The organism is Micromonospora sp. NPDC047557 (assembly GCF_043205095.1).
Lineage (GTDB): Bacteria > Actinomycetota > Actinomycetes > Mycobacteriales > Micromonosporaceae > Micromonospora.
The window spans coordinates 304,535-360,842 of sequence record NZ_JBIDDK010000004.1 but is presented as its reverse complement, the minus strand read 5'-3'; the positions used below and the strand labels follow the sequence as shown (position 1 = coordinate 360,842).

The following is a 56,308-nucleotide window of genomic DNA, read 5'->3' as shown; positions in this document are numbered from 1 at the left end:
AGCCGGCTCCTGCCGCTGCCGGTGGTGGTGCCGCTGCTCGGCGCGGCGCTGACCCTGCTGCTGGCCACCCGGCCCCGGGTGCAGCGGGCGGTCAGCGTGCTCTGCCTGACCGTCACGTTCACCGTCGCGGTGGTGCTGCTGGTGCAGGCGTACCGGCACGGGCCGGTGGTGCTCGCGATCGGCGGGTGGCCGCCACCGGTCGGCATCGTGCTGGTGGCCGACCAGTTGGCCGCGCTGATGCTTGTGGTGTCCTCGGCGGTGACCCTCTGCGTGCTGCTGTACTCGATCGGCCAGGGCCGCAGCGAGACCAGCGAGAGCGCGCCGGTGGTCATCTTCCACCCGACGTACCTGGTGCTCACCGCGGGCGTCACCAACGCGTTCCTGGCGGGCGACCTGTTCAACCTGTTCGTCGGCTTCGAGATCCTGTTGGCGGCCAGCTTCGTGCTGATCACGCTGGGCGGCACCGAGACGCGGATCCGCACCGGGTCGACGTACGTGGTGGTCAGCATCCTCTCCTCGATGATCTTCCTGGCCGCGGTGGGGCTGGTGTACGCAGCCACCGGCACGCTCAACCTGGCGCAGCTCGCCCAGCGCCTCGACGACCTGCCGGACAACGTCCGGTTGACCCTGCAACTGATGCTGCTGCTCGCGTTCGCGATCAAGGCGGCGGTCTTCCCGCTGTCGGCCTGGCTGCCGGACAGCTATCCCACGGCCCCGGCCCCGGTCACCGCCGTGTTCGCGGGGCTGCTCACCAAGGTCGGCGTGTACGCGATCATCCGTACCGAGACGTTGCTGTTTCCGGGTGGTCAGGTCGACGGTCTGCTCATGGTCGTCGCCGGGCTGACCATGCTGGTCGGCATCCTCGGCGCGGTGGCGCAGTCGGACATGAAGCGGCTCTTCTCGTTCACCCTGGTCAGCCACATCGGCTACATGATCTTCGGGGTGGCGTTGAGCACCGCCGCCGGTCTCGCCGGCGCGATCTTCTACGTGGTGCACCACATCACCATCCAGACCACGCTGTTCCTGGTGGCCGGCCTGGTCGAGGAGCGGGCCGGCAGCACCGACCTGCGCCGTCTCGGCGGCCTGGCCCGAATGGCGCCCCTGCTCGGCGTCCTCTTCTTCGTTCCGGCGATGAATCTCGCCGGGGTGCCGCCGTTCTCCGGGTTCCTCGGCAAGCTCGGCCTGCTCCAGGCCGGTGTGGCGGCCGGCGGGGCGCTGCCCGCGACGCTGGTGGCGGCCGGCACGCTGACCAGCCTGCTGACCCTGTACGTGGCCTCCCGGGTGTGGAACATCGCGTTCTGGCGGGCGCCCCGCACCGTTTCCAGCGAGCCCACCGTCCGGCTGCCCAGTGTGATGGTCGGCGCGACCGCGGCCCTGGTCGCGTTGGGGTTGACGCTCACCGTGCTGGCCGGCCCGCTCTTCGACGTCACCGCCGACGCGGCCACCGACCTGCTCTTGCGTACGCCGTACGTGCGGGCCGTCCTGCCCGGTGTCGTGCCGTGACCGGGTCGCGTGCCACGACCCCGACGGGCGCGACCCCGCCGGTGCGGAGCCGGTTCGGGCGTTGGCGGGACCAGGCGTTGGCGCTCGGCTGGCTGGTGCTCGTCTGGAACCTGCTCTGGGGTTCGATCAACTTCGCCAACATCATCGGTGGCCTGCTGGTGGGCGGCGCGGTCCTGGTGTTCTTTCCGCTGCCGGCGGTCAGCTTCGGCGGCCGGCTGCGGCCCGGTGCCCTGGTGGCGTTCGCGGGCCGGTTCGTCGTCGAACTCGTCAGCGCGAGCCTGCACGTCGCCCGGATCGCCGTGCAACCCGGCTACCGCCCGCGCGGGGCGATCATCGCCGTGGCGCTGCGGGTTCCCACCGACCTGAATTTGGCGCTCACCGCCGAGGCGGTCTCGCTGGTGCCGGGCACGCTGATCCTCGAGGTGGACCGGGAGTCGGCGACGCTCTACCTGCACGTGCTGGACACCCACGGGCCGGCGGACCTGGCCCTCTCCCGGGAACGCACCCTCGACGTCGAACGACGGATCGTCCGGGCGGTGGGCAGCGCCGCCGAACTGCGCCGCGTCGAGCCCCATCCCGCCGAGAAGGGAAACTCCCAATGATCACGTTCCTGGCCGTCGTCCTCACCGCCCTGCTCTCGGTGACCGCGCTGCTCGCGCTGATCCGGCTCTACCGGGGCCCCTCGCTGCTGGACCGGGTGATCGCGGCGGACATGCTGCTCGCCACCATGGTCGGCGCGGTGGGCGCGGAGGCGGCGGTCAACCGGCACGCCACCACGCTGCCCGTGCTGGTGGTGCTCTCCCTGCTCGGTTTCGTCGGCTCGGTGTCCCTGGTCCGCTTCGCCGTCCGGGAGCAGGTGTGATGTCGGGAACAGCAGTGGTCACGACGGCGGCCGACTGGCTCGGCGCCGCCTGCCTGGTGGCCGGCGCGCTGCTCGCCCTGTCCGCCGCGATAGGTGTGCTGCGCTTCCCGGACGCCCTGTCCCGGATGCACGCGGCCACCAAACCCCAGGTGCTGGGGGTGCTCCTGCTGCTGCTCGGCATCATGCTGCGGCTGCGGTCCGCGGCCGACGTCGGCACGATCCTGCTGGTGGCGGTCTTCCAGTTGGCCACCGCGCCGGTCGCGGCACAGATGATCGGCCGGGCCGCGTACCGGTCCGGCCGGCTCGACCGCGGCCTGCTCGACGCCGACGAGTTGGCCGAGCGCCCGACGGGCGGCGGCCCCGGCGACGGCCGCGCCCAGCCGGGGTGAACCGGACGATCGACGCCTTCGGCCCACCCCCAGCGGAGTCCCAGGCAACGCCGATAAACTAGCGGCATGATCGACTCTTCTGCCCAGGAGGGCAGCAGTAGCCAGCCGGGTCGTGCCCGGCATATTCCCGTCCCGACGGCCCCGGGAGCCCTGAGCGACCCGTGCTGATCGTCGTCGGCCTTCTCTTGATCATCGTGCTCACCGCCGCCACCGGTTACTTCGTGGCGCAGGAGTTCGGCTACGTCGCCGTGGACCGGGGCAAGCTGCGCCAGCTCGCCGACGACGGCGACCAGGCCGCCGCCCGGGCCCTCACCGTCACCAGCCGGCTCTCCTTCGTGCTCTCCGGCGCGCAACTCGGCATCACCGTCACCGCCCTGCTGGTCGGCTACGTCGCCGAGCCGTACCTCGGCGGCGGCCTCGCCGACCTGTTCGGCGTCGCCGGTCTCCGCGAGTCGGTAAGCCTGCCGCTGTCGGTGGCGCTGGCCCTGGTCATCGCCACAGTGGTGCAGATGGTCCTCGGCGAGCTGGCCCCGAAGAACCTCGCCATCGCCCGAGCCGAGTCACTCGCCCGGGCGCTGAGCCGATCCACCCTCCTCTACCTGGCCATGGCCGGGCCGGTGATCCGGCTCTTCGACCGCGCGTCGATACGCCTGCTGCGCCGGGTCGGCATCGAGCCGATCGAGGAGCTGCCCAGCGGCGCCACCCCCGCCGACCTGGAACAGATCATCGCCGAGTCCCGCGAGGAGGGCAGCCTGGACGCCGAGATGTCCACGCTGCTCGACCGCGGGCTCGACTTCCGCGAGCTGACCGCCGGCGAGGCCATGGTGCCGCGCGTCGACGTGCACACCGTCCGGGCACACGAGCCGGTGAGCCGGGTGGTCGAGCTGCTGGACACCGGCCACTCCCGCTTCCCGGTACGGGGTGCCGAGGGCGTCGACGACCTGATCGGCATCGTCGGGATCGCCGACGTGCTCGGCGTACCGCCGGGGCAGCGGGCCACCACCCCGGTGAGCGCGGTGGCGGGGCCGCCGCTGCTCGTGCCGGAGACCCTGCCCCTGCCCACGGTGCTGGACCGCCTGCGGTCCGGGCACCGGCAGATGGCCTGCGTGGTGGACGAGTACGGCGGCTTCGCCGGCGTGATCACGCTGGAGGACATCGCGGAGGAGCTGGTCGGCCCGATCCGGGACGAGGACGACCCGCCGGAGCGCGCCCCCGCGCGGCAGGACGACGGCTCGTGGGTGGTGCCGGCCCGCTGGCGGATCGACGAGGTCGCCGACAGCACCGGCATCGCGCTGCCCGAAGCCCCGGAGTACGACACGCTGTCCGGGCTGGTCATGCGCGAGCTGGGCCGGGTGCCGGAGGTCGGCGACCGGCTGGAGATCAGCCTGCTGCCCGAGGGTGCCGAGGTCGACGACGGTGAGGCGGAGCCTCGGGCCCTGGTCGAGGTGCTCGCCGTGGACCGGCACGTCGCCGACTCGGTACGGCTGCAACTGAGCACGCCGGGGGTGACCGCGTGAGCCCCGGCATCGCATTGTTCAGCTCGGGGGTCCTGCTGGCGCTGAACGGGTTCTTCGTGGCCGCCGAGTTCGCCCTGGTGGCCAGCAAGCGGTACCGGCTGGAGCAGGCGGCGGCCAGCGGCGGCCGGGCGGCCCGGGCCGCGCTGGACGGTGTCCGCGAGCTGTCGCTGATGCTGGCCGGGGCACAGCTGGGCATCACGCTGTGCACCCTGGGGCTCGGCGCGCTGGCCGAACCGGCGATCGAGCACCTGATCAGCCCGCTGCTGCACGCGGTGGGGCTGCCCGACGCGGCCAGTCACGTGGTCGCCCTGGTCTTCGCCCTCGCTCTGGTGACCTTCCTGCACCTGGTGGTGGGGGAGATGGCGCCGAAGTCGTGGGCGATCACCGACGCCGAGCGTTCGGCGACGCTGCTCGCGCTTCCGTTCCGGGCCTTCGCCCGGGTGTCCCGGCCGGTGCTGTCGGCGTTGAACGCGCTGGCCAACGCGATCCTGCGCCTGGTCGGGGTCAACCAGCAGGATCAGCTCGCCCAGGTGCACGGCCCGGACGAGCTGCGGCTGCTGTTGGAGCAGTCCCGCGAGCACGGGTTGCTCGGCGCCGAGCAGCACCAACTGCTCACCAGCATGCTGGAGTTGCAGGGCACGTCGGTGGCGCAGGTGATGGAGCCGTTCGCCACCATGGTCACCGTCCGGCGCGACGACCCGGCCGAGCGGATCGAGCAGGTCAGCCGGGACAGCGGCCGGTCGCGGCTGGCGGTCCTGGACTCCAGCGGCGACGTCTGTGGCCTGGTGCACGTCCGGGAGGCGGTACGGGTGGTCACCACCGGCCGGGCCGCCACCGCCGGGGAGTTGATGACGCCGGCGTTCACCCTCCCGGCGACATCCTCGGTCACCGAGGCGGTGGCCGCGATGCGCGCCCGGCAGTCCCAGCTCGCGCTGGTGCGCAACGGCGGTGGTCCGGCCCGTCCGATCGGCTTCGTCGCTCTGGAGGACCTGCTGGAGGAGGTCATCGGCGAGTTCGACGACGAGACCGACACGGTGCCGCGGGGCCGGCGCTTGCGGTGAGGCCCACACGGCGGCGGGTCGGCGCGTCGGCATCCGGTCGAGACGGCGGGCGTGAGGTGACCGCGACCGGGTAGGCGCGGTCGGTCCGGGGCCAGGGGGGCCTCGTCCCGCGAGGGGGCGCGCGGTGCGGTTGACGGGGGTGTCTCGGGACTCCGGCTGGACCGGGCTGTCCGTGCGGACCACGCTGCCGAACCCGAGCACCCGTCCGGGCCTGCGTCTGCCGGGGCGGGTGACCCTCGCCGCCGGTCCGGACGACGTGCTCGTACGCCACATCCGGCTCGGCCTGGTCACCACGGTCGAGCCGGACGACCCGGACGCGCCCCGGCGCCTCGTGCAGTTCTTCTCGCTGCCGATCGCCGGGCGGTTCGTGGTGCCGGCGGGTCGCCGGCGGGCGGTCGACTTCGCGTTGCCGTTGCCGTGGGAGATCCCGGTGACCACGTTCGGCGGGGTGCCGTTGCTGAGCCTGCGGATGGGTCTGCGGACCGAGGTGTCCGTCGACCCGGATCTGGACCAGGGGGCCATGGTGCCGGTCCTCGTGCACCCGATCCCCACCCAGCAGCACATCCTGGCGGCGCTGGCCACGCTCGGCTTCATGATCCGCCAATCCGGGTTGCAGGAGGGCGGGCTGCCAGGGGTGGAGCACACCCTGCCGCTGCACCAGCGGTGGGGCTACTGGGTGGGCCCGCTCTACGCCGGCCCGATCACCGAGCTGGAGCTGATCTTCGTGACGAACTCGGCGGGCCTGGAGGTGATCATGTGGATGGACCGTCGGCTGGCGCTGGCCGGGATCACCCACCAGAGCATCAGCCGGTTCCGGATCTGGCACGCGGACGCCGGGCAGCGGGACTGGGTCGCCACCGTGGACGGCTGGCTACGTCAGGCGATCAACCGGCACGCCGCGGCTGCCGCGCACGCCGACTGGTCCGCCACCATCAGCCGGTCCGCCCATGTCAGCCGCCACCCCGACCAGCCGATCAAACCCGGTTACGGGCTGGGCGGCACGGCCGGAAGCGGAGGCGTGGGAGGCGGCTCCGGCGGCGGCGACGGCACCTGAGGGGGGTTTAGGGCGTGTGTCAAAGCCCCTGGCCGGCCTGCGGCGGGCCCAGACGACGGCCGGCGGCGTTGGAGATTGGCTCGGTTACAACACCGGTATCCGAGCCAATCTCCGCCTTGCCGGACCGCCGCCTGGACTCCGCCTCGGCTCGACCGAGGGCTTTGACACACGCCCTAGCCGGCGCTGGCGGTGGCGAGCTTGAGGCTGAAGGCGAGGAAGAGGGCTGCCACGGCGGTGGTGCCGCCCACGGCGAGGCGACGCCGTTGGCGGAACTGGGCGGCCAGGAACGTGCCCGCGAAGATCAGCGCGGTCAGGTAGAGCGCGCTGGTGACCTGGGCGATCAGGCCGAGCAGCAGGAACGACAGCGCCGGCCAGGCGTAGTCCGGATCGACGAACTGGATGAAGAACGAGATGAAGAACAGGATCGCCTTCGGGTTCAGCAGGCTGATCACCAGCGCCTTGCGGAACGGGCTGCGCATCTGCGCCGGTTCCGCGGCGTCGATGAGCCGCGGCGTGTCCGGGTCGTTGCGGTCGCGCCAGCGCCGCCAGGCGCCGCGCAGCATGGTCACCCCGACATAACCGAGGTACGCGGCACCGGCGTACTTGATCACCAGGAACAGCGGCGGGTACGCCTTGAGCAGCGACGCCACCCCGGCGGCGGAGAGGATCATCAGGACCCCGTCGCCGACGAACACCCCGCCCGCGGCCCGGTAGCCGGCGCCCACACCCCGTTTGGCGGCGGTGGACAGCACGAAGAGCGAGTTCGGTCCGGGTAGCAGGATGATGGCAACGGTGCCCAGCACGTACGTCCAGATGTCGGTGATCCCCAGCACGCCCGCCATCATCACGCCACCGACGCCGTCCGCAGAAGTCTTTCCCGCAGCCTGGCCTGTGCGTTAGGCCACTCGTCGACGGTCATCGCGTACTGCACGGTGTCCCGCCACGAGCCGTCCGGACGCTGGCAGTGCATCCGCAGCACCCCCTCCCGGGTGGCGCCGAGTCGTTCGATGGCCGCCTGCGAGCGGACGTTGCGGATGTCGGTGTGCCAGACGACCCGCACCGCGCCCAGGTCGTCGAAGGCCCGGCCGAGCAGCAGCAGCTTGGCCTCGGTGTTGATCCCGGTACGCCACCACGGCCGGCCGAGGAAGGTGTGCCCGATCGCCACCGACAGTCGTTCCGGGTTGATCTCGTAGTAGGACGTGGTGCCGACCACCGCCCCGGTCCTCGCGCAGCGCTGCACCCAGGGCGCCCGCTCGCCGCGTTGCCGGGCGGCCAGCGCCGCGGCGACCACCTCGGCGGTCCCGGCCGGCTCGGTGGGCCGGGTGACGGTGAGGTGCCGCCAGACGTCGTCGTCGGCGGTGGCGCTGTGCAGGTCGTCGGCGTGCGCCAGGTCCAGCGGCTCCAGCAGGACGTGTTCGCCGCGCAGTGACACCGGGTCGTGCCAGGGCGTGCGGGCCGTCCGCAGGTACGCCGGCAGGGGCGCGGTGACCCCGGCGGCGGGTTGCGGCAGGCCGGCGGTCAGCCGCAACGGCAGTACGCCGGCCCAGTGCGGCAGGTGCAGGTCGGCCTCGTCCTCGCGGACCCCGCCGGTGCGGGACCGGACGGACACCTCCCGCAGCGGCAACGCCAGCACGGCGGTCTCGGCCAGCTCGCGGCGGTTCGGCGGGCGGCTGTCCGTGCTGCGTCCCGCGCCCACCTTGTCGACAAGCGCGGTGAGCATGGCGCTCTTCTCCTGCTCGTCGGTGACCAGCCGGGCGGTGCCGAGCGCGACCACCGAGCGGTAGTTGGCGCTGTGGTGGAACTGCGAGCGGGCGTAGACCAGAGCGTCGAGCAGGGTCACCGTGACGCAGACGGGCAGCCCGTCGCCCCGGGCGGCGAGCAGGGGCCGGCTGCCGGTGGACCCGTGCAGGTAGAGGGTGTCACCGATGCGGACGTGCAGGGTGGGCAGCACCCGGGGCTCGCCGTCGACGGTGAAGCCGAGCGCGCAGTGGTACGCCTCGTCGAGCACGGCGTGCGCCGCCTCCCGGTCGTAGCTCATCCGGTCGCGCGAGCGGGTGGGAGTGGTCCGGGCGGTGGGTGGATACATGCGCGCCCCTTTGTTCTAGTACAATCTCCTGTTTGTGTCAGCACGCTATCAGTTCAGCGGGACGACGGCCGTCGCGATTTCGGCCAGCATCGAGTCGGGCATCCGTACCGGCGCCCTGCCGCCCGGCGCCGCCCTGCCGCCGGTGCGGGCCCTCGCCGCCGAGCTGGGCGTCAGCCCGGCCACTGTCGCCCGCGCCTATCGGGAGCTGCGCCAACGCGGCGTGCTGGCCACCGCCGGCCGGCACGGCACCCGCGTCCGTCCGCGCCCACCGGTGGCCGCCCGCCGCTCCGCGCTACGCCCTGCACCGCTGCCGGACGCCCGCGACCTGTCCCGGGGCGAGCCCGACCCCCGACTGCTCCCCCCGATCGGCCCGCACCTGGCCGCGCTCGCCGCCGACGCGGGTCCTCCGGTCGGCTACTCGCAGGCCGGCGTACTCCCGGAGCTGGCCGAGGCCGCCCGCGCCCGGTTCAGCGCCGACGGCGTACCCGCCGGGGACCTCACCCTCACCGGTGGTGCGCTGGACGGCATCGAGCGGCTGCTCGGCGCCCACCTTCGGCCCGGTGACGCGGTGGCGGTGGAGGATCCGGGCTGGGCCAACCTGCTCGACCTGGTCGCCGCGCTCGGGCTGCGGCCGATCGGTGTGCCGCTGGACGACGAGGGTCCACTGGTGGCCGGGGTGGCAGCCGCGCTGACCGCCGGGGCGCGGGCGCTGGTGATCACCAGCCGGGCGCAGAACCCGACCGGCGCCGCCGTCTCCGCCGCCCGCGCCGAGGAGCTGCGCACTCTGCTCGCCGGCCGACGGGACCTGCTGCTCATCGAGGACGACCACGCCGCCGAGCTGGCCCGCGTACCCCTGCATTCGCTCGCCGGCGTGACCGGAAGCTGGGCCTTCGTGCGGTCGGTGAGCAAGCCGTTCGGCCCGGACCTGCGGCTGGCGGTGCTGGCCGGTGACGAGACCACCGTGGCCCGGGTGACCGGCCGGACGCGGGTCGGCGCCGGCTGGGTGTCCACCGTGCTGCAACGGCTGGTGCTCGCCCTCTGGGGGGACCCGGCGGTCGACGAGCTGGTGCGGCGAGCGGCGCAGAGCTACGACCTGCGGCGCGAGGGCCTCTTGGCCGCGCTCGCCGCGCACGGCCTGACCGCGCACGGCCGCAGCGGCATCAACGTCTGGCTGCCGGTGCCGGACGAGACGAGCGCGCTGACCGCGTTGCGGGACGCCGGCTGGGCGGTGGCGCCCGGCGCCCTGTACCGGATCGCCGCCCCGCCCGCCCTGCGCATCACCGTCAGTTCCCTGGATGTCGAGGAGCTGACTCCCCTGGCCGCCGCCCTGGCCCGCGCCATCCATCCCTCCCCTGCGGCGGGCTTCTCCACCTGACCTGCGAGCGCGACGCCCCCCTTCCGGGGATATCGGAAGAAAAGGCGGGATCGCGACGATTCGGAGCGAGTGGGGCGGGTATGCGGGCCGCCGGAGGTGCCTGATCATGGCTGCAGGTGGGAACCGCAAGGGGCTGTGGATCGCGATCGCGATCGCCATCATCGTGATCATCATTGTGCTGATCGCCATCGCGTCCGGTGGTGGCGGGGGCGGCAACGGCTACTGACGCGGCCGGGCCGCGCCCACCCCGGGGCGTACCCGGCAGGCGATAACGAACAGGTATATAACAGTCGGCATGGCCGAGCAGACCGACAGCGCTCCCGGCGCCCAGCGGTTCATCCCGCCCGACGCCGACACAATCGACGAGCTCCGCGCGGCATCGGGTGGTTGTCGGGGCTGCGAGCTGTACCGCGACGCCACCCAGACCGTCTTCGGCCGGGGGGACGAGAGCGCCCGCGTGGTCCTCGTCGGCGAGCAGCCCGGCGACATGGAGGACCAGAAGGGCCTGCCCTTCGTCGGCCCCGCCGGACGGCTGCTGCGCCGCGCCGTCGACGACGCCAAGCTGGACCCGACGCAGCTCTACCTCACGAACGCCGTCAAGCACTTTCGTTTTGCGGCGCGTGGCAAGCGGCGCATCCACCAGACCCCGGACCAGGTGCACATCACCGCGTGCCGGCCCTGGCTGGTGGCCGAGTTCGCCCGGCTGCGCCCGGAGATCGTCGTCGTGCTCGGCGCCACCGCCGCCAAGGCGCTGCTCGGCCCGTCCTTCCGGGTGACGAGACAGCGCGGCGAGCTGCTGCCCTGGCCCGCGTCCGCCCAGCACCCGCAGGACTTCACCCAGGTGCCGGTGGACAGCGCCGGGAAGCGGACCGACGCCCCGCCGGCCCGCCTGTTGGCGACGATCCACCCGTCTGCCGTGCTGCGCGCCGACGACCAGGACAAGGCGTACGAGGGCCTCGTCGCCGACCTCACCGTCGCCGCCCGCGCCCTCGCCGGATAGCGCGGCCGGTCCGCAGAGGCCGGTGTCGGAGTAGACCTCGACGTCGTAGAGCGGCTGCGCGTCGCGCCGGCCGTTCGTGACGCCCCCGAAGACCGGCTGCCGGCGGGCTGGAAGGCGATACCTACCGGAAACGGCGTTGCGTGATCCGCGTAACAGGTCCTCTGCAGACTCGCGTGAGTCGATCTTGTAGGGGAGGCGTTCATGAGCGATCAGACGCAGTCGACGGTGAGCCGGCGTGGATTCCTGCGCGCGGTCGGGGTCAGCGGCGGTGCCGGTGCGATGCTCGCCACGATGGGAGCCATGGGTCTCGCACCCAGCGCCGCCGCGTCGGTGACCCCGGCGTTCCGGGCGCCCGAGCGGTCCGACTTCACCCTGACCGGCCGGCCGGGGGCCAGCGTCGTCGTGCTCGGCGGTGGCATCGCGGGGCTCACCACCGCGTACGAGCTGGGCAAGGCGGGCTACCACTGCACGGTCCTGGAGGCGCGGCACCGCGTCGGCGGGCGGAACCTGACCATCCGTGGCGGCGACGTCGAGACCGACCTCGACGGGCACACCCAGCGGGCCGGCTTCTCCGACGGCGTCTACTTCAACGCCGGGCCGGGCCGGATCGCACAGTGGATGCTCACCATGGACTACTGCCGGGAACTCGGCGTACCCATCGAGGTGTTCACCAACCAGAACGCCGACGCCTGGATCTACAACGAGTCCGCCGGGATGACCGAGCCGATCCGGTACCGCACCGCCAAGGCCGACGTGTACGGCTACGTCTCGGAACTGCTCGCCAAGGCCACCGACCAGGGCGCGCTGGACGCGCGGCTCACCACCGAGGACCGGGACCGGCTGCTGTCGTTCCTGCAGGGCTTCGGCGCGATCGGCGGGCGGGCCAGCGACTGGGCGTACGCCGGGACCAACCGTCGCGGCTTCTCCGCGTACCCCGGCGCCGGCAACGACGTGGGGACGCTGCTCGGCGCGCCGCCGGCGCTCTCCGACGTCTTCGCCAGCAACGTGGGCCGGTACTTCTCCTTCGAGTTCGGCTACGACCAGGCGATGCTGATGTTCCAGCCGGTGGGCGGCATGGACCAGATCCCGCGTGCCCTCGCCAAGGCCGTGGGCGGGCACCGGATCCGACTCAACGCCGAGGTGACCGGGGTGACCGACCGGGGCAGCCGGGTCGAGGTGACCTATCGGCAGGGCGGCCGGGAGTCGCAGATCGCCGCCGACTACTGCGTGGCGGCGCTGCCGCCGCACCTGATGGCCCGGGTGCCCCACAACCTCGGCGCCGGGGTGACCGCCGCCCTGGCCGACTTCCCGGTCACCGCCGCCGGCAAGATCGGCCTGGAGTACCGCAGCCGCTGGTGGGAGACCGACCAGCGGATCTACGGCGGTATCACGGAGACCGACCTGGACCTGTCGCACATCTGGTACCCGTCCTACGGCTTCCACGGCAAGCGCGGCCTGGTCGTCGGCTACTACAACACCGGGGCGAACGCCAGGGCGTACAGCGGGCTCACTCCCGAGCAGCGCCGGGAGCGCGCGGTCAGCCAGGGGGTGAAGATCCATGGCGACAAGTACCGCAGCGAGCTGGTCACCTCGTACTCCCACGCCTGGGACCGGACCCGCTACATCGAGGGCGCCTGGACCTCGCCCCGCTACGGCACCGCCGGATACAACCTGCTGCTCCAGCCGGCCGGACGGGTCTACTTCGCCGGGGACTGGCTGAGCCACGAGGTGGCCTGGCAGCACGGGGCGTTCGTGGCGGCCCGTTCGGCGGTGTCGTCCCTGCACCAGCGGGTCATGGCCGGCTGACCGACGGGCCCTCGCCGCGAAGATCAACGCCGCGAAGATCCGCGCAACATCGGGGAAACTGCTGCTTCCCGGCGCGCCGAGGCAGCAACTTCCCTGATGTTGCGCGGATCTTGCGGCCGAGACGGGCGCGGCGAGGCGGCCCGGCGGGCGGGGCAGCCGGCGGGGGCGTCGGGGTTCGGGGTGGGTGCGCGAGGATGGGGTCACCCCCGTCCTCAAGGAGCGCCGATGGCCACCGACCTGACCGTGCCGCGTACCGGCACCGGGCTCGACGTCGCGCCGATCCAGCGGCGCACCATGCGGCTGCTCTTCACCACCCAGATCATCGGCGGCGTCGGTGTGACCATCGGCATCTCCGTCGGCGCGCTGCTCGCCGACCGCATCGCCGGCACCGCGGTGGCGGGCATCGCGCAGAGTGCCGGGGTGGTCGGTGCGGCGCTGCTCGCCGTCCCGGTCACCCGGATCATGGCGCGGCACGGCCGTCGTCCCGGCCTGGTGCTGGCGTACACCGTGGGCGCCGTCGGCGGCGTCCTGGTGGTGGTGGCGGCGGCCACCCGTTCGGTGCCGCTGCTCTTTCTCGGCATGCTGCTCTTCGGCGGTGGCACCGCCGCGAACCTGCAGGCCCGTTACACGGCGGTGGACCTCGCCGAGCCGACCCGTCGAGGGCGTCAGCTCTCGCTGATCGTCTGGGCCACCACCATCGGGGCGGTGGCCGCGCCGAACTTCGCCGCCCTGGCCGACCGGGTCACCACCGGCTGGGGGCTGCCGCCGCTGGCCGGCCCCTTCGCGTTCAGCGCGACGGCATTCGTGCTGGCTTCCGTCGTACTCCTCGGGTTGCTCCGTCCCGACCCGCTGCTCACCGCACGGCGGCTCGCGGCGGCCGACGCGCCACCGACCGCCGCCGGGCCGCCCGGCGACGCCGCGCCGGCGGCCGGTGGGGCCGGGCCGGCCACCGCGCCGGTCCGCGTGCGCGCGCCGCGCACCGCCGGAATGCGGCTGGCCTGGTCGGTGGTACGCGGACAGCCAGCCGCCCGGCTCGGCATCACCGCCGTGGCGATCGGTCACCTGGTGATGGTGGCGGTGATGGCGATGACCCCGGTCCGGCTCGGTGAGTCGCACGCCGACGCCGACGTGCTGCGGCTGGTCGGGATCGTGTTGAGCCTGCACATCGCCGGCATGTACGCGTTCGCCCCGGTGGTCGGCTGGCTCACCGACCGGCTCGGCCGGCGGGCGGTGATCCTCGGCGGGGTCGGGCTGCTGCTGGCCGCCTGCGCGGTCGCCGGCACCGCCGGGCACCACACGCCCCGGCTCTCGATCGGGCTGGTCCTGCTCGGGCTGGGTTGGTCGGGGACGATGGTGGCCGGCTCGACGCTGCTCTCCGAGTCGGTGTCGGCCGGTGTGCGGCCCAGCGTCCAGGGGTTCTCCGACCTGATCATGGGGTTGGCGGGGGCCAGCGCCGCGGTGCTCAGCGGGTTTGTCATGCAGCTCGCCGGTTATCCGGTGCTAACCCTGCTCGCGGCGGTCGCGACCGTGCCCCTGGTGGCGCTAGCGTTGCGCCCGGTGCCGACGGGGGCACCGGGCGAGGAGGGTTGATCACGTGCGGCTGACCGACTTCTGGGCGCGGTTGGAGGAGGCGTTCGGGCCGGGCTACGCGGCCAGCATCGCCCGCGACCAGGTGCTGTCCCAGCTCGATGGGCGGACCATCGAGCAGGCGCTGTCGTCGGGGGAGCAGACGCACGTGGTGTGGCGGGCGGTCTGCGCCGCGTACCCCGACCGCGTACCCGCTCGACTACGCTGAGCAGCCTTTTCGCCGGTTCCGCGTGTCGCTTGTCGAGTCGTACACCTGTTCGGCTATTGTCCACAGCGGGGTGCTCGTCCACAGCTCGCGGCCCGTCGGCTGGTTTTCTGTCGGACCCAGCGCCTAGCGTGTCTCGCGTGACGAGAAGCTCAGCAGGAAAGACGCCGGCGAAGGCAGGGGTGGCAACGATGGCAGCAGGTCCTGACCGGGAGAAGGCGCTCGACCTTGCTCTCGCTCAGATCGACAAGCAGTTCGGCAAGGGCTCGGTGATGCGGCTGGGTGACCGGCCGGTCGTCCAGACCGCGATCATTCCGACCGGGTCCATCGCGCTCGACGTGGCGCTGGGCATCGGTGGCCTGCCGCGTGGCCGGGTGGTCGAGATCTACGGCCCCGAGTCCAGCGGTAAGACCACGGTGGCGCTGCACGCGGTGGCCAACGCCCAGCGCAACGGCGGCATCGCCGCCTTCATCGACGCCGAGCACGCGCTCGACCCGGAGTACGCGAAGGCCCTCGGCGTCGACACCGACGCGATGCTGGTCTCCCAGCCGGACACGGGCGAGCAGGCGCTGGAAATCGCGGACATGCTGATCCGCTCCGGCGCTCTGGACATCATCGTGATCGACTCGGTGGCGGCCCTGGTGCCGCGCGCCGAGATCGAGGGCGAGATGGGCGACAGCCACGTGGGCCTCCAGGCCCGGCTGATGAGCCAGGCACTACGGAAGATCACCGGTGTGCTCAGCAACACCGGCACCACGGCGATCTTCATCAACCAGCTGCGCGAAAAGATCGGCGTGATGTTTGGCAGCCCGGAGACCACCACCGGTGGTCGGGCGCTGAAGTTCTACGCCTCGGTCCGGCTCGACGTGCGACGCATCGAGAGCCTCAAGGACGGCACCGACGTGGTCGGTAACCGCACCCGGGTCAAGGTCGTGAAGAACAAGGTGGCCGCGCCGTTCAAGCAGGCCGAGTTCGACATCATGTACGGCAAGGGCATCTCGCGTGAGGGCTCGCTGATCGACGTCGGCGTGGAGCAGGCGATCATCCGCAAGTCCGGCGCGTGGTACACGTACGACGGCGACCAGCTCGGCCAGGGCAAGGAGAAGGCCCGGGAGTTCCTGAAGGAAAACCCGGACGTGGCCGCCGAGATCGAGAAGAAGATCCTGGAGAAGCTCGGCGTCGGGGTTGGCGCGAGCGACGCCGCCGGTGGCCCGGAGCTGCCGCCGGTCGACTTCTGACCGGTCGCTGACCAGTGGCAGGACGACGCGCCCGTACGGGGCGGGGCTGGGATGCCAGCCCACCCCGTACGGGCGACGCCAGCGATCCTCCCCGCCCTCGCCGGGGTCGCCGTGGGCGCCCCGAGGAGGGCGACACCGTCGAGCCTTCGGCGCCGCCTCGAGACGAGTCGGAGGTGGCTCGCGAGATCTGCCTGCGCCAGCTCGCCGTCCGGCCGCGCACCCGGGCCGAGCTTGCCGACGCGTTGGCCAAGCGAGGCATCTCCGAGCAGGTCTCGGCCGAGGTGCTCGACCGCTACGACGAGGTCGGCATCATCGACGACGCGGCGTTCGCCCGCGCCTGGGTGTCCAGCCGGCACACCGGTCGCGGCCTGGCCCGCCGGGCGCTTGCCAACGAGCTGCGCCGCAAGGGCGTCGACGGCGAGGTGGCCACCGAGGCGCTGGGCGAGCTGGACGAGGAGACCGAGGCGGCAACCGCCCGCGCCCTGGTGGAGCGCAAACTGCGTACCGCCCGGGGTGAGCCCGACGCGGTCTTCCGCCGCCTGGTCGGGATGCTGGCCCGCAAGGGCTATCCGCCCGGCGTGGCCATCCGCGCGGTGAAGGACGCGCTCGCCGCGCAGAGCGCCGAGGCGGCGGAGTTCGCCGAGCAGATCGACGCCGACGCGCTCGCCGACGCCGAGGGCGATCTGGAGCGCGACAGCCGTCCGCTCGACTGAGTGGCGCGCGATGGGTGCGGTGGGGGTGGCCCGATGTTGAAAGCGTGTCTGAACGGCCAGCGCAGTCGTGCCGCCCATCCGGCCGTGCCGGTGACCCCGATGGAGTTGGCGGCCGACGCGGCCCGCTGTGCCGCGCTGGGCGTCGCGGCCGTGCACGTCCATCCCAGGGACGCGGCCGGCGTCGAGTCACTGCGCCCGGCGGTGATCGCCGACGCGCTGACCGCGATCCGTGCGGCCCGGCCGGGCCTGCCGGTGGGGGTGAGCACCGGAGCCTGGATCGAACCGGATCCGGCCGCCCGGGTGACAGCCGTCCGATCCTGGCCGGTACTGCCCGACTTCGCCTCGGTCAACGCGCACGAGCCCGGCGCGGAGGCGGTCGCCGCCGCGCTGCATGAGCGTGGCGTGCTCGTCAAGGTGGGGCTCTGGACAGTCGACGCCGTGAAGACGTACCAGTCCTGGCGGGTGCCGGTCGGGCGGATCCTCGTCGAGTGCATGGCGCAGGAGCCGGCGGTCGCGTTGGCTGATGCGGCGCGGATCCTCGCCGCGCTGCCTCCGCCCCTGCAGATGCCCGGCGTGCCACCGCGGTCGACGGGGATGCCGGGCGGGTCGCCGCCGGAGGACGCGGTGGCTCCGCCCGTGCTGTTGCACGCCGAGGGTCCGGCCACCTGGGCGGTGCTCGTCGAGGCGGTCAGCCGTGGGCTGCACACCCGGATCGGGCTGGAGGACACGCTCCTGTTGCCCGACGGCGTACCGGCACCGGGCAACGCCGCGTTGGTCACCGCCGCGCTGGCAGCCGGCGCCAGCTGAGCCGCCGACCCGCCGAAGTCGGCCGAGCCCTTGGTGCAATGTCGCCCTCGCCTCCGGCCTTCGGTGAGACCTGGAGACAGCCCGGGTCTTCCAGCGGGGGACATGGGCGCGCCCGTTGAGAAGCCGGGATCGTGCACGCACCGAGGCCGATCTTGAGGCGCTTCGCGTCGGGACCGGGTCGGTCGGGCGAGATTCGCGACTCTGCAGGGTCACCGGTATCACTAAGTCGGCGTCGCGCAGGGCGCCGCCACCGCTGAACAGGCACGACATCCGAATCGAGGGCGTCGGCTCGCCGCCTTTGTCCTTCCGTGTCCGACACGACATCAACTTTGGGTGACGCTACAACTTCGCTCCGTTCGGGGGGTTTGATCATGAGTCCTTGACCAGACCGCCCTTGGCGACCTAGCCTCGCCATACAGGCTCACATTGCCCGACCAGCGCAGGCTAAGCGCACAACATAGATCTCGTAACAGAACAGCATCACTTTGGCCGACTCCGCGGCCTTTGGCGGCAGTTCCGGACTGGCCGGTCCGGCACTCCGCGACAACTGCACCCGGTCGCCGACGATGCCCGAGGGCACCGCCGGCGGAGAGAGCTATCCACGGCCAGCCGCTCCGGTCGGGCGTCCACAGCCGCAGGAGTGTGCCTCGGGCACAGTCGCTGCGGTCTTGACGTTCAGGGGAGGCGGCCATGGCGGCGCGGCGGCACAGGTTCACCGGTAGACCCAACGGGGTCCCGGCATGAACGCCCTCGACGTCGTGCTTCTCGCGGCTGTCCTGATCCTCGCGGTGGTCGTGGTCGGGGCGGTGCTGGTCGGCATCCGGACGCTGCGTCGGATGGGCACGGCGCCGGCCCCGGAGGATCCCGCCTTCATCGCGGAGAAGGACCGTCAGGAGCAGTCCCTGGCCGCCCTACGCAGCGCCGCCGACCAGGCGAACAGCACGATCGACGTGGCCAAGTCCGCGGCCTCCGCGGCTCGGGCCGAGGCGGCGGCGGCGAAGGCCGAGGCGAAGGCGGCCCGGGCCGAGGCCCGGCGAGTGCTCGACGACGCCCGCGCCGAGGCGGACACCGTGCTGGAACGGGCGCACAAGCAGGCCGAGGCGGACGCCGACCAGCTGCGCACGGCAGCCCGTCGCAGCGGCGAGCGGGAGGTCGCGGTGCTCGCCGCCACGACCCGGGAGCAGGCCGCGGAGGTGGAGCGCCGGGCGGCCCGGATGGACGAGCGGGAGCGGCTGCACACCGAGGAGGTGGAACGGTTCGCCGAGCGGGAGCGGCAACTCAGCGCGGCGAGCGCCGCCCTCGCGGCCCGGGAGTCCGCGCTCGCCCAGCGCGAGACCGAGCTGGCCGAGGCCGAGGAGCTGCGCCGCCGGGAACTGGAGCGGGTGGCCGGTCTCACCGCCGAGTCGGCCCGGCTGGAGCTGATCGACGCGATCGAGACGTCCGCCAAGCGCGAGGCGGCGCTGCTGGTGCGCGACATCGAGTCGGACGCGCGCAACACCGCCGAGCAGCGGGCCCGACACATCGTGGTGGACGCGATCCAGCGGGTGGCCAGCGAGCAGACCGCCGAGAGCGTGGTCAGCGTCCTGCATCTGCCGGGCGACGAGATGAAGGGCCGCATCATCGGCCGGGAGGGGCGCAACATCCGCGCCTTCGAGTCGGTGACCGGGGTCAACCTGATCATCGACGACACCCCGGAGGCCGTGCTGCTCTCCTGCTTCGACCCGGTCCGCCGGGAGGTCGGCCGGCTCACGCTGGAGAAGCTGGTGCTGGACGGGCGGATCCACCCGCACCGGATCGAGGAGGTCTACGACCTGGCCCGGCAGGAGGTGGAGCAGCTCTGCCTGCGCGCCGCCGAGGACGCCCTGGTCGAGGTCGGCATCACCGAGATCCACCCGGAGCTGGTGACCCTGCTGGGCCGGCTGCGCTACCGCACCTCGTACGGGCAGAACGTGCTCAAGCACCTGGTTGAGACCGCGCACATCGCCGGCATCATGGCCGCCGAGCTGCGCCTCGACGTGCCCACCATCAAACGGTCGGCGTTCCTGCACGACATCGGCAAGGCGCTCACCCACGAGGTCGAGGGCAGCCACGCCATCATCGGCGCCGACCTGGCCCGCAAGTACGGCGAGCACGAGGACGTGGTGCACGCCATCGAGGCGCACCACAACGAGGTGCCGCCGCAGACCATCGAGGCCGTGCTCACCCAGGCCTCCGACGCCTGTTCCGGTGGTCGGCCGGGCGCGCGTCGGGAGAGCCTGGAGGCGTACGTCAAGCGCCTGGAGCGGATCGAGGAGATCGCGGCCGGGAAGCTCGGCGTGGACAAGGTCTTCGCCATGCAGGCCGGCCGGGAGATCCGGGTGATGGTCAAGCCCGACGACGTGGACGACATCGGGGCGGCTGTGCTGGCCCGCGACGTGGCCAAGCAGATCGAGGAGGAGCTGACCTACCCCGGTCAGATCCGGGTCACCGTGGTCCGCGAGTCCCGGGTCACCGAGATCGCTCGCTAGTCCAAACAGCAGAAGGGCCAGCCCGGACACCGGGCTGGCCCTTCTCCTTGCGAGCTGAGCGTCAGGAGCCTCCGCCGGTGCCCTCGGCCTGAGACATCAGCGCCGCGGGAGGCGGGTTCTGTGCCGGGGTACCCGCGGTCTTGCGGCCCTGGGAGAGCCGGCGCTGGACGTACTGGGCCACCTTCGACAGCGAGTAGTTCACCACGATGAAGAGCACGGCGATCACGACGTACACCTGGATCGGGTTGCCCAGCACGCCGATGATCTGCTTGCCGATGTTCAGGGTTTCCTCGTAACTGATGATGAACCCCAACGAGGTGTCCTTGAGCACCACAACCAGCTGGCTGATGAGTGCCGGCAGCATGATCCGGAAGGCCTGCGGCAGCAGGATCATCCGGGTGGTCTGCGTCGGGGACAGCCCAATCGCGGCGGCGGCCTCAGCCTGACCGCTCGGCAGCCCTTCCATGCCGGACCGGAGAATTTCGCCGATCACCACGGAGTTGTAGATCGTGAGGCCGATGACCAGGTACCAGAGGTTGTCAAGGTAGAGGCCGAACTCGGGGAAGCCGCGGGCCACGAAGAAGATGGTGAGCACGACGGGTAGGCCGCGGAAAACCTCGACGCAGACACGGGTTACCGCCGACAGCAGCGTGCTCAGCCCGCGCAGCAGGTACGCAATTGGAGTTGCCATGCCGGCGTAACGGAGCCGGGTCAGGCTCTTGAGCTGGATCCGGAGTACGGCGAGCAGAGTGCCCACTATCAGTGAGGTCACGATGGCCAGTGCCGCTGCGATCAGCGTGTTCTTGAAACCGAGGCCGATCCGATCCCACACCTGGGAGAAGTTCTCGTTGGAGGGGTCGACCAGCGGCCCCCACAACTCCATCGACAGCTGGCCCTTCTCGTCCAACGGCCGGTAGATCAGGAAGTAGGCCCCGACGAGCAGGACCAGGCCGGCGACGATGCTGCTGACCAGCGTGATCCGCCGCTGCCGAGGCCCGGGGATGTCGTAGAGGACGCTGGTCTGCTGACTCATCGGGCCACCGCCTGTCGCTTCTCGATCCGGTCCAACAGGGCGCCGAGTGGCACAGTCATGATCAGATAGCCGACCGAGACGCCGATGGCGACCGGGATGAACGCGTAGCCCTCGGCCCCGGTGAGCTGGTCAGCCGTGGCGGAAAGGTCGCCGACCACTCCAAAGAAACCGGCCAGCGCGGAGTTTTTGATCATCGCGATGATCACCGAGCCGAGCGGCACCACCGACGCCTGCCAGGACTGCGGCAGTACCACGTGGCGCAGGTTCTGGCCGAAGGTCAGACCCAGCGACCGCGCGGCTTCTGCCTGGCCGGCGGGCACCGCGTTCACGCCGGACCGCAACGCCTCGCAGACGAACGCGGCGGTGTAGAGCACGAGGGCGATCAGCGCGAACCGGAAATACGGCAGGTCGGTGCCGAGCCGGCTGAACAGCGAGTCGAGCACCGGGATGCGGAGGAAGTCCGCGTTGGAGCCGAGCGCTGGCAGACCGAAGGCGGCGAAGAACATCACCACGGTCAGCGGCATGTTACGGAAGACGTTCACGTACGTGGTGCCGAGCGCGCGCAGCGGCGGCACCGGCGAGATGCGGAGCACCGCGAGGATCCCGCCCAGGACGAGGGCACCAATCGCGGCGAGTACGCAGATCTGGAGGGTGAGCCAGAAACCACCCGCAAAGACGTCGAACTTGTCGATGAGCACGTTCACGGGTCGGTGTTCCTCCCCACCCTCCAGATCGAAGGATCAGATCAGTAGCGGTTGATGGTGGGCGCCGAGCCCAGTTCCGCGCCGAACTTGCCGGCGGTGTCGTCCCAGGCCTTCTTCCAGCTGCCGTCGGCGACCGCCTTGTCCAGGGTGTCGTTGATGAAGCTGCGGAAGTCGGCATCTTCCTTCTTCACCCCGATGCCGTACGGCTCCTTGGTGAAGTTGTCGCCGGCCAGCTTGAAGGAGGCCTCGTCCTTGGCGATGTAGCCGAGCAGGATCACATTGTCCGTGGTCACGGCGTCGACCTGGCCGCCCTTGAGGGCGTCACGGCACTTGTCGTAGGTGTCGAAGAGCACCAGCTGGGTGCCCACGTCCTTGACGTACTTCTTGATCGTCTCGGCCGGGGTGGAGCCGGTCACCGAGCAGACCTTCTTGGTGCCGTCCTTGAACGAGTCCGGCCCGGTGATGGTGGTGTCGTCCTTCTTGACCAGGATGTTCTGGCCAGCCTCGTAGTACGGGCCTGCGAAGGCGATCCGCTCCTTGCGCTTGTCGTTGATCGTGTACGTCGCGGCGACGAAGTCGACGTTGCCGTTGACGATCACGTCCTCGCGGACCTTCGAGGGGGCCTCAACCCACTCGATCTTGTCCTCGGGGATGCCGAGCTCCTTGACGATGATCTTGGCGATCTCGACGTCGAAGCCCTCCGGCTTGCCGGACAGGCCCTTCAGACCGAAGCCGGGCTGGTCGAACTTGGTGCCAACCTTGATCTTCTGGGCCTTGTTCAGCTTCTCCATGGTGCTGCCGGCGGCGAAGGACTTGCTGCCAGCACCGGTGTCCCCGCCGTCGTCGCCACCACAAGCGGTGAGGCCGAGCGCCAGAGCGGCGACCGCGGCGACTGCCGCAACGCGCTTGATACGCATACTCTTCTCCTTCTTCAACGGAGCCCACCGAGTACGGCGCGCTCCACTACGGACGCCTAGTGCGTGAGGATCTTGGAGAGGAAGTCTCGGGCCCGCTCGCTGCGCGGGTTCGCGAAGAACTCCGCTGGCGGGGCATCCTCGACCAGTTGCCCGTCGGCCATGAAGATGACCCGGTTGGCGGCGTGCCGGGCGAAGCCCATCTCGTGGGTGACCACGACCATCGTCATGCCGTCGCTGGCCAGCGAGGTCATCACGTCCAGCACCTCACCGACCATCTCCGGGTCCAGGGCGCTGGTCGGCTCGTCGAACAGCATCGCCTTGGGCTGCATGGCCAGGGCGCGGGCGATCGCTGCCCGCTGCTGCTGACCGCCGGAGAGCTGGGCCGGGAACTTGTCCGCCTGGTTGGCGATGCCGACCCGGTCGAGCAGGGCCAGGCCGCGCTCGCGGGCGGCGGCCGGCTTCTCCTTGCGGACCTTGATCGGGCCGAGGGTGACGTTCTCCAGGATGGTCTTGTGGGCGAAGAGGTTGAAGGACTGGAAGACCATGCCCACCTCGCTGCGCAGCCTGGCGAGGGGCTTGCCCTCGGCCGGCAGCGGCTGGCCGTCGAAGGTGATGGTGCCGGAGTTGATCGGTTCCAGTCGATTGATGGCGCGGCACAGCGTCGACTTGCCGGAGCCGGACGGGCCGATCACCACGACCACCTCGCCCCGACCCACCGACAGCGAGACGTCGTCCAGCACGTGCAGCGGCCCGAACCACTTGTTGACCGCGTCCAGCACGATGAGCGGTTCGCCCGTCGTCACGTCGTCCACCGTCCCTGTCGTCTCCCGGATCGGGGTCGGTTGACCCCCGGTTGGGCAACTGTAGGCGGCGTGATGTGGCGGAACGCAACTCAGTTGGTCACGGAGCGGTAACACCGGTCCCGATCGTTGTCGGGGGTCCGATTTTGGTCACCACCGGGCCGCAACTGTGGCGTCGACACGGGCTTGTCGAGATCATGGGGGGATGACGGAACCGGTACGGCTGACCCGTTACGCGCGCGGCGGTGGCTGCGCCTGCAAGATTCCGCCGGGCGAGCTGGAGGTCATGGTGGCCGGTCTCGGCCCGGCCACCGGCACCGCGGAGCTGCTGGTCGGCCTGGACCACGGCGACGACGCCGCGGTGGTCCGCCTGGACGAGCGGACCGGCCTGGTCAGCACCGCGGACTTCTTCACCCCGGTCGTCGACGACGCGTACGACTGGGGCCGCATCGCCGCGGCCAACGCGTTGTCCGACGTGTATGCGATGGGTGGCGTCCCGTTGGTGGCGCTCAACCTGCTCTGCTGGCCGCGCGACGTGCTGCCGCTGGAGTTGGCGCGCGAGGTGCTGCGCGGCGGTCAGGACGTGGCCCGGGAGGCGGGTTGTCACCTGGCCGGTGGGCACAGCGTGGACGACGACGGCCCGAAGTACGGCCTCGCGGTCACCGGCACCGTGCGCCCGGAGGAACTGATCACTCTGGACGCCGGCCGGGCCGGGGTGCCGCTGTCGCTGACCAAGCCGCTCGGGGTGGGCGTGCTCAACACCCGGCACAAGGCGACCGGTGAGAGCTTCCCGGAGGCGGTGGCCTCGATGAGCGCGCTCAACCGGGACGCCGCGCGCGCGGCGGTCGCCGCCGGCATCCGGTGCGGCACCGACGTGACCGGCTTCGGCCTGCTCGGGCACGCCTCGAAGCTGGCCCGTGCCAGCCGGCTCACGGTGGCCATCGACACCGCCCGGGTGCCGTACCTGGCCGGCGCTCGGGAGGCGCTGCGCGACGGGTACGTCAGCGGCGGCAGCCGTCGCAACCTGGAGTGGGTCACGCCCTGGACGGATTTCGGCGGGGCGGACGAGGGTGAGCGGTTGCTGCTGGCCGACGCGCAGACCTCCGGCGGCCTGCTGGTCGCCGGTGAGCTGCCGGGCGCGCCGGTGGTGGGTGAGCTGCTGCCTCGCGGGGAGCACCTGGTCGTCCTGCGCTGACGGACACCGAGGGAAGGCCCGGTGGCGGTGCCGGGACACGCGGTCCCGGTGGTTCGGATCGCGCACGATAGCCGATAAACTGTCACCTTCCCGCTACTCCGAGCAATGCCGCTCAGGGAAATTTTGCCCGGAATGGTCACAGACCGGTAACTTGCCCCCGGCTGGGGTCAAATGCCCCCCACCATCGTCAGTAAGGCCCGATCCGGAGGCCGGTGGGACGAACGCAGCGAGGAGGCGGAATGACCGAGCTGTGGAACTGGAGAATCGATCGGGTACGACCCGTGGAGGTCTACCCGGCGCTGGCCGAGGCGCTCGGTCGGGTGGTGATGCCGCTGGCAGTGGCGGACCCGGCCCGACTGCCGGCGTACGCGGTGGTGTGTGACGTCTGGCAGGCGCCGGGCGAGTTCTCGACGGTGGTCGACTGCTACGGGGTGCCCGACCGGCTCTCCGAGCACGCCAGCATCGCCGCGCTGGCCCGGCTGCTGGGCCGTAACTGCCTGCTGCGCGACGACACGCTCGACGCTGGCCGGCACCTGCTCGTCGCACCGGACGGGACGGTCCGCCCGGTGCACTTCGACGTCCGGGACACCGACGACGGCGAGGTGCTCAGTCGAAAGCGGCTGTGCACGCTGGGTGACCCGGGCTGCCGGGGCTGGTCGCAGTGTCACCGCTCGCGCTGGGCTCCCGACACCGTCGCGCCGGTGCTCGCCGCGGCCTGACCCGGTGCCCAGCCGGCCGAGCCGGGCCGGTGCCGGTGCGCCGAAGAGGCCGGTGCGCCGAAGAGGTCAGCCGCGCGCGGTGGCGGCGGTGGCCGGCCGGTCGGCGGCGCCCGACCCGCCACCCCGCACGACCAGCTGGTCGAGCAGGGTGCGGGTGGCCTCCGTCACGGCGGCCACCGCGGCCTCGAACGCGGCGGCGTTGTGCGCGGCGGGCGCCCGGAAGCCCGAGATCTTCCGGACGTACTGCAACGCCGCCGCCTCGATGTCCGCGTCGGTCACCTGCGGGGTGAACGGCTCTCGCAGCGTCTTGATGCTTCGGCACATGTCGGGTGCTCCTCGGTTCGGGGCGTTCCGGCCGACCCGGATACGCTGTCCTGGTCATGACTACCGCAGCGGCGGGTAGCCCGCGCACCTACCAGGTGCGCACCTACGGCTGCCAGATGAACGTGCACGACTCCGAGCGCATCTCCGGCCTGCTCGAACAGGCTGGCTACGTGCGCGCGCCCCAGGCCGACGACACGCCGGACATCGTCGTCTTCAACACCTGCGCGGTGCGGGAGAACGCGGACAACCGCCTCTACGGCAACCTCGGTCATCTGCGCCCCGTGAAGGACAAGCACCCGGGGATGCAGATCGCCGTCGGTGGTTGCCTGGCGCAGAAGGACCGCGGCGAGATCGTCCGCAGGGCGCCCTGGGTGGACGTGGTCTTCGGCACGCACAACATCGGTGCCCTGCCGGTGCTGCTGGAACGGGCCCGGCACAACGCCGCCGCCGAGGTGGAGATCCTGGAGTCGCTGGACGTCTTCCCGTCCACGCTGCCGACCCGCCGCGAGTCCACGTACGCCGGCTGGGTCTCGATCTCGGTGGGCTGCAACAACACCTGCACGTTCTGCATCGTGCCCTCTCTGCGCGGCAAGGAGAAGGACCGCCGTCCCGGCGACATCCTCTCCGAGGTGCGCGCCCTGGTCGACGAGGGCGTGCTGGAGGTGACCCTGCTCGGGCAGAACGTCAACTCCTACGGCGTCGAGTTCGGTGACCGGTACGCGTTCGGCAAGCTGCTGCGCGCGACCGGTGAGATCGACGGCCTGGAGCGGGTCCGGTTCACGAGCCCGCACCCGAAGGACTTCACCGACGACGTGATCGCCGCGATGGCCGAGACGCCGAACGTCTGCCACTCGCTGCACATGCCGTTGCAGTCCGGCTCCGACGACGTGCTGAAGGCGATGCGCCGCTCGTACCGCTCCGAGCGCTACCTGGGGATCATCGAGAAGGTTCGGGCGGCGATGCCGGACGCGGCGATCACCACCGACATCATCGTCGGCTTCCCCGGCGAGACGGAGGCCGACTTCCAGCGCACCCTGGACGTGGTGCGCGAGGCCCGGTTCTCCTCGGCCTTCACCTTCCAGTACTCCAAGCGCCCCGGCACCCCCGCCGCGACGATGGACGGCCAGTTGCCCAAGCAGGTCGTGCAGGAGCGCTACGAGCGGCTGGTCGCGGCCGTCGAGGAGATCTCCTGGGCGGAGAACAAGCGTCTGGTGGGGGAGACCGTCGAGGTGCTGGTCGCGGTCGGCGAGGGCCGCAAGGACGAGCGGACGGGGCGGCTCTCCGGCCGGGCCCGCGACGGCCGGCTCGTCCACTTCGACGCCGGCAGCTTCGCCGGGTCGATCCGGCCCGGCGACATCGTGCACACCACCGTCACGTACGCCGCGCCGCACCACCTCAACGCCGACGGGGCGCCGCTGTCGCACCGGCGGACCCGGGCCGGCGACGCCGCCGAGGCGGGGCGCTCCCCGCGTACCCCCGGGGTGTTGCTGGGCCTGCCCACGATCGGTGCCCCGGCCGCGACGCCCGCGCCGACGACCGGCTGCGCCGCGCACTGACCCCGGCCGGGGCCCGCCGGCACGGCGGACCCCGACCGGCCCACGGTCAGACCGTGATCCGACCGGCGCCGGCGCCGGCCGTCACGATGGACTTGACGGTGCTCGCCGTGTCCAGTTGGTACGAGTACGGGATGCTGGCGACGCTGCCGCCGGTCTGCCCGGCGGGCGAGTTGACGAAGTAGTTGTTGCGGGCCACCAGGCGGCCCGGACCGGAGTCGGCTTCACCGAGGTGGTACGTGTCCGGGACGTTCTCGAAGTAGTTGCCCTCGACGAGCACGCCGGCGTTCTCGGTGGAGGCCACGCCGTAGCCGGTGTTGGCCCGGTAGTAGTTGTTGTAGACGTGCACCGGGTTGCCGAAACGCACCCGCGGGTTGCGCTGCTTGCTGCCGTCGAACCAGTTGTGGTGGTAGGTCACCCGCAGGTGGCCGGTGTCCTGCGCGCCGTTGTCGTCGCTGTGGCCGAGCAGCATGGTCTTGTCGTGGTTGAAGACCCGGTTCCACGACACCGTGACGAAGTCCGATCCGCGCTTGATGTCGACCGCGCCGTCGTACCCGTTGCTGAAGGTGTTGTGGTCGATCCAGATGTTGGTGGCCGACTCCTGCACGTTGATCGCGTCGTCGTTCCAGTCCCGGAAGGTCAGGTTCCGGATGATGACGTTGCGGTCACCGCTGATGTTGAGTCCGCAGCCGGCGATTGTCGCGCCGGAGTTGCCGAGGATGGTCTTGTTCGACCGGACCCGCAGCATCCCCGAGCAGGAGATGGTCCCGGAGACGCGGATCACCGCGGAGCCCGTGGCGTTCAGGGCGCTGGTCAGCGCGGAGGCGTTGGAGACGGTGGTGGCCGGGGCGCCGCCACCGCCGGTGGTGCCGCCGTTCTGGGTGGCCCAGCCGACCAGGCCCGTCTGCGGCGGGACGCTCGGTGGAGGATCGCTGGGGATCGGCGGGGTGGTCGGTGGGGTGGTCGGCGTGCCCGGGGTGGTCGGGGTGGTGGTGCCGCCGGTGCAGGCGACGTTGTTCAGGGTGAAGCTGGTCGGGTCCGGGTTGCTGGAGTTCCAGCTCGCGTTGAAGCCGAACGAGGTGCTGCCGTTGGTGGCCAGGTTGCCGTTGTAGTCGACGTTGGCGGCGGAGACCTGCCCGCCGCTCTGTGTGACGGTGGCGCCCCACGCCTGGCTGACCTGCTGGCCGGCCCCGTACGACCAGCGCAGCGTCCACCCGGAGACCGGGTCGCCGAGGTTGGTGACCGTGACGTTGCCGGTGAACCCGCCCGGCCACTGGCTGGCGACCGAGTAGGCGACCCGGCAGCCGGCGGCTGCCTGGGCCGAGACGGCGGTGAGGAGCCCGCCGGTGACCAGGGCCGCCGTGGCGGCGGCGGTGGTGGCGAGCAGCGTCATCCGACGCTGTGTTGTGCGCATGCTGCTTCCTCTCGATGAGGCGGACGGACCGTCGGACGCCCATGCCCGTGGGCGGCGAAGTAGGCCGGGACCCATGGCTCCCGGGCCCGCCGGTGCAGTTCGGTGAAAGCGGCTCCCGCGCTCACGCCGGCCACTGCGGAGGCAAGCGCTTTCCCGATAAGAACATAGAAGCACCTGGATGTAAATGCCCGGGGTGGCCGGCGCCCACGACGTGGGCACCGGCCACCCCGGCGACTCAGCAGCCGGCGCCGTTGAGCTTCACGGTTGCCGGGGCGCTGGCCGTGCCGTTGGCGGTGAAGCCCACGGTGACCGAGGCCCCCGCCGCCAGGGACGGCGCGTGACTGGGCGCGGCGGCGGTGACCGTCGTGCCCGACTGGGTGACGGTGGCGTTCCAGCCACTGCCCAGCGTCACGCCGGACGGCCAACTCCAGGTCACCGACCACGGGTTGACCGCGGCCGTACCGGTGTTCTTCACGGTCACCTCGCCCTGGAAGCCGCCCTGCCAGGCGTTGACCTGCCGGTAGGTGGCCGTGCAGGCGCCCGGGGGCGGGGTCGTCGGCCCGCCGGTCGGCCCGCCGGTGGGTCCGCCGGTCGGTCCGCCGGTGGGTCCGCCACCGGACGGCGCGATCAGGTACGGCTGGAGGATCGCCTGCTTGGTGGTGTTGATGTTCGTCCAGTCGTCCAGCGCGATGCCGCCGGTGTCACCCGAGTTGGGGTTCCACGACCAGTAGGTGAAGGACATCCCGGTCACGCCGGTGCCGGTGTACGCCATCAACTTCTCCAGCCACACCCGGTCCTTCGGGTCGGCGAGGGTGCTGCCGAACTCACCCATCATGATCGGGGCGATGTTCTGCTTGTAGAGGTAACCGAAGTACTTGTCCCAGATGGCCGGCATGTTCGCCGGGTAGTCGGGGGCGTCGAACCAGGTCTGCCGGTAGACCGACGTGGCGTACTCGTGCGGCGAGTAGACCAGCCGGTTGGCCACGTTCAGCCGTACCGGGAACTGGCCGGCCTTCGACAGGTTGCCGCCCCACCAGCCGCAGTCCTCGTCGTTGCTCGGGTCGTTGTCCCACACGTTGGAGAGGCCACCACTGGGGCAGCTCACCCCCTCCACGAAGATCAACCAGTTGGGCTGGACACCGAGGATGGCGTTGCCGGCCCGCTCGGCGGCGAGCCGCCAGTCCCGCGCGGTGTCGCCGCAGCCCCAGCACGCGCCGGTGGCCGCCGGGTTGGTGCCCTCGGCGTGCGGCTCGTTGTGCAGGTCCGCGCCGATCACGGTGGGATTGCCCGCGTACCGCTGGGCGAGCATCTTCCAGTCGTTGATCCAGGTCGCCTCGGAGACCGTCGACGTGTACCAGAGCGGCGACTGCCCGGCCGACGTCGGCCGGTGCCGGTCCAGGATGATCCGCATCCCCTTGCTGCCGGCGTAGTTGATCACCTTGTCCAGGATCTGCAACGGCGAGAGCCCGACCAGGTCCGGGTTGACGAAGTCGTTGATCCCGGTGGCGGTCGCGCCCGGCTTCAGCGCGTCGTTCGAGTACGGCACCCGCAACGTGTTGTAGCCCAGCCGGGCCATCGTGTCGAGCTGCCCCCGCCAGGGATTGCTCGACCAGAGCCCGTGGAAGGTCTTGTTGTCGGTCTCCATGCCGAACCAGTTGATGCCGGTCAACCGGACCGTGGCACCGGTGCTGTCCACGATCTGGCTGCCGTTCGTGTGCAGATAGCCGGTGCCGGTGCCCGCGGCGGAGGCCGGGGTGGTGCTGACGGCGGTGGCGATGAACACGCCGGCCGCGACGGTGGCGAGCGCGGTCAGCGCACCGCCGAGAGCTTTGGGACGGACCATTCGAGCTCCACTTCAAAGGCCCGGCGTCGGCCATGGGCCGCGCGGGCGAGCTGCCGTCGGCACGTCACGGCCCCTCGGGGGTACGCGGACAGTGCGCGACGGTCCATGTCACGCGGACGGGGACACTCGCGGAAGCTCACCGGCCGATCCTCGACAGCGGAGCCCCGCCGTCGTCGCCCTCGTCCCGGTGGCCCTACCTGGCTCCGCCGCCCATTCTCATCAGCCCGCCTCAATGCGTCAACTGCACGGCCCACGGCCCCGCCCGTGCCGCGCGGCGTCCCCGCACACGCGAGAGCCCCCGGTCCCTTGCGGGGGACCGGGGGCTCTCGGACAGCGTCAGGTCAGCCGGCCTGCTCGGCGAGCTGGAGGAACTGCCGCTTGGAGGCAAGGGCCTGCTCGGCCTCCTTGATTCGGCGGGCGTCCCCGGCGCTCTGCGCCCGGGCCAGCCGCTCCTCGGCCTCCGCCACCTGGGCCCGCATCTGGGCGAGCAGCGGGTTGTCCTCCTTGGTGGTGCGGCGCCACGCCGAGTCCATCACCTCACGGACCTTGTCGTCGATGACACGCAACCTGCGCTCCAGCCCGGCGGCGGCCTCGCGGGGCACCCGGCCGGCCTCGTGCCACTGGGCCTGGATGTCCCGCAGCTTGGCCTGGGCGCCCTTCGGGTCGGCGTCGATGTCCAGGGCCTCGGCCTCGGCCAGCAGGGCCTGCTTACGCTCCAGGTTGCCGCGCTGCTCGTTGTCCCGCGCGGAGAAGACCTCGCTGCGCCGGCTGAAGAAGGCGTCCTGCGCGGCCCGGAACCGTTCCCAGAGCTTCTGCTCGGCCTCCTTCGAGGCACGCGGGGCGGCCTTCCACTGCGTCATCAGCTCCTTGAGCTGGTTTGCCGTGGCCGCCCACTCGGTGGAGTCCTTGATCTTCTCGGCCTCGGCGACCAGCTCTTCCTTGACGGTCTGCGCCTGCTTGCGCGTCGCGTCCAGAGAGGCGAAGTGGGCGCCCCGACGCCGGGTGAAGCCGTCCCGTGCGGCGGCGAACCGCTTCCACAGCTCACCGTCGGCCTTCTTGTCGACCCCGCGAATGGCCTTCCACTCGTCGAGGATCTCCTTGAGCCGGTCACCGGCCGTCTTCCAGCCGGTGGACTCGGCGGCGAGCTTCTCGGCCTCCTCGACCAGCGCGGTCTTGCGGGCCAGGGCTTCGACGCGTGCGGCGTCCCGGGCGGCCCGGGCCTCGGTGGCCTTCTCCTCGGCAAGGGTCGCCAGCTTGTCCAGCCGAGCGGCCAGGGCGTCGATGTCGCCGACCACGTGGGCCTCGGGCAGCGTGGTGCGGATCCGCCGAATCGTGCTCAACGAGTGCCCGGCGTCCGCCGCCCCCGAGTTGAGCCGCGCTTCGGTCAGGTCCACCTCGGTGACCAGGTCGGCGAAGCGGCGTGCGAAGTGCGCGAGACCCTCCTCCGGTGCCCCCGCCTGCCAGGATCCGACCACCCGCTCGCCCTCGGAGGTCTTGACGTAAACGGTGCCGTCCGCGTCCACCCGTCCGAAGGCAGTCCAGTCGCTCATGTGCCCATCCTCGTTCTCCCGGCGTCGAGGGAGCCGTCCCCCGTCGCCGCCACGGCGCAGCCAAGTTACTTCCGGCATTGTCACAGGTCCGACCCGGTCCCCGTCGAGCGCCTATCGCCGACCGTGACCATACGGTGTCCTAGAGCCTGATTGACCGGATCGGCGCGGAGACGCACCGGGCATTCCCGCTACGGTGAACGGGTGCCACTGGTCGCCGCCGCTGTCTGCCCGCATCCGCCCCTGCTCGTGCCCGAGGTTGCCGGTGTCGCCGCCAGCGAACTGGACGACCTGCGCGCGGCCTGTGACCTCGCCGTACGCCGACTGCTGGCCGCCGATCCGGACGCGGTGGTGCTGCTCGGCGTCGGCCCGTCGACCGGCCCGATCCGGCCCCCGGCCACCGGTTCCCTGCAGCCCTGGGGCGTCGACCTGGACGTGCCCCTGAGTCCCGGTCAGCCGGACCGGGGCGCGGTGCTGCCGTTGAGCCTGACGGTCGGCGCGTGGCTGCTGGCCCGGCACGCCGCGCGTCCCGCCGTGACCGCCGTGCAGGTGACCGCCGACGCCGGGCCGGTGGAGGTGGCCGCGCTCGCCGAGCAGGTCGCCGCGGCGGGTGAGCGGGTGGCACTGCTGGCGCTCGGCGACGGGTCGGCCTGCCGGGGGGAGAAGGCCCCCGGGTACGACGACCAGCGCGCTCTCCCGTACGACAAGCGGGTCGCCGCTGCCCTGGCCGAGGCGGACCTGGACGCCCTGCGCGACCTGGACGCGGGTCTGTCGGGGCAGTTGAAGGTCGCCGGCCGGGCGTCGTGGCAGGTGCTCGCCGAGGCGGCCCGGTCGAGCGGCGGCGGGTGGCGCGGTGAGCTGCTGCACGACTCGGCCCCCTACGGCGTGGCCTACTTCGTGGCGTCCTGGGAGCGGGCGTGACCGGCGGTGCAGCGGTCCCGGTCGGCACGGTCGTGGCGGTGGTCGGTCCGACGGCGACGGGCAAGTCGGCGTTGAGCATCGCGCTCGCGCACGCGCTGGACGGGGAGGTGGTCAACGCCGACTCGATGCAGCTCTACCGGGGCATGGACATCGGGACCGCCAAGCTGACTCCCGCCGAGCGGGAGGGGGTGCCGCACCACCTGCTCGACATCTGGGAGGTCACCGAGCCGGCCAGCGTCGCGGAGTACCAGCGGCTGGCCCGCGCGGCCGTGGACGACATCCTGTCCCGGGGACGGGTGCCGCTGCTGGTGGGCGGCTCGGGGCTGTACGTGCGGGCGGTGCTGGAGCGCTTCGAGTTCCCCGGCACCGACGCGGCGCTGCGCGAGCGGCTGGAGCGGGAGTTGGCCGAGGTCGGCCCCGCGCCGCTGTACGCGCGGCTGCGCGCCGCCGACCCGGTGGCCGCCGAGGGCATCCTGCCCGGCAACGGCCGGCGGATCGTGCGGGCGCTGGAGGTGATCGAGCTGACCGGTGCGCCGTTCGCCGCGTCGCTGCCGCAGCCGACCCCGTACTACCCGTCGGTGCAGCTCGGCGTCGACCTGGACACCGGTCTGCTGGACGAGCGGATCGCGCTGCGGGTGGACCGGATGTGGGCCGACGGTCTGGTGGCCGAGACCCGCGAGCTGGTGGGCCGAGGGCTGGCCGAGGGACGAACGGCCAGCCGGGCGCTCGGCTACCAGCAGGTGCTGCGCCTGCTCGATGGTGAGCTGACCGAGGCGCAGGCGCACGACGAGACCGTCCGGGCCACCCGGCGCTTCGTCCGGCGGCAGCGGTCCTGGTTCCGGCGCGACCCGCGGATCCAGTGGCTGGACTCGGCGACGCCGGACCTGATCGGGGCCGCGCTGCGTCTGGTGCCGGCCGCTGCGCGATGATGGGGGAGTGGAGTTCACCAAGGGCCACGGCACCGGCAACGACTTCGTCCTCCTGCCCGACCCGGACGGTCAGCTCGACCTGACCCCGGAGCTGGTCGCGGCGCTCTGCGACCGGCGGCGGGGCATCGGCGCGGACGGCGTGCTGCGGGTCGTCCGGGCGGCCAAGCATCCGGACGGCGCCGGCCTGGCCGGCGAGGCCGAGTGGTTCATGGACTACTGGAACGCCGACGGTTCGTTCGCCGAGATGTGCGGCAACGGCGCCCGGGTCTTCGTGCGCTACCTGCTCGACAACGAGCTGGCCACGCCGGCCGGCCCGGCGCTGCCGGTGGCCACCCGGGCCGGCGTCGTGCGCGCGCTGGTCGAGGGCGACGCCGTCTCCGTCGAGATGCGCCGCCCCCAGGTGTACGACTCCTCGACCGCCACCCTGGGCGGGCTGACCCTGCCCGGCACGGCGGTGGACATAGGGAATCCGCACCTGGTCTGTGTTCTGCCGGCGGGCGTGGAACTGGCCGCGCTGGATCTGACCGTCGCGCCCGGGTTCGACCCGGAGGTCTTCCCGGCCGGCGTCAACGTGGAGTTCATCGTGGCGGGCGACCCGGTCGACGGCACCGACGGGCACTCCCTGATGCGGGTGTACGAGCGTGGCAGCGCCGAGACCCTGTCCTGCGGCACCGGTGCCTGCGCGGTGGGCGCGGTGGCCCTGCGCGACGCCGGCCGCGACACCGGCGTGGTCGCCGTCGACGTCCCCGGCGGCCGCCTGACGGTGACGGTCACCGAGAACTCCTGCTGGCTGTCCGGCCCCGCCGTCCTGGTGGCAACGGGCGAGATCGACCTCGCCGCCCTGACCAACCCATCCCCCCTCTGACCCACCCCGCCCACATCGGGGGCCACCGCGTCGATCATGAAGTTATTGCCAGGCAACTCGGCGTGTCAGGGCAATAACTTCATGATCGACGGAGGGGCGGGGGCCGGGTCTCCGGCGGGTGGGGGCTGTTACGGGGTGGCGCTGGCGCTGGCTGCGATCTCGGGGAGGTCGGACGGGCCGGGGTCGGCTGCCGGGAGGGGGCTGGGGTTGTGCGCTGCGGCGCGGACCGCCGCGGCGACCGCCGGGGCGACCCGCGAGTCGAAGACGCTCGGCACGATCACCGTCGGGTTGATCTTGTCCTCACCGACGACGTCGGCGATGGCCCGGGCGGCCGCGATCGCCATCTCCTCGGTGAACTCCTCGGCGTGCGCGTCCAGCATCCCGCGGAACACGCCGGGGAAGGCGAGCACGTTGTTGATCTGGTTGGGCTGGTCCGAGCGGCCGGTGGCGACCACCGCGGCGTACTTGCGCGCCTCCCGGGGGTCGACCTCCGGGTCCGGGTTGGCCAGCGCGAAGACGATGGCGTCCTTCGCCATGCCGGCGATGTCGTCGCCGGTGAGCAGGTTCGGCGCGCTGACCCCGATGAACACGTCGGCGCCCCGGATCGCGCCGGGCAGGTCGCCCGCGTAGTTCTCCTTGTTGGTGTTCTCCGCCAGCCACTGCCAGGCCGGGTTGAGGTCGGTCAGCCCGCGGTGCAGGGCGCCCTGGCGGTCGTACGCGATGATGTCGCCGACGCCCTGGCGCAGCAGCAGCTTCATGATCGCGGTGCCCGCCGCGCCGGCGCCGGAGACGACGACCCGGACGTCCGCGAGCTGCTTGCCCACGACGCGCAGCGCGTTGGTCAGCGCGGCCAGCACGCAGATCGCGGTGCCGTGCTGATCGTCGTGGAAGACCGGGATGTCCAGCGCCTCGCGCAGCCGGGCCTCGATCTCGAAGCAGCGCGGCGCGGCGATGTCCTCCAGGTTGATCCCGCCGTACGCGGGCGCGATCGCCTTGACGATCTGCACGATCTCGTCGGTGTCCTGCGTGTCCAGCACGACCGGCCAGGCATCCACGCCGCCGAAGCGCTTGAACAGCGCGGCCTTGCCCTCCATCACCGGCAGCGACGCGGCCGGGCCCAGGTTGCCCAGCCCGAGCACCGCGGAGCCGTCGCTGACCACCGCCACCGTGTTGCGCTTGATCGTCAGGCGCCGGGCGTCCGCCGGGTTCTCGGCGATCGCCATGCAGACCCGGGCCACCCCCGGGGTGTACGCCCGGGACAGCTCGTCACGGTTGCGCAGCGCGACCTTGGAGGTCACCTCGATCTTGCCGCCGAGGTGCAGGAGGAACGTGCGGTCCGACACCTTGCGCACGTCCACGCCGTCGAGCGCGGTCAGCGCCTCGACCACCTGGTCGGCGTGACCGGCGTCGGCGGTGTCGCAGGTCAGGTCGACGATCACGTTGGTCGGGTCCGAGTCCACCACGTCCAGCGCCGTGACGATCGCTCCGGCCTCGCCGACGGAGGTGGTGAGCCGGCCGATCGAGGACGCGTCCGCGGTCACGGCGATCCGGATGGTGATCGAAAATCCGGCGCTCGGCAGTCGGGTGATGGCCACGGGGTCCCTCCGTCACGGCTGTGCGGCCGGTCGGCCGCCGCCCCCGCATTTCTACCGGGTTGTCGAGGTCGACCGGTATTCGCCCCCACTTTTGGCGACCTCCAGCACGGGCATATAGCAGGTGCGTTCCGCGTTGTGCCATGTCAGGATTACGTTCTACTTATCAAAACGGACAGGAGAACCGCTTGCGAGACCAGGAGAGCTTCGTCCCCGTCGAGGACGAGTTCGACGACGTCACCACTGGCGAGATGGAGCTGTCGGAGCGACAGTCCCTGCGACGCGTTCCGGGCCTGTCAACCGAGCTCTCCGACGTCACCGAGGTGGAATACCGCCAGCTGCGGCTGGAGCGGGTCGTCCTGGTGGGCGTCTGGACCGAGGGCACGGTGACCGACGCGGAGAATTCCCTGACCGAGCTGGCCGCGCTGGCCGAGACCGCGGGCTCGCAGGTGCTCGAAGGGCTGATCCAGCGTCGTACGCGACCCGACCCGGCCACGTACATCGGCCGCGGCAAGGTCGACGATCTGGGCGCGGTGGTGCTTTCCACCGGCGCCGACACGGTCATCTGCGACGGTGAGCTGTCCCCGTCGCAGCTGCGCAACCTGGAGCAGCGCACCAAGGTCAAGGTCGTCGACCGTACGGCGCTGATCCTCGACATCTTCGCCCAGCACGCCAAGAGCAAGGAAGGCAAGGCGCAGGTCGAGCTGGCACAGCTCGAATACCTGCTGCCCCGGCTGCGCGGTTGGGGTGAGACGCTCTCCCGGCAGACCGGTGGTTCCGGCCGGGGCGGCGGCGCCGGCGGCGGCGTGGGTGTGCGTGGTCCCGGTGAGACCAAGCTGGAGACCGACCGGCGGCGCATCCGCCACCGCATCTCCCGGCTGCGACGCGAGATCAAGAGCATGCGCACCGTACGTGTCACCAAGCGCGCCCGTCGCACCCGCAACTCGGTGCCCGCCGTGGCCATCGCCGGTTACACCAACGCCGGCAAGTCCAGCCTGCTCAACCGGCTGACCGGCGCGGGCGTGCTGGTGGAGAACGCGCTCTTCGCGACGCTCGACCCGACCACCCGCAAGGCCACCACCTCGGACGGGCGGCTCTACACGCTCTCCGACACGGTGGGCTTCGTCCGGCACCTGCCGCACCAGATCGTCGAGGCGTTCCGCTCGACGCTGGAGGAGGTCGCGGAGGCGGACCTGGTGGTGCACGTCGTCGACGGCACCCACCCGGATCCGGAGGAGCAGGTCCGGGCGGTGCACGAGGTGCTCGCCGAGGTGGGCGCGGACCGGCTGCCCGAGCTGCTGGTGGTCAACAAGACCGACGCGGCCGACGAGGACGCGCTGCTGCGGCTCAAGCGACTCTGGCCCGAGGCGATCTTCGTCTCGGCGTACTCCGGGCGGGGGATCGACGCCCTTCGGGCGGCGATCGAGGAGCGGCTGCCGCAACCCGCCGTGGAGGTCCGGGCCGTGCTGCCGTACGACCGGGGTGACCTGGTGTCCCGGGTGCACCGCACGGGCGAGGTGCTCAGCACGTCGCACCTTCCGGAGGGCACCCTGCTGCACGTTCGGGTCAGCGCGGCGCTCGCCGCCGAGCTGGCGCCGTTCGACGTGCAGCGCGAGGGTCAGGCGGTCGGCAGCCGCCCCTGAGCGGCCCCGGCGTCATCCACCGGAAACGCGCGGCATGCGACACTGGCCGAATGCGCCGCGTTGTTTCCTCGGTCACGGTTGCCCTCGGCCTGCTCGGGGCAACCGTGGCGCTGGCCGGAGTCGCCGTAGCCGCTCCCGCTCCCGGATCATCCCAGCCGCCCGGCGCCACCCCCGGCAAGAAGCGCTGCTCGGTCACCGACGAGCGGCTGCGGGAGCTGTCCGGGCTGGTGGCGACCAAGACCGGCTACATCGTCATCAACGACGGCACCGAGGTTGAGGCGCGCAAACGGATCTTCTTCCTCGACAGCAAGTGCAAGGTCGTCAAGGAGCCGGTCCGCTACTCGGGCCAGGGGCCGTTCGACACCGAGGACCTCGCCGTGTCGCCGAAGGGCGACACGCTGTGGATCGGTGACATCGGCGACAACACCACGAACAAGGAGCGGCGGTCGCGGATCGCGGTCTGGACCATGCCGATCACCGGCACGAAGCAGCCCGTGCTGCACCGGCTCTCCTACCCCGAGAACAAGCCGCACGACGCCGAGGCGTTGCTGGTGGGGGCCGACGGCCTTCCGCTGATCATCACCAAGGTGTCGAGCGGCAACGCGGAGATCTACACCCCGACGGCGAAGCTGAAGAACGGCGACACCGCACCGGTGCCGATGAAGAAGGTCGGCGAGATCAAGCTGCCGAAGACCACCACGGAGAACCCGCTCAGCGTCTACGGGCGGCTCGCGGTCACCGGAGCCGCCCGATCGCCGGACGGCAGCCGCGTCGTCGTCCGGACGTACGCGGACGCCTTCGAGTACGACGTGACCGACGGCAACATCGTCGGGGCGCTCACCACCGGCAAACCGCGGGTGACGCCACTGGCCGACCCGTTCGGTGAGGCGATCTCCTACACCCCGGACGGGAAGACCTTCGTCACCGTCTCCGACGGCGGGCAGCTCACCGCGGACGAGACCGTCGACATTCTGAGCTACACGCCGTCCAACAGCGTGGCCGCGCCCGTTGCCGCTCCCGGGGGTGCCAACCCGGCCGCCGAGAAGTCCTGGATCGACGGGCTCAGTCTCGATGACATCACCTACCTCGTGGGCGCGGTCGGCGTGCTCGGTCTGCTGCTCGTCGGCGCCGGCATCTTCGGCATCCTGCGGGCCCGCCGCCGGCCACCCACGGCCGATGATTCGGACTCGGCGGATGACCGGGACGACCGGCGCGGCGCACTGCGGGACGAGGGCGCCCCGCCCGGCGGTGGCCGTCCCGGCACCGGCGTGTACGGCGGTGCGGCGGCCGGTGGCGGCGTCTACGGCGGTGGTCCCGGCCGGGGCGGTCCCGCTCCTGCCGGCGGTGCCGTGTACGGCGGCGGCGGCGCGCGCCCAGCCGGTGAGGGGGGTAGCGGTGGTTACGGCCCCGCCCGCCCCGGCGGTGGTGGCGGTGCCCAGGTCGGGGGCGGTGTCTACGGCGGCGGCCGTGCCGGCGGCCCTGGAGGTCGACCCGGCGGTGCCGGTGGCCGACCGGGCGGCGGGGTGTACGGCGGCGGTGGTGGTCAGCCCGGCGGGGGCCGAGCGGAGCCGCCACGGCGCGGTGGGCAGGAGCCGGACTACCGGGGCCAGCGGCCCGGCCGCCGGGGGGACGGCGACACGCCCGGCGACCCGTACGGGCAGTATCCCGGGGGCGGCCGTGGCCAGCGGGGCGACCGCTACTGACACGGTCAGCGCCATCGGTCCGGCCGCGCGGGTGAGCGCGGTGGGGCCACTCACCCGCGCGCCGGCCGGTCAGATCCGGCGGAGCACCGCCACAACCCGGCCCATGATGGTGGCGTCGTCGCCGGGGATCGGGTCGAAGGCCGGGTTCTGCGGCATCAGCCAGACGTGCCCGTCGCGTCGCCGGTAGGTCTTGACGGTGGCCTCGCCGTCGAGCATGGCGGCCACGATCTCGCCCGAGTCGGCCGTCGGCTGCTGCCGGACGACCACCCAGTCGCCGTCGCAGATCGCCGCGTCGAGCATCGAGTCACCCTTGACCTGGAGCATGAACACCTCGCCCTCGCCGACCAGCTCGCGGGGCAGGGGGAAGATGTCCTCCACCGCCTGCTCGGCGAGGATCGGCCCACCGGCGGCGATGCGGCCGAGCATCGGCACGTACGCCGGGGTGGGCCGCTGGGCGCGGGACAACTCGTCGTCGATGGCCTCGCTGGGGGCACGGACGTCCACCGCCCGGGGCCGGTTGGGGTCGCGGCGGAGGAAGCCCTTTTTCTCCAGCTCCTTGAGCTGGTAGGCGACGCTCGACGGGGACACCAGGCCGACCGCCTCGCCGATCTCGCGGACGCTCGGCGGGTAGCCGTGCCGCTCGACCCAGGTGCGGATGAACTCCAGGATCCGGCGCTGTCGAGCGGTCAGGTCGACCGTCGCGGGGTCGGGAAAGGCGCTGACCACCGGGGTGACCGGGCGCACGGCGGGCTGACCCGTCCGGCTGCGCGCGGCGCTGCGGCGTCGGGTGGCCGGCGGGCCCGCCTCGGTGATCTGCTGCGGGCTCTTCGGCCGGCTGGCCCGGTCCTCGGTCACGTCCGTCCTCCCTGGTCGGCGCTGGGTGCCTCGTCGGCTCGTGGTGCGTGCGGCGGTGCCATGTTGTTCATGACCGTATAGGTGAGATCGGTCATTTTCAAACATCTGTACGACCTCTCACCGGCGTGTCGGGGTGAAAAACCGCTCCGGTCGTACGGATGTTCTGATAAATGGTACGTCGAGTAGCACGGATGTTCGATCAGTGGCTGTTTTCCGGGGCGTTCCGGCCGTGCGGCCGGTAACCGGGGCGGGTTCCCGGCGTTGGTTCTGCGGTGAGGCGGCGGGTGCGGATGACCGGATGGTCCGTGACGCGCCGGACACGCCGGTCGACTTGACCCGCGTTCGCCAGCGACATACGGTCAACCCCTAGATGTAGTAGTGACACGGGCGTAAGTTGCCTACAGGTTGGGTTCGACTACCGACCGCACTCCCGTAACGTTGATCACGGCGGCCGTCACCCGAGGGTGGTGCCGCCGTGGCGAGCCGTGTCCGGGAGTGCTCGGAGTGTCCGCGGTTGATCATGACTTTGGAGGTTGGGCGATGCGGTGTCCGTACTGCCGGCACGCCGACTCCCGGGTGGTCGACTCGCGGGAGGCCGACGACGGCCAGCTCATCCGGCGGCGGCGCTCCTGCCCGGAGTGCGGCAAGCGGTTCACCACCGTCGAGGAGGCGGTCCTCGCGGTGGTCAAGCGCAGCGGGGTGACCGAGCCGTTCAGTCGCACGAAGATCATCGGCGGGGTGCGCAAGGCGTGCCAGGGCCGGCCGGTGGACGACGACTCACTCGCGCTGCTGGCGCAGCGGGTGGAGGAGACCGTCCGGGCCAAGGGGGCCGCCGAGATCCCCAGTCACGAGGTGGGCCTGGCGATCCTGGGTCCGCTGCGCGACCTGGACGAGATCGCCTACCTGCGGTTCGCCAGCGTCTACCGCTCCTTCGACTCGCTCGCCGACTTCGAGCGCGAGATCGAGACGTTGCGGGCCGTGGCGCGAGCCCGGGAGCAGGGCCGGGCCGACGCGGTTGAGGCCGCCGGCCGTACCAGTTGACTTCACTGTTTTTCGAGAGATCAGGACGCGCGGTGGGTGACCGCGCAGACGAGGGGGGCGACGGCGTGACAACGAGCCGTTCACGGAACAAGGCAGGCGCGGGGCTGAAGATCGAGCGGGTGTGGACGACGGAGGGGGTCCACCCGTACGACGAGGTGTCCTGGGAGCGCCGCGACGTCGTGATGACGAACTGGCGGGACGGCTCGATCAACTTCGAGCAGCGTGGGGTTGAGTTCCCGGAGTCGTGGAGCGTCAACGCGGCGAACATCGTGACCACCAAGTACTTCCGGGGCGCGGTGGGGACCCCGGAGCGGGAGTGGTCGCTCAAGCAGTTGATCGACCGGGTGGTCACCACCTACCGCACCGCCGGCGAGGAGTACGGCTACTTCGCCAGCCCGGCCGACGCCGAGGTCTTCGCCCACGAGCTGACCTGGATGCTGCTGAACCAGGTGTTCAGCTTCAACTCGCCGGTCTGGTTCAACGTCGGCACGCCGTCGCCGCAGCAGGTCAGCGCCTGCTTCATCCTCTCCGTCGACGACTCGATGGACTCCATCCTCGACTGGTACAAGGAGGAGGGGCGGATCTTCCAGGGCGGCTCGGGGGCCGGGGTCAACCTCTCCCGGATCCGTTCCTCCAAGGAGCTGCTCTCCTCCGGCGGCACCGCCTCCGGTCCGGTCAGCTTCATGCGCGGCGCGGACGCCTCCGCCGGCACCATCAAGTCCGGTGGCGCCACCCGGCGCGCGGCCAAGATGGTCATCCTCGACGTGGACCACCCGGACATCGAGGAGTTCGTGGCGACCAAGGCGCGCGAGGAGGACAAGATCCGCGCGCTGCGCGACGCCGGGTTCGACATGGACCTCGGTGGCTCCGACATCGTCAGCGTGCAGTACCAGAACGCCAACAACTCGGTCCGCGTCTCGGACGAGTTCATGACCGCCGTGCAGAACGGCGGCGACTTCGACCTGCGCGGTCGCCTGGACGGCTCGGTGATCGACACCGTCGACGCCAAGAAGCTGTTCCGCACCATCTCCCAGGCCGCCTGGGAGTGCGCCGACCCCGGCCTGCAGTACGACGACACGATCAACGACTGGCACACCTGCCCGGAGACCGGGCGGATCACCGCGTCGAACCCGTGCTCGGAGTACCTGCACCTGGACAACTCCTCGTGCAACCTCGCCTCGCTCAACCTCATGAAGTTCCTCCGCGCCGACGGTGGCTTCGAGGTGGAGAAGTTCGTCAAGTCCGTCGAGTTCGTCATCACCGCGATGGACATCTCGATCTGCTTCGCCGACTTCCCGACCGAGAAGATCGGTGAGACCACCCGCGCCTACCGGCAGCTCGGCATCGGCTACGCCAACCTGGGCGCCCTGCTGATGGCCACCGGCCTGCCGTACGACTCGGAGCAGGGTCGGTCGGTCGCCGCGTCGATCACGTCGCTGATGACCGGCACCGCCTACCGTCGCTCCGCCGAGCTGGCCGGCGTCGTCGGCCCGTACGACGGTTACGCGCGCAACGCCGAGCCGCACAAGCGGGTCATGCGCAAGCACGCCGCCGCCAACGACGAGATCAAGCCGACCAGCCCGGTGGCCACCGCGATCGTCCGCGAGGCGACCAAGCAGTGGACCCAGGGCAACAAGATCGGCGATAAGAACGGTTGGCGCAACGCGCAGGCCAGCGTCCTCGCCCCGACCGGCACGATCGGCTTCATGATGGACTGCGACACGACCGGCGTGGAGCCGGACCTGGCGCTGGTCAAGTTCAAGAAGCTGGTCGGCGGCGGCTCGATGCAGATCGTCAACCAGACGGTGCCGCGCGCCCTGCGCAGCCTCGGCTACCCCGAGGAGCAGGTCGAGGCGATCGTCGAGCACATCGCCGACCACGGCCACGTGGTGGACGCCCCGGGCCTCAAGCCGGAGCACTACGCGGTGTTCGACTGCGCGATGGGCGAGCGGTCGATCGCCCCGATGGGCCACGTGCGGATGATGGCGGCGATCCAGCCGTTCGTCTCCGGTGCCATCTCCAAGACGGTCAACATGCCGGAGGCGGCCACCGTCGAGGACGTCGAGAAGATCTACTTCGAGGGCTGGAAGCTCGGCCTCAAGGCGCTGGCGATCTACCGGGACAACTGCAAGGTCGGCCAGCCGCTCTCGGTGGCCAAGTCCAACAAGGCCACCACGCCGGCCGCCGTCGAGACCGCGGCCGCCGCGCCGGCCGCGGTGGAGAAGGTCATCGAGTACCGGCCGGTGCGTAAGCGCCTGCCGAAGAAGCGCCCCTCCGAGACGGTCAGCTTCTCCGTCGGCGGCGCCGAGGGCTACCTCACCGCGTCGTCGTACCCGGACGACGGCCTCGGCGAGGTCTTCCTCAAGATGTCCAAGCAGGGCTCGACCCTGGCCGGCGTGATGGACGCCTTCTCGGTGGCCATCAGCATCGGCCTGCAGTACGGCGTGCCCCTGGAGACGTTCGTCAGCAAGTTCACCAACATGCGCTTCGAGCCGGCCGGCATGACCGACGACCCGGACGTGCGCATGGCGGCCTCGGTGATGGACTACATCTTCCGTCGCCTGGCACTGGACTTCCTGCCCTACGAGCGCCGCGCCGAGCTGGGCATCTTCACCGCCAGCGAGCGGGCCGCCCAGCTGCGGGCCGAGGCCGACGCCGAGGCCGCCGCCGTCACCGGCGCGGAACTCACCGCGATGGCGTCGTCGGCCCCGGTCGAGGCCCCGGCCAAGACCGAGGCCGTCGCTCAGCCGGCCCAGGAGATGGCCGACGTGGCCGTCGCCAAGCCGGCCCCGAGCGTGGGTTCCAGCACCGAACTGCTGGAGGCCGTGATCGGCAAGGCCGCGGACGCGCCGCTCTGCTTCACCTGCGGTACGAAGATGCGCCCCGCCGGTAGCTGCTACGTCTGCGAGGGCTGCGGCTCCACCAGCGGCTGCAGCTGACGTACGCGCAACGCGGCGCTGCCCCGGTCTCCTTCATCGGAGGTCGGGGCAGCGCCGATGGCGCAGTCCCGGCATGAGCGCTCATCCGGGCACCTCAACCCAGCGGGCGGCCGCGTCGAACGTGTCCGTCGGGGTGGCGTTGAATGCGATAGCTGCCTCGGGCGCGTGCCGACGCACCAGGTTGACCACCAGCTCGAACAGTTCCACCTGATTGCGCACCCCGCCACCAATGACGACGCACTCCCAAGGCCGGGCGCCCAGGGCAGTGGAGACCACCGCCTCCACATCGTCGCTGCCGTCGAGGCCGAACAGGCAGAACTCAGCCCCCACTTTGTGTTCGACGAATCGGGCCCTGCCGACTTCGATGCCGTCTGCGACCGGCTTGGGGTCCCACGGCCCCGGCACCCGATACGGATCCAACCCGATCACCAGCACGCGGGGTGTGAGGGCCGTTGTGTCCACTGTTGAAGACTACGTGGCGCGGTGCACGGTCATCGACAGAATCGAATGCCGGGTCATCGGGAGAAACCGCCGGGCGGCTTGGCTGCTAGCGTTCGCCGCCATGTGGACCGAGGAACTCGTGGCCGGGCGCCCGGCATGGCGGCATGTCCCCTCGGGGGTCGTGTTCCGGGAGGTTCCGGGCGGTACGTTCCGGATGGGACTGTCCGAGGCGGAGCTGGACGCGGTACGCGCCATCGAGCGCAGCGGCGCGGTCGAGGACACCATCGAGCCGTTCCTCGCCAATGCTGTGGACGCACAACCGGTACGCGAGGTGCGGATCGAACCGTTCCTGCTCGCCCGGCACCCGCTGACCGTGACGCAGGTCCAGCACTGGCTGCCCGAGTACGAAGACGACTACGCCGAGGCGGACACCGGCACGGCCCGACTCGAAGGCGACCTGGAAGACCTGCTCACGCTGTTGCCGTTCCAGCTGCCCAGCGAGGCGCAGTGGGAATACGCGGCCCGGGCCGGCACCACCACGTTGACCTTCCGCGGTGACGGAAAGCCCGACGAGGACCAGCTCCTCGACGACTTCAGCGACGAGACGCGGACCGCCGCCGGCGAGAACGCGTTCGGACTGGCGGCGATGGGCTCGGCGAGCGAGCTCTGCGCCGACGTGTGGATCCCCGGGTTCGAGGGAGCACCGCCAGACGCGCGACCACGGACCGGCGACGGGCCCCGGACCGTACGCGGCGGAGCCGCCGACCTCTACCCGTGGCAGGGCTGTGACGAGTGGCTGCTACTGCTCTCGGCCACCCGGTACGAGCACTCCGACTTCACGGCGGTACGCCCGGCCGCACCCCTGCCACCCCGGTGAGGGTGGTCTGAGAGCAGGTCTCCATTCCGGCCGACATGACCGGCTGCAGTACCGTCATGCCGTGCATTTCGTCTATCGCTCTCACTACGAGGGCCAGTTGAGCAAGCGGGTCCGGCGGCTGCCGGACGAGACCGTGCTGAATTGGTTCCGGCGAGGCTGGGACTGCGACGATCCGGAGTCCTGGGTCGAGAACGAGCTGGGCGGTGAGGTCTACGGCCTCGATTCGATCTTTGAGGCGGCACGGAAGCACGGCCTGTCTCGGCCGGCAACGACCAGCGAGCTGCGCGAGCTCCTGCATGAGCACTTGTACGTCGAGGGTGACGAGGACTTCATCCGCCTCGACGATCACAGCCTCCGGGTGCGGACCGATGACGACGAGGTGGAACTGGCCTATTTCTTCCTCGATGACGAGGTGGTCGCGACCGCCCCCGACCGGATGGCATACCTGTTCCAGTCGTGGCCGTTGCCCGGCACGGAAGGTGAGGTGACGTCGTTCGTCGCCGATGTGCCGGTGACAGCCGTTACGCCCGCCGGTACCGGCGACGCCAGCACGTACGCGGTGTTCCTCACGTACTACGACGGCGAAAGCCTCGCCTGCTCCCAGCCGCTGGTATTCCCGGGGGTCGGGTTGGGGGAACTGGCCGGACATCTCCGGACCGCGGACCCCGACAGCGGCGCAGAATGGCCACCCGAGCTGCTGGTCTTGCGAGCACTCGTCGCGCCCGAAGAAGACGCCATCAGGCCGGCGCTGGACCGGTGCAACAGATGGCCCGGCTTCAACCTCAACGCCGACCCGTGGCCCGACCTGCCCAACGAGCACGGCCCCGCCCACCGCGAAGCCATGGAGCTTCTTACCACGGGCCGATACGTCGACGGCCGACGCCCCGACGCGTCGCGCATCGAGGCCGACGAACATCTCGCCCAAGTCGCCATGCACTGTGGTCAGTCATTCGGATACCAGCAGTGGTTTCTGTTCGACACCGTGTGGGCGGCCGCTCACCCCGACCTGGCCCAATCACTGCTGCGCTACAGCAACCACTGGGATCCACTCGAGGACTGAGAGCGAGATTGTCGCCGGATTTTCTCGACTCGTACGCCCCGGACGCCCGCCACTCCCGGCGTGACGCCCGCCCGCCGGTGACGCCCGTATGAGCTTGGTGTCGGCGTTCGTACCGATCTGGATCCTTACCGCGGTCGGTTACGCGGCCTGTCGTTGGGGCTTGCTGGGCGAGGCGGTGGCGTCGGTGCTCGGCCGGTTCGTGTTCCATCTTGCGATGCCGTCCGCCCTGTTCCTGGCCCTGTCCCGAATGCCGCTCTCCGGGTTCGCCGGCCGCTCGCTGCTCGCCTTTGGGCTGAGCACTGCCGCAGTCGTCGGGTTCGGGTGGGTCGGCGCGAGTTGGCTGTTCGGTCGCGAGCCTGGCGAACGGCCGATCTGGGGCATGGCCGCTGGGTACGTGAACTCGGCGAACCTTGGCATCCCGATCGCCACGCAGGTCCTCGGCGACGTGTCGTTCCTGGCGGAGGTGGTGCTGCTGCAGGTGCTGGTGGTGACGCCCGTGATCCTGGTAGCCCTGGACCGGCACAGCGACCCGGCCGGGCGGGTACGGGTCCGCCGTATCGCCTCCCTGCCGGTACGCAACCCGGTGATCCTGGCGTCGCTGCTCGGTGTCGCGTGGTCGGCTGGCGGCCTGCAGCTGCCGTCGGCGGCCGGCGCGTCGCTCACCCTGCTGTCGGGCGCCGCGGTTCCGGCCGCCCTGGTCGCGCTCGGCGCGTCACTGCACCACACGGCGCCGTCGCGAGCAGAGCCGACCAAGCTCGAGCTGGCCGTGATCACCGCGCTGAAGCTCGTCGCACAGCCGGTCATCGCGTACGCGGCCGGGCTGGCCCTGCACCTGTCGGCGCCACAGTTGCTCGCCGTGGTGGTGTGCGCGGGCCTGCCGACAGCGCAGAACACATTCATCTTCGGCCAGGAGTACGGCGTCGGCGAGGCGGTGGCCAACCGGGCGGTGGTGGTGACCACGACGCTGTCGCTGGCCACCCTGGCCGCGGCGGCGGCGCTGCTCGGGTAGAGCTGCCTCGACCTACGTGCCGGATGGCTCGGTAACACCGGCGCTCCGTCTGACGAAGAAGGGGTGTAGCGGCTACGAGAGAGGACGGCCTGTGAATGAGCCTGGCGGAGCGGAGGGTGACATCTCCGGCATCGGGGCCGATCCGGTGGCCTTCGCGGCCTTCTACCGGCGACACCTGGAGGCGGTGGGTCGGTTCGTGGCGCGGCGGGTCGACGACCCACACCTCGCTGCCGACCTGACCGCCGACGTGTTCCTGGCGGTGATCGAATCGGCGGCCCGCTACCGGCCGGACCGGGGCAGCCAGATCGGCTGGCTGTTCGGGGTGGCCCGCAACGTCATCGGCGACGAGCGACGTCGGGCGGCCCAACGGCTGCGGGTGACGGGCCGACTGGCGGGACGACGGGACCTGGGCCCCGACGACATCGCCCGCATCGAGGAGCGGATCGACGCCGAGTCGGCGGCCCGCCGCACCTATCGAGCATTGAGCGAGCTACCCGAGGGCACCCGCACGCTTGTCGAACTCGTCGCTGTGGACGGCCTCACCGTCGCGGAGGCGGCGACCGTGCTCGGGATGTCCCCGGTTGCCGCCCGGGTCCGTCTGCACCGTGCCCGCCGCCTCGTCCGCGCCGTGCTCGCCCGCCCGGTCACCACCCTCGCCTGAGATGAGACGGAGCTGACGATGAACACGACTGAACGGTCGCCGCAGGGTTTCGAGGAGCAGCTTCTCAGGGACCTGAGCGCACACGTCGCCCAACGGGCCGAGCTGGCGTCGGCGGGCCGTCCGGCCGGACGCCGTACCCCGTTCCTGCGCGGTTGGCGTCTCGCCGGAGCGGTCGGGATGGCGGTGACGCTGACCGCCGGTGCGCTGGCGGTCCAGACCATGAAGATGGGCGATCAGTCGCCGCCCACGGCCACCGCGTCGGAGGTCTTCCACCTGGCGGCCGACGTCGCCCGGCAGCAGCCGGAGCTCACCGCCCGCCCCGATCAGTACGTCTTCACGGAGTCCCTGGCGACGATACGGGAGCTGCCGAACAGCGGTCCGTACCGGACGATTCGGAACCAACTGTGGCAGTCGGCCGGTGGCGTCGCCTACACGCAGGCGCGCTATCGACCGGAGACCGATCCGAACGGGTGGAGCCAACTGAAGGTGCTCCGCATCGACGATCCCGCCGATCCCGACAAGGAGCTCGACGCGTTCCAGCCGCCCGCGTACCACGGCGACCTACCCACCGATCCGGACGAGCTGCTGCGCTACCTTCGGGCGCACCCGGTCGACCTGCACCTACCCGAAGGCGCCGACGAGCAGGCCGTCTACGGGGACGAGAGCATGGCGTACACCACCGCGTGGTCGATGCTCGACGGATACGTGCCACCCCGAGCGCTCGCGGCGCTGTTTGAACTGCTGGCACGGCAACCCGGAGCGGTCGTCATCTCGGGTGACGTGGTGGACGCCGCCGGCCGCCATGGGGTGGCGATTCGGATGCCCGGGGTGATCGGTGGAAACCTGGACCTCATCTTCGATCGGGACTCCCACGTCTACCTCGGCACCCGCAACTCCGTGGTGCGTGACGGCAAGGAATCCCTGTACAACGCTGTCGCGCTACTGCGCATCGCCATCGTCGACCGGCCGGGCCAGCTGCCCTGAGCGGTGCCGGGCTCGAGAAGGCCACCGAGGAATGGGCTGCGACGATGAGGGCATGACAACCACCGAGGCGTACGTCGAGTTCGCGCGCCGCGAGGCGCACGGGGTCTCACCGACGTACGAGCGACTGTCCGACGCCGTCGCCCACGACGACGACCTGCTCGCCCTCCTCGACGCGCTTCCGCCGGCCAAGCGACAGCCGAATCTGCTGTTCGGCGTCGTCCGCTGGCTCGGTGGCCCGGTCGACGACCCGGGCGCGTTCCACGACTACACGCTCACCCACTGGCCGGCGATCGAGGCGCAGATGCGTGCGCGTGCCACCCAGACGAACGAGGCCGGCCGCTGCGCCGTCCTGCTGCCCGTGCTCGCCGCGCTGCCGCAGCCCCTGGCCCTGCTGGAGGTTGGCGCGTCCGCCGGGCTCTGCCTCTACCCCGACCGGTACGCCTACCGCTACGGGGAGCACCGGATCGGATCCGGCGAGCCGGTTCTGGAGTGCGCGGCCAGCGGATTGGTGCCGCCTGAGCGCGTACCCCAGGTGGTGTGGCGGGCCGGCCTGGACCTGAACCCGCTCGACGTGACCGACGCGGACGCGGTGTCGTGGTTGGACGCCCTGATCTGGCCGGAGCACGCGCACCGGCGGGCCCGCCTGCGCGCCGCGGCGGCGGTCGCTGCGGCCGATCCGCCATTGCTGATCCGCGGCGACCTGGTGGACGACCTGCCGGCGCTGGCCGCGCGGGCGCCGGCCGGCGCGACGCTCGTCATCTTCCACACCTCGGTGCTCTACCAGGTGCCCGTCGCTCGTCGGGAGGCGTTCGTCCGGCTGGTGCGTGAGCTGCCGGGGCACTGGATCGCCAACGAGGCCCCGGAGGTGCTGCCCTACGACGGGCTGCCCGACTCGCCGGACGCGGCGCTGCACAACGTCCTCGCGCTGGACGGCAAGCCGCTGGCCTGGGCCCGGGGGCACGGCCAGGCGCTGACCTGGTTCGCCTGACGTTTCCACGCCGACCCGGCCCGGTTCAGCGGTTTGACGTGGGCGTCCGGGCGCGCAGGGCACGGATGAACCAGTCAACGGCCGGCGCGACCGCACCCCCGCCCGACCAGCCGTTGATCACCGACAGCAGGTCGAGGTAACGGTCCCGGCGAGGGTCATTGGCCAGCACCAGGCGGTCGAGCAACCGTTGGCGCAGGTCGGCGTCGTCGGGGAGGCCGTACAGGCGGGCGTACCGGTCGGTGACCGCCGCGACCACCGGTTCGGCCTCGGGTCCGGTCGGATCGAGACCGGCGGCCAGGGCGTTGGCCACCCCGTCCCGGACCATGGCGACGGCGTCCGGGCGGGGGAGGCCGGGCACATCGTTGTCGACGGCGTGCTGGCGAGCGAGCCGCCGCATGCTCGCCCGGAAGGCAGGGTCCCGGCACAGGTCGGCCAACTCCACCCACGCCTGCACCTGCTCGGCGGTGGGGTCGTCGGGCAGGTCCGGCGTCATCGAGACGAGCACGCCTGGGTACGTCGGCGGGTCGCCGGTGAAGACGCTGTCCAGGAAGTCGTCCACCAGCTGCCCCCGTTCGTGGGCGGTGAGCTGGGCCAACCGGTGCAGGTCGTCCACCTCGGACGGGCCCGCCTCCCGCCTCGCCGCGACGGTCAGCACGGCCTGGCGCAGCCGCAGCACCCGGATCTGCACCGCCAGCGCCTCGGCGTGCGCGGCGGCTACCTCGTGCAGGGGCACCTCGCGGTCCACCACCCGACGGATGGAGGCCAGGTCCACGCCCAGGTCGCGCAGCGTCCGGACCAGTTCCAGTCGCGCGACGGCCTCCGGGCCGTACTGGCGGTAGCCGGCCGGGCTGCGGTCGGTCGGCGGCACGATCCCGCTGTCGGCGTAGTACCGGATGGTCTTGACGCTCAGGCCGGTGCGTCGGGCCAGGTCGCCGATCGTGTACCGCTCGTCACCGCTCATGCCCCCACCCTCGCGTCTCCCCCCGCTGGAGACTCAAGCCACCGCATCAGCGCAGGAACGCCGAGACGGTGCCGGTGAACCGGTCGGCGTCGTCCAGCCACGGGTAGTGCCCCGCGCCGGGCTGTACGACCAGCTCGGCGCCGGGCATCAGCTCCGCGAGCTGGGCAACCAGGCCCGGCGGGGCGCCGAGATCCAGCTCACCGGCGAGCAGCAGGACCGGGCGTCGGTGGGCGGCGAGCCCGGCGCGGGTGGCCGGCGGGTCGAAAGCGCCGTCGGCGCCGAACATCCGGGCGGCCTCCTGGTTGCGCTGGGCGGCCTCGACCGCCTGGTGCGCGCGGGCCGCCGCGTCCCACCGGCCGTAGAAGAACGGCGCGATCGCCTGCCAGGCGTCGTCGGTGGCCTGTCCGGTCACCATGGACTCCAGCGCCGCGGCGGCCTCCGGGTACCACCGCTCACCGGCGCGGGCCCGGGTGACCTCCTGGCGCAGTGCGGCGGTCGCCTCCAACCCGACGGCCCGGGTGCTCGGCGTGATCAGTGCGAGCCGGCCCACGCGGTCGGGATGCCGGGTCGCGTACCGCAACGCCAGGTTGGCGCCGGCGGAGTGCCCGAGCAGGTCCAGCCGGTCGAGCCCGAGATGCACGCGTAGCGCCTCGACGTCGGCGACCAGGCGGTCGCACCGGTACGACGAAGCGTCCGACGGCACCGCCGACCGGCCGGTGCCGCGCAGGTCCAGCCGAACCAGGCTCCGATGCGAGGACAGGCCGCCCAGGTCACCGAGGTACGCCGAGTCGCGCATCGGCCCGCCCGGCAGGCAGATCAGCGGGTCGCCCCCGCCGAGACTCCGGTACGCGAGCGTGGTGCCGTCGGGCGCGGCGAAGGTGGGCATGCCCCACCCTCTCAGACACCGACGTCTGCCGGCGTGTCCCGCATCCGTCGCAGCGGCGAGCAGACCACGAACAGGCACGCCGCCCAGGTGCCCAGCACGCACACCCAGAGCGCGCCGCGCAGCCCCAGCGTGGTGCCGAGCGCGCCGCCGGTCAGCGCGCCCAGCGGGATCACCCCGAAGCAGATCCAGAGGAACGCCGCGTTGACCCGGCCGAGGATCGCCGGCGGGGTGATCCGCTGCCGGTACGACATCGACGCGACGTTGAACAGCACCGCGTTGGCCGAGAACGCGGCCAGCCCGACTCCGTAGAGCAGCAGTCCCCAGCCGGGTCGGGCCAACGGCATCAGCAGATAGAACGGGCCTGGCGCGGTCATCGCCACCCAGATCACCCGGGCCGAGCCGAGCCAGGCCGACAGCCGGGCGGCCAGCACCCCCACCACCAGCCCGCCGACGGCGCTGACCGAGAAGACCAGACCCACCTGCACCGGCGCGGCGTGCAGCTCCCGCACCAGGAAGGTCACCTCGATCGAGGCGGACGCCATCACCCAGAAGTTCGACCACGTCGTACAGGCCAGGATGCTGACCAGGATCGGCTGCCGCCGGATGAAGCCGAGCCCGTCGGTCAACTCCACCCGCAGGGGTACGCGGGGAGCCGGCTCGCGGCGTACCGGTGGCTGCCGGATCAGGATCAGCGTCAGCGCGCTGACCAGGAAGGCGAACCCGTTGGCCAGGAAGGTGCGGGCGGCGCCGACCAGCCCGATCAACGCGCCGCTGATCGTCGGGCCGACCAGTTCGGCGGCGTCCTGGCTGATGGTCAGCTTGGCGTTGCCGTCCACCAGCAGGTCCGCCGGCACCAGCCGGGGCAGCAGGGTCTTGTACGCCACGGTGAACAGCACGGTGAGCACGCCACCGAGCCCGACCACCGCGTACAGGAAGGGCAGGGTGAGGTGGCCGACCAGCGCGGCCACCGGCAGGGACAGCAGGAGCGCGGCCCGACCCAGGTCGCATGCGATCATCAGCCGCCGCTGGTCGAGCCGGTCGGCGACGATGCCCGCCGGCAGCGAGAACAGCAGGTACGGCAGCCAGGCCAGGACGGTCAACAGGGAGACCTGGAACACGCTGGCGTGCAGGGTGTCGGCGGCGAGCAGCGGCACGGCGACGCCTGTGATCCGGGTGCCCAGCTCGCTGACCGTCTGACCGCCCCAGAGCAGCAGGAAGTTCCGGCTGCGCCACAGCGACGCGATCACCCCCGCCTCGGCCGCCTCGACCGCGGGGGACTGCTGCACCTGCTGACTCACCGTCGCCGCCTGTCCGTGCGGGTAAGCGCCGCCGGCCGGCGGCCCGCGGACTCTACCGAGGCGCCACCTGACCCGGCACCGCAATTCCGCCCGCCCGGCACGGCTGGGCCACCGCCGACGGGACCTCCCTAGACTGCTGCGGGTGAGCGGAGAGCGACGACCCCTGGCGGATCGGCCGCTCACCGAGCCGCACCCGTCCCGGCTGCCGCCCGAGCACCCCGAGCGGGCCCGGATCCTCGCCGCGCACGCCGCCGCGCTGGCCGCCGGCGAAGCCGGTTACCCCGACCCGGCGACGGGGCTCTTCGTGCTCAGCGCCGGCTTCCTCGCCCGCCGCGGCACGTGCTGCGGCCGGGGCTGCCGGCACTGCCCGTACGTGGACGATCCACCCTCAGAATGAGGACTTCCGCCCGACCCGCACACCCCGTACGGTGTCCGACGGACATCCGGCGGGGCCCCTTCCGCCGTCGGTCGGCGAGAGGGTGGAGCGTGCGCGGGCGGATCGTGGTCGCCGGGCTGGCGGGCCTGCTGCTGAGCGGCTGTGCCGCCGAGGCCGAGCCGGTGGCGGTGCCGCCGCAGGCGCCGGTCGCCCTGGACGTGTCGGCGGCCTCCTCAGGTGGCGCCTGCCGGCTGTTGGACTTCGCGGTGATCGAGCAGCTCGTCAAGGTGCGCTTCGACGTGGCGGCGGCCAGCGAGCGGGGGGACACGCACACGTGCGTGGTCCGGGCCGAGCGCGCGGCCCTACCGGAGCTGATGCTCAGTGTGTCCGAGACCACCATCGACAAGACCACCTTCGGCGCGGACGTGGTGCCCGACAAGGCGGCGAAGGTCACCGGGCTGGGTCAGCAGGCGTACCGGCGTACCACCGCCGCGACCGGCGGGCACGGCCCGGTCGCCGAGGTCGGCTGGCTGGGCACCGACGGACGCCTGGCCACGCTGACCTGGACGGGCGCCCGTGCCGCCGACCGCGCCGCCGCCGACAAGCTGGCCGGGGACCTGGTCGGGCTGGCCAAGAAGGTGGACACCCGGGCGCTGTGACGCCCGGGTGGGCGGCCGGTCAGTTGGCGGCGACGAAGACCCGGGAGGCGACCTCGCGAGGCAGCCGCACCCGGTCGCCGGAGCGGTCGATCGACACCCCGTCGCGCTCCTGGGCCACCGTCACCGTGGCGCCCGGGTCGACACCGGCGGCGTGCAGCTGGCGAAGCACGTCGGAGTCGGTCTGCACGCTCTCGCAGATCCGGCGGACCACGACCGGCCCGGACAGCCCGGGGAAGGCCAGGTTGCGCTCGCCCTCGCCGGCCTCGCTGGCCGGGGCCTCGGGGGAGCCCAGCTCCTCCAGACCCGGGATCGGGTTGCCGTACGGCGAGCGGGTCGGCCGGTTGAGCAGGTCGTACACCCGCTTCTCGACGGCGTCGCTCATCACGTGTTCCCAGCGGCAGGCCTCCTCGTGGGCCTCCTCGTAGGGCATCCCGATGACGTTGACCAGCAGCAGCTCGGCGAGGCGGTGCTTGCGCATCACGGAGACGGCGCTGCCCCGGCCGAGCGCGGTGAGCGTCAGGTGCCGGTCGCCCTCGACGGTGAGGAGGCCGTCGCGCTCCATCCGGGCCACGGTCTGGCTGACGGTGGGGCCGCTCTGCTTGAGGCGCTCGGCGATCCGGGCGCGCAACGGCGGCACCCCCTCCTCTTCCAGCTCGAGGATGGTGCGCAGGTACATCTCGGTCGTGTCGACCAGATCGTGAGACTTCATAAGGTAAGCGGCCCTCCGATGCTCGATGCTACCGCGCCGCGCGGCGATCGACCGCCGCCGAATCGCGTGGTGGTGATCCGGATGGTGTTGGATGGTCGCCATGTCCGGTACCGAGGAGTTGCTTGTCGAGGTCGATCAGCTCGCCGTCGAACTCGACCACGCCGACCCGCCCACCCTCCTCGACGTCCGCTGGCGGCTCACCGGCCCGCCCGGCCACGACGACTACCTGGCCGGTCACCTGCCCGGCGCGGTCTTCGTCGACCTGGACACCGCGCTGTGCGGGCCTCCCGGGGTCGGCGGCCGGCACCCGCTGCCCGATCCGGGCGCGCTGCAGGCCGCGCTGCGGGCCGCCGGCGTCCGCGCCGGTCACCCCGTGGTGGTGTACGACGGCGGCGACGGCCTGGCCGCCGCGCGCGCCTGGTGGACGTTGCGCTGGGCCGGGCACCGGCCGGTGCGCCTGCTGCACGGTGGCTTCCCGGCCTGGGTCGCCGCCGGACGACAGGTCTCCACCACCGCGCCCGCCCCGGCCGACGGCGACGTCGAGGTGCGCCCCGGTGATCTTCCGGTGCTGGACGCCGGGCAGGCCGCCGCGCTGGCTGCCGCCGACGACGCCGTGCTGCTCGATGTGCGCGCGGCGCCCCGCTACGCCGGCGAGGTCGAGCCGATCGACCCGGTCGCGGGTCACGTGCCCGGCGCGGCCAACCTGCCCGCAGGCGAGTACGTGGGCGCCGACGGGCGCTTCCCGGCCGCCGACGTGCTGCGCGAGCGGTTCGCCGCGGTCGGCGCGACCGGAGCGCGGGCGGTCGGGGCGTACTGCGGCTCCGGGGTGACCGCCGCGCAGGCGGTCCTCGCGCTGCACCTGGCCGGCCGCACGGACGCCGCGCTCTACGTGGGTTCGTGGAGCAACTGGGTCGCCGACCCGGCCCGGCCGGTCGCCTCCGGGCCGACACCCGGCCGCTGACCAGCGCGTGCGGTGGGCCGACGACGGTCCTCGTGCGACGATGAGCTCATGTCCGACGACACGGTAGTGGTGTGGGACCCCTCGCTGCTCGCCTACGACATGGGTGACCATCCGCTCGACCCGGTCCGGGTGGAGCTGACCGTCGCGCTCGCCCGGGAGCTGGGCATTCTGGACCGCCCCGGGGTGCGCGT

Annotated in this window: 53 protein-coding genes (2 of these 53 cut by a window edge); 36 read left to right on the top strand and 17 right to left on the bottom strand. The window is 71.7% G+C overall.

From position 1 onward, the window contains the following. The 7 genes from ACGGAQ_RS14470 to ACGGAQ_RS14440 all read left to right on the top strand — a co-directional run. Positions 1–1,503, top strand: partial view of a Na+/H+ antiporter subunit D gene (locus ACGGAQ_RS14470; RefSeq protein WP_393048634.1) — the 3' portion only. The gene continues 3 nt to the left of window position 1, outside the view; 1,503 of the gene's 1,506 nt are visible here — the last part of the coding sequence; its start codon lies off the left edge, out of view; the stop codon is at positions 1,501–1,503. Further along, positions 1,500–2,105 carry a Na+/H+ antiporter subunit E gene (locus ACGGAQ_RS14465; RefSeq protein WP_393048631.1) on the top strand — a complete coding sequence of 202 codons (606 nt, stop codon included), beginning with the start codon at positions 1,500–1,502 and terminating at the stop codon, positions 2,103–2,105. Before ACGGAQ_RS14470 ends, ACGGAQ_RS14465 begins: the two co-directional genes overlap by 4 nt. After that, complete coding sequence (locus ACGGAQ_RS14460; protein ID WP_393048628.1) at positions 2,102–2,365, top strand: monovalent cation/H+ antiporter complex subunit F; 264 nt, start codon at positions 2,102–2,104, stop codon at positions 2,363–2,365. The genes ACGGAQ_RS14465 and ACGGAQ_RS14460 overlap by 4 nt, the downstream gene beginning before the upstream one ends. Further along, entirely contained in the window at positions 2,365–2,754 is a 390-nt protein-coding gene (gene mnhG, locus ACGGAQ_RS14455) for a monovalent cation/H(+) antiporter subunit G (RefSeq protein WP_393048626.1), read from the top strand. Before ACGGAQ_RS14460 ends, mnhG begins: the two co-directional genes overlap by 1 nt. Before the next feature lie 161 nt (positions 2,755–2,915). Beyond that, positions 2,916–4,271 (top strand): hemolysin family protein, encoded by a 1,356-nt coding sequence (locus ACGGAQ_RS14450; RefSeq protein ID WP_393048623.1) that lies wholly within the window; start codon positions 2,916–2,918, stop codon positions 4,269–4,271. Beyond that, positions 4,268–5,332, top strand: coding sequence for a hemolysin family protein (locus ACGGAQ_RS14445; RefSeq protein ID WP_393048620.1), 1,065 nt, complete (start codon positions 4,268–4,270; stop codon positions 5,330–5,332). The genes ACGGAQ_RS14450 and ACGGAQ_RS14445 overlap by 4 nt, the downstream gene beginning before the upstream one ends. Positions 5,333–5,456: 124 nt before the next feature. After that, positions 5,457–6,386, top strand: coding sequence for a sporulation protein (locus tag ACGGAQ_RS14440; protein ID WP_393048617.1), 930 nt, complete (start codon positions 5,457–5,459; stop codon positions 6,384–6,386). 173 nt (positions 6,387–6,559) lie between these two features. Here ACGGAQ_RS14440 and leuE read toward each other — a convergent pair whose 3' ends face one another. Together leuE and ACGGAQ_RS14430 are read right to left on the bottom strand one after the other, a co-directional pair. Further along, entirely contained in the window at positions 6,560–7,231 is a 672-nt protein-coding gene (gene leuE / locus ACGGAQ_RS14435; protein ID WP_393048614.1) for a leucine efflux protein LeuE, read from the bottom strand. Then, a complete protein-coding gene (locus ACGGAQ_RS14430) occupies positions 7,231–8,472 on the bottom strand; it encodes a bifunctional pyridoxamine 5'-phosphate oxidase family protein/GNAT family N-acetyltransferase (protein ID WP_393048611.1) in 1,242 nt (413 codons plus the stop codon). Before ACGGAQ_RS14430 ends, leuE begins: the two co-directional genes overlap by 1 nt. A 34-nt stretch (positions 8,473–8,506) precedes the next feature. Here ACGGAQ_RS14430 and ACGGAQ_RS14425 point away from each other — a divergent pair, with 34 nt between their 5' ends. The 9 genes from ACGGAQ_RS14425 to rny all read left to right on the top strand — a co-directional run bounded on the left by ACGGAQ_RS14425 (position 8,507) and on the right by rny (position 19,710). After that, positions 8,507–9,847 carry an aminotransferase class I/II-fold pyridoxal phosphate-dependent enzyme gene (locus ACGGAQ_RS14425; protein ID WP_393048608.1) on the top strand — a complete coding sequence of 447 codons (1,341 nt, stop codon included), beginning with the start codon at positions 8,507–8,509 and terminating at the stop codon, positions 9,845–9,847. Between the two features lie 295 nt (positions 9,848–10,142). Continuing rightward, a complete protein-coding gene (locus ACGGAQ_RS14420) occupies positions 10,143–10,847 on the top strand; it encodes a UdgX family uracil-DNA binding protein (protein WP_393048605.1) in 705 nt (234 codons plus the stop codon). A gap of 201 nt (positions 10,848–11,048) precedes the next feature. Continuing rightward, entirely contained in the window at positions 11,049–12,653 is a 1,605-nt protein-coding gene (locus ACGGAQ_RS14415) for an FAD-dependent oxidoreductase (RefSeq protein ID WP_393048603.1), read from the top strand. Positions 12,654–12,878: 225 nt separating this feature from the next. After that, positions 12,879–14,243, top strand: coding sequence for an MFS transporter (locus ACGGAQ_RS14410; protein WP_393048600.1), 1,365 nt, complete (start codon positions 12,879–12,881; stop codon positions 14,241–14,243). A 4-nt stretch (positions 14,244–14,247) separates the two neighbouring features. Next, positions 14,248–14,448: a DUF3046 domain-containing protein gene (locus ACGGAQ_RS14405; RefSeq protein ID WP_354859956.1), complete on the top strand. Its 201-nt coding sequence runs from the start codon at positions 14,248–14,250 to the stop codon at positions 14,446–14,448. 188 nt (positions 14,449–14,636) lie between these two features. Further along, on the top strand, positions 14,637–15,683 hold the full coding sequence (gene recA, locus ACGGAQ_RS14400) for a recombinase RecA (RefSeq protein WP_354859959.1): 1,047 nt from the start codon (positions 14,637–14,639) through the stop codon (positions 15,681–15,683). Positions 15,684–15,697: 14 nt separating this feature from the next. Continuing rightward, the gene (locus ACGGAQ_RS14395) at positions 15,698–16,396 is read left to right on the top strand and encodes a regulatory protein RecX (RefSeq protein WP_393048596.1); all 699 of its coding nucleotides are present in this window, start codon (positions 15,698–15,700) and stop codon (positions 16,394–16,396) included. A gap of 33 nt (positions 16,397–16,429) precedes the next feature. Continuing rightward, positions 16,430–17,203 carry a 3-keto-5-aminohexanoate cleavage protein gene (locus ACGGAQ_RS14390; protein ID WP_393048594.1) on the top strand — a complete coding sequence of 258 codons (774 nt, stop codon included), beginning with the start codon at positions 16,430–16,432 and terminating at the stop codon, positions 17,201–17,203. Between the two features lie 740 nt (positions 17,204–17,943). Beyond that, complete coding sequence (gene rny, locus ACGGAQ_RS14385) at positions 17,944–19,710, top strand: ribonuclease Y (RefSeq protein ID WP_393048591.1); 1,767 nt, start codon at positions 17,944–17,946, stop codon at positions 19,708–19,710. A gap of 61 nt (positions 19,711–19,771) precedes the next feature. Here the strand turns inward: rny and ACGGAQ_RS14380 are convergent, their stop codons facing one another. From ACGGAQ_RS14380 to ACGGAQ_RS14365, 4 genes are read right to left on the bottom strand one after another with little or no spacing between them, the layout of a single operon-like run. Further along, positions 19,772–20,743 (bottom strand): amino acid ABC transporter permease, encoded by a 972-nt coding sequence (locus ACGGAQ_RS14380; protein ID WP_393048589.1) that lies wholly within the window; start codon positions 20,741–20,743, stop codon positions 19,772–19,774. Further along, on the bottom strand, positions 20,740–21,447 hold the full coding sequence (locus tag ACGGAQ_RS14375; protein WP_393048586.1) for an amino acid ABC transporter permease: 708 nt from the start codon (positions 21,445–21,447) through the stop codon (positions 20,740–20,742). The genes ACGGAQ_RS14380 and ACGGAQ_RS14375 overlap by 4 nt, the downstream gene beginning before the upstream one ends. 41 nt (positions 21,448–21,488) lie before the next feature. Then, positions 21,489–22,364, bottom strand: a complete 876-nt coding sequence (locus tag ACGGAQ_RS14370; RefSeq protein WP_354862863.1) for a glutamate ABC transporter substrate-binding protein — start codon at positions 22,362–22,364, stop codon at positions 21,489–21,491. A gap of 56 nt (positions 22,365–22,420) precedes the next feature. Then, on the bottom strand, positions 22,421–23,176 hold the full coding sequence (locus tag ACGGAQ_RS14365; protein WP_393048583.1) for an amino acid ABC transporter ATP-binding protein: 756 nt from the start codon (positions 23,174–23,176) through the stop codon (positions 22,421–22,423). A gap of 193 nt (positions 23,177–23,369) precedes the next feature. Between ACGGAQ_RS14365 and selD the strand changes: the two genes are divergently transcribed. Both selD and ACGGAQ_RS14355 read left to right on the top strand, forming a co-directional pair. Beyond that, on the top strand, positions 23,370–24,359 hold the full coding sequence (gene selD / locus ACGGAQ_RS14360) for a selenide, water dikinase SelD (RefSeq protein WP_393048580.1): 990 nt from the start codon (positions 23,370–23,372) through the stop codon (positions 24,357–24,359). 239 nt (positions 24,360–24,598) lie between these two features. Then, positions 24,599–25,078 carry a hypothetical protein gene (locus tag ACGGAQ_RS14355; protein WP_354862858.1) on the top strand — a complete coding sequence of 160 codons (480 nt, stop codon included), beginning with the start codon at positions 24,599–24,601 and terminating at the stop codon, positions 25,076–25,078. Positions 25,079–25,144: 66 nt separating this feature from the next. On the opposite strand, the gene ACGGAQ_RS14350 is transcribed toward ACGGAQ_RS14355, so the two are convergent. Continuing rightward, positions 25,145–25,402, bottom strand: coding sequence for a DUF2277 family protein (locus ACGGAQ_RS14350; RefSeq protein ID WP_393048577.1), 258 nt, complete (start codon positions 25,400–25,402; stop codon positions 25,145–25,147). A 56-nt stretch (positions 25,403–25,458) separates the two neighbouring features. Between ACGGAQ_RS14350 and miaB the strand changes: the two genes are divergently transcribed. Beyond that, the gene (gene miaB, locus ACGGAQ_RS14345; RefSeq protein ID WP_393048574.1) at positions 25,459–26,958 is read left to right on the top strand and encodes a tRNA (N6-isopentenyl adenosine(37)-C2)-methylthiotransferase MiaB; all 1,500 of its coding nucleotides are present in this window, start codon (positions 25,459–25,461) and stop codon (positions 26,956–26,958) included. Positions 26,959–27,004: 46 nt separating this feature from the next. On the opposite strand, the gene ACGGAQ_RS14340 is transcribed toward miaB, so the two are convergent. The 3 genes from ACGGAQ_RS14340 to ACGGAQ_RS14330 form a co-directional block, all read right to left on the bottom strand. After that, entirely contained in the window at positions 27,005–28,369 is a 1,365-nt protein-coding gene (locus ACGGAQ_RS14340) for a cellulose binding domain-containing protein (protein WP_393048572.1), read from the bottom strand. A 235-nt stretch (positions 28,370–28,604) separates the two neighbouring features. Further along, positions 28,605–30,212, bottom strand: coding sequence for a cellulase family glycosylhydrolase (locus tag ACGGAQ_RS14335; protein WP_393048569.1), 1,608 nt, complete (start codon positions 30,210–30,212; stop codon positions 28,605–28,607). Positions 30,213–30,553: 341 nt separating this feature from the next. Continuing rightward, positions 30,554–31,762: a DUF349 domain-containing protein gene (locus tag ACGGAQ_RS14330; RefSeq protein ID WP_393048566.1), complete on the bottom strand. Its 1,209-nt coding sequence runs from the start codon at positions 31,760–31,762 to the stop codon at positions 30,554–30,556. 201 nt (positions 31,763–31,963) lie between these two features. Here ACGGAQ_RS14330 and ACGGAQ_RS14325 point away from each other — a divergent pair, with 201 nt between their 5' ends. Genes ACGGAQ_RS14325 through dapF form a run of 3 tightly spaced genes read left to right on the top strand, consistent with a single transcriptional unit; the run spans position 31,964 to position 34,474 of the window. Next, a complete protein-coding gene (locus ACGGAQ_RS14325; RefSeq protein ID WP_393048563.1) occupies positions 31,964–32,680 on the top strand; it encodes a hypothetical protein in 717 nt (238 codons plus the stop codon). Continuing rightward, positions 32,677–33,609: a tRNA (adenosine(37)-N6)-dimethylallyltransferase MiaA gene (gene miaA / locus ACGGAQ_RS14320; RefSeq protein WP_393048560.1), complete on the top strand. Its 933-nt coding sequence runs from the start codon at positions 32,677–32,679 to the stop codon at positions 33,607–33,609. The genes ACGGAQ_RS14325 and miaA overlap by 4 nt, the downstream gene beginning before the upstream one ends. A 7-nt stretch (positions 33,610–33,616) precedes the next feature. After that, positions 33,617–34,474, top strand: coding sequence for a diaminopimelate epimerase (dapF, locus tag ACGGAQ_RS14315; RefSeq protein ID WP_393048558.1), 858 nt, complete (start codon positions 33,617–33,619; stop codon positions 34,472–34,474). 128 nt (positions 34,475–34,602) lie between these two features. On the opposite strand, the gene ACGGAQ_RS14310 is transcribed toward dapF, so the two are convergent. Then, the gene (locus ACGGAQ_RS14310) at positions 34,603–36,069 is read right to left on the bottom strand and encodes an NAD-dependent malic enzyme (protein ID WP_393048556.1); all 1,467 of its coding nucleotides are present in this window, start codon (positions 36,067–36,069) and stop codon (positions 34,603–34,605) included. A gap of 185 nt (positions 36,070–36,254) precedes the next feature. On the opposite strand from ACGGAQ_RS14310, the gene hflX reads away from it, so the two are divergent. After that, on the top strand, positions 36,255–37,709 hold the full coding sequence (hflX, locus tag ACGGAQ_RS14305) for a GTPase HflX (RefSeq protein WP_234591467.1): 1,455 nt from the start codon (positions 36,255–36,257) through the stop codon (positions 37,707–37,709). Between the two features lie 50 nt (positions 37,710–37,759). Beyond that, positions 37,760–39,412, top strand: coding sequence for a hypothetical protein (locus tag ACGGAQ_RS14300; protein ID WP_393048554.1), 1,653 nt, complete (start codon positions 37,760–37,762; stop codon positions 39,410–39,412). A 69-nt stretch (positions 39,413–39,481) separates the two neighbouring features. On the opposite strand, the gene lexA is transcribed toward ACGGAQ_RS14300, so the two are convergent. After that, positions 39,482–40,267, bottom strand: coding sequence for a transcriptional repressor LexA (gene lexA, locus ACGGAQ_RS14295; protein WP_091400540.1), 786 nt, complete (start codon positions 40,265–40,267; stop codon positions 39,482–39,484). A 540-nt stretch (positions 40,268–40,807) separates the two neighbouring features. Between lexA and nrdR the strand changes: the two genes are divergently transcribed. Beyond that, entirely contained in the window at positions 40,808–41,308 is a 501-nt protein-coding gene (gene nrdR / locus ACGGAQ_RS14290; protein ID WP_234587987.1) for a transcriptional regulator NrdR, read from the top strand. 32 nt (positions 41,309–41,340) lie between these two features. Continuing rightward, positions 41,341–44,247 (top strand): vitamin B12-dependent ribonucleotide reductase, encoded by a 2,907-nt coding sequence (locus tag ACGGAQ_RS14285; protein WP_393048550.1) that lies wholly within the window; start codon positions 41,341–41,343, stop codon positions 44,245–44,247. 81 nt (positions 44,248–44,328) lie between these two features. Here ACGGAQ_RS14285 and ACGGAQ_RS14280 read toward each other — a convergent pair whose 3' ends face one another. Then, the gene (locus tag ACGGAQ_RS14280) at positions 44,329–44,709 is read right to left on the bottom strand and encodes a hypothetical protein (protein WP_393048547.1); all 381 of its coding nucleotides are present in this window, start codon (positions 44,707–44,709) and stop codon (positions 44,329–44,331) included. Positions 44,710–44,809: 100 nt separating this feature from the next. Between ACGGAQ_RS14280 and ACGGAQ_RS14275 the strand changes: the two genes are divergently transcribed. The 6 genes from ACGGAQ_RS14275 to ACGGAQ_RS14250 all read left to right on the top strand — a co-directional run bounded on the left by ACGGAQ_RS14275 (position 44,810) and on the right by ACGGAQ_RS14250 (position 50,267). Continuing rightward, a complete protein-coding gene (locus ACGGAQ_RS14275; RefSeq protein ID WP_393048544.1) occupies positions 44,810–45,565 on the top strand; it encodes a formylglycine-generating enzyme family protein in 756 nt (251 codons plus the stop codon). Positions 45,566–45,626: 61 nt separating this feature from the next. Then, positions 45,627–46,625, top strand: a complete 999-nt coding sequence (locus ACGGAQ_RS14270; RefSeq protein WP_393048541.1) for a hypothetical protein — start codon at positions 45,627–45,629, stop codon at positions 46,623–46,625. An 88-nt stretch (positions 46,626–46,713) separates the two neighbouring features. Next, positions 46,714–47,634 (top strand): AEC family transporter, encoded by a 921-nt coding sequence (locus ACGGAQ_RS14265; RefSeq protein WP_393048538.1) that lies wholly within the window; start codon positions 46,714–46,716, stop codon positions 47,632–47,634. A 91-nt stretch (positions 47,635–47,725) separates the two neighbouring features. After that, positions 47,726–48,295, top strand: a complete 570-nt coding sequence (locus ACGGAQ_RS14260; protein ID WP_393048535.1) for an RNA polymerase sigma factor — start codon at positions 47,726–47,728, stop codon at positions 48,293–48,295. A gap of 18 nt (positions 48,296–48,313) precedes the next feature. Continuing rightward, positions 48,314–49,279: a CU044_5270 family protein gene (locus tag ACGGAQ_RS14255; RefSeq protein ID WP_393048532.1), complete on the top strand. Its 966-nt coding sequence runs from the start codon at positions 48,314–48,316 to the stop codon at positions 49,277–49,279. Positions 49,280–49,331: 52 nt separating this feature from the next. Beyond that, positions 49,332–50,267 carry a DUF2332 domain-containing protein gene (locus tag ACGGAQ_RS14250; protein ID WP_393048530.1) on the top strand — a complete coding sequence of 312 codons (936 nt, stop codon included), beginning with the start codon at positions 49,332–49,334 and terminating at the stop codon, positions 50,265–50,267. Positions 50,268–50,292: 25 nt separating this feature from the next. Here ACGGAQ_RS14250 and ACGGAQ_RS14245 read toward each other — a convergent pair whose 3' ends face one another. From ACGGAQ_RS14245 to ACGGAQ_RS14235, 3 genes are read right to left on the bottom strand one after another with little or no spacing between them, the layout of a single operon-like run. Then, positions 50,293–51,228 carry a MerR family transcriptional regulator gene (locus ACGGAQ_RS14245; RefSeq protein ID WP_393048528.1) on the bottom strand — a complete coding sequence of 312 codons (936 nt, stop codon included), beginning with the start codon at positions 51,226–51,228 and terminating at the stop codon, positions 50,293–50,295. Positions 51,229–51,274: 46 nt separating this feature from the next. Then, a complete protein-coding gene (locus tag ACGGAQ_RS14240; protein WP_393048526.1) occupies positions 51,275–52,114 on the bottom strand; it encodes an alpha/beta fold hydrolase in 840 nt (279 codons plus the stop codon). An 11-nt stretch (positions 52,115–52,125) separates the two neighbouring features. Continuing rightward, the gene (locus ACGGAQ_RS14235; RefSeq protein ID WP_393048523.1) at positions 52,126–53,412 is read right to left on the bottom strand and encodes an MFS transporter; all 1,287 of its coding nucleotides are present in this window, start codon (positions 53,410–53,412) and stop codon (positions 52,126–52,128) included. 142 nt (positions 53,413–53,554) lie between these two features. Here ACGGAQ_RS14235 and ACGGAQ_RS14230 point away from each other — a divergent pair, with 142 nt between their 5' ends. Both ACGGAQ_RS14230 and ACGGAQ_RS14225 read left to right on the top strand, forming a co-directional pair. Continuing rightward, positions 53,555–53,809: a DUF5522 domain-containing protein gene (locus ACGGAQ_RS14230; protein WP_355133572.1), complete on the top strand. Its 255-nt coding sequence runs from the start codon at positions 53,555–53,557 to the stop codon at positions 53,807–53,809. A gap of 89 nt (positions 53,810–53,898) precedes the next feature. Next, the gene (locus tag ACGGAQ_RS14225; protein WP_355133574.1) at positions 53,899–54,447 is read left to right on the top strand and encodes a hypothetical protein; all 549 of its coding nucleotides are present in this window, start codon (positions 53,899–53,901) and stop codon (positions 54,445–54,447) included. A 19-nt stretch (positions 54,448–54,466) separates the two neighbouring features. On the opposite strand, the gene ACGGAQ_RS14220 is transcribed toward ACGGAQ_RS14225, so the two are convergent. Continuing rightward, positions 54,467–55,156 carry a metal-dependent transcriptional regulator gene (locus ACGGAQ_RS14220; RefSeq protein WP_393048519.1) on the bottom strand — a complete coding sequence of 230 codons (690 nt, stop codon included), beginning with the start codon at positions 55,154–55,156 and terminating at the stop codon, positions 54,467–54,469. Positions 55,157–55,256: 100 nt separating this feature from the next. Between ACGGAQ_RS14220 and ACGGAQ_RS14215 the strand changes: the two genes are divergently transcribed. Continuing rightward, positions 55,257–56,117, top strand: coding sequence for a sulfurtransferase (locus ACGGAQ_RS14215; protein WP_393048516.1), 861 nt, complete (start codon positions 55,257–55,259; stop codon positions 56,115–56,117). Between the two features lie 48 nt (positions 56,118–56,165). Then, positions 56,166–56,308 carry the start of an acetoin utilization protein AcuC gene (locus tag ACGGAQ_RS14210; RefSeq protein ID WP_393048513.1) on the top strand. 1,039 nt of this gene lie beyond the right edge of the window, so the window shows 143 of its 1,182 coding nt (coding positions 1–143); the start codon lies at positions 56,166–56,168; its stop codon lies off the right edge, out of view.

Excerpts from the sequence above, each read along its gene's own strand:
- ACGGAQ_RS14460 (WP_393048628.1), top strand. The coding sequence starts at position 2,102 with ATGATCACGTTCCTGGCCGTCGTCCTCACCGCCCTGCTCTCGGTGACC.
- mnhG (WP_393048626.1), top strand. The coding sequence starts at position 2,365 with ATGTCGGGAACAGCAGTGGTCACGACGGCGGCCGACTGGCTCGGCGCC.
- leuE (WP_393048614.1), bottom strand. The coding sequence starts at position 7,231 with ATGATGGCGGGCGTGCTGGGGATCACCGACATCTGGACGTACGTGCTG.
- ACGGAQ_RS14430 (WP_393048611.1), bottom strand. The coding sequence starts at position 8,472 with ATGTATCCACCCACCGCCCGGACCACTCCCACCCGCTCGCGCGACCGG.
- ACGGAQ_RS14420 (WP_393048605.1), top strand. The coding sequence starts at position 10,143 with ATGGCCGAGCAGACCGACAGCGCTCCCGGCGCCCAGCGGTTCATCCCG.
- ACGGAQ_RS14415 (WP_393048603.1), top strand. The coding sequence starts at position 11,049 with ATGAGCGATCAGACGCAGTCGACGGTGAGCCGGCGTGGATTCCTGCGC.
- ACGGAQ_RS14410 (WP_393048600.1), top strand. The coding sequence starts at position 12,879 with ATGGCCACCGACCTGACCGTGCCGCGTACCGGCACCGGGCTCGACGTC.
- recA (WP_354859959.1), top strand. The coding sequence starts at position 14,637 with ATGGCAGCAGGTCCTGACCGGGAGAAGGCGCTCGACCTTGCTCTCGCT.
- ACGGAQ_RS14390 (WP_393048594.1), top strand. The coding sequence starts at position 16,430 with ATGTTGAAAGCGTGTCTGAACGGCCAGCGCAGTCGTGCCGCCCATCCG.
- rny (WP_393048591.1), top strand. The coding sequence starts at position 17,944 with ATGAACGCCCTCGACGTCGTGCTTCTCGCGGCTGTCCTGATCCTCGCG.
- ACGGAQ_RS14380 (WP_393048589.1), bottom strand. The coding sequence starts at position 20,743 with ATGAGTCAGCAGACCAGCGTCCTCTACGACATCCCCGGGCCTCGGCAG.
- ACGGAQ_RS14370 (WP_354862863.1), bottom strand. The coding sequence starts at position 22,364 with ATGCGTATCAAGCGCGTTGCGGCAGTCGCCGCGGTCGCCGCTCTGGCG.
- selD (WP_393048580.1), top strand. The coding sequence starts at position 23,370 with ATGACGGAACCGGTACGGCTGACCCGTTACGCGCGCGGCGGTGGCTGC.
- ACGGAQ_RS14355 (WP_354862858.1), top strand. The coding sequence starts at position 24,599 with ATGACCGAGCTGTGGAACTGGAGAATCGATCGGGTACGACCCGTGGAG.
- ACGGAQ_RS14350 (WP_393048577.1), bottom strand. The coding sequence starts at position 25,402 with ATGTGCCGAAGCATCAAGACGCTGCGAGAGCCGTTCACCCCGCAGGTG.
- miaB (WP_393048574.1), top strand. The coding sequence starts at position 25,459 with ATGACTACCGCAGCGGCGGGTAGCCCGCGCACCTACCAGGTGCGCACC.
- ACGGAQ_RS14340 (WP_393048572.1), bottom strand. The coding sequence starts at position 28,369 with ATGCGCACAACACAGCGTCGGATGACGCTGCTCGCCACCACCGCCGCC.
- ACGGAQ_RS14335 (WP_393048569.1), bottom strand. The coding sequence starts at position 30,212 with ATGGTCCGTCCCAAAGCTCTCGGCGGTGCGCTGACCGCGCTCGCCACC.
- ACGGAQ_RS14330 (WP_393048566.1), bottom strand. The coding sequence starts at position 31,762 with ATGAGCGACTGGACTGCCTTCGGACGGGTGGACGCGGACGGCACCGTT.
- ACGGAQ_RS14300 (WP_393048554.1), top strand. The coding sequence starts at position 37,760 with ATGCGCCGCGTTGTTTCCTCGGTCACGGTTGCCCTCGGCCTGCTCGGG.
- nrdR (WP_234587987.1), top strand. The coding sequence starts at position 40,808 with ATGCGGTGTCCGTACTGCCGGCACGCCGACTCCCGGGTGGTCGACTCG.
- ACGGAQ_RS14275 (WP_393048544.1), top strand. The coding sequence starts at position 44,810 with ATGTGGACCGAGGAACTCGTGGCCGGGCGCCCGGCATGGCGGCATGTC.
- ACGGAQ_RS14265 (WP_393048538.1), top strand. The coding sequence starts at position 46,714 with ATGAGCTTGGTGTCGGCGTTCGTACCGATCTGGATCCTTACCGCGGTC.
- ACGGAQ_RS14255 (WP_393048532.1), top strand. The coding sequence starts at position 48,314 with ATGAACACGACTGAACGGTCGCCGCAGGGTTTCGAGGAGCAGCTTCTC.
- ACGGAQ_RS14250 (WP_393048530.1), top strand. The coding sequence starts at position 49,332 with ATGACAACCACCGAGGCGTACGTCGAGTTCGCGCGCCGCGAGGCGCAC.
- ACGGAQ_RS14245 (WP_393048528.1), bottom strand. The coding sequence starts at position 51,228 with ATGAGCGGTGACGAGCGGTACACGATCGGCGACCTGGCCCGACGCACC.
- ACGGAQ_RS14240 (WP_393048526.1), bottom strand. The coding sequence starts at position 52,114 with ATGCCCACCTTCGCCGCGCCCGACGGCACCACGCTCGCGTACCGGAGT.
- ACGGAQ_RS14220 (WP_393048519.1), bottom strand. The coding sequence starts at position 55,156 with ATGAAGTCTCACGATCTGGTCGACACGACCGAGATGTACCTGCGCACC.
- ACGGAQ_RS14215 (WP_393048516.1), top strand. The coding sequence starts at position 55,257 with ATGTCCGGTACCGAGGAGTTGCTTGTCGAGGTCGATCAGCTCGCCGTC.